The following is a 55,245-nucleotide window of genomic DNA, read 5'->3' on the forward strand; positions in this document are numbered from 1 at the left end:
GACGCCGAGGACCTGCCGGGCTACGCGGGCGCCGTCTTCGACCACCTCGTGGCACAGCCGGCCCTGATTCGGCTGATGCTGTGGAAGCAGCTGGAGCGGCCCGGCGCCACGGACACGGAGTCGGCGGCGTACCGCGGCAAGATCGCGGCGGTGGAGGCGGCACAGAAGGCGGGGCACGTCGACGCCGCGATGGACCCGGCGGACGTCCTCACCCTGGTGATCGGCCTGTCCCAGGCCTGGTTCGGCGCGGTGGGCGGCCCGGCGGCGGGCGAGTCGGGCACCGGCTGGGAGCCCGAGCGGCTCGCACACCACCGCACGGCGGTGACGGAGGCCGTCCGCCGCGCGACGGCTCCCCCGCGCGGCGGGGCCTGACGCCCCTCGGCGGCGGCGCCCCCACTCCGCCCCCGGCGGCCTACGCGGGCGGGGGCACGGGCCCGGGCGTCCTCGGCGGCGGCGGCGGGGTCAGGATCATGGTGACGAGGTGGTCGAGTGCCGCCTCGGCACCCGGCCCCCGCGGCAGCACCTCGGGGGCCGTGTCGGGGGCGGTCCTGCGCAGTTCCAGCCAGCCCAGGTAGGCGGCGTACCCGGCCAGGGCGCGGTGGCGGGCCTCCCCCGGCCCGAAGCCCAGTCCGCCGAAGATCTCCGCGAGGAAGTCCAGCCGGGTCCGGGTGACCCGGGCGACGACCTCGGCGACCGCCGGATGGGCGGTGTGCGCGACCAGCGCCGGCTCCAGGCCGGCGATCTCCTCGGAGCCCAGCGCGACGGCGAACAGCATCCGCGCCCGGGTCCACGGATCGTCCTCGTCCCGGACGGCGGTGATGACCTCGGCCGTGGCGTGCCGCTCCCACGCCTCCAGGGCGGCCACGAGCAGGGCTTCCCGGTTCTCGAAGTGCCAGTAGAAACTGCCGCGCGAGACAGCGAGTTCACGGGCGAGCACGTCCACCGCAACCGCCGCGAGTCCGCCCCGGGCCAGGGCGCGGAGCGCCGCCGCCGTCCACTCGTCCTTGGTCACTCTCCCCTTGGCCATGTTCCGTACAGTACTGTACGGAACAATCCATACAGCGGTGTATGGAACCGGGGAGAGGGTGACGGCATGAGCGCCATGACCAGTGGAGTCGGTGCGGAGCACGCGGGCGCCGGGGTGCGGGGTGCCGCGGTGGCGGCGGCCGGGGGGCTGCTCGCGGCGGGGGCCCTGCACGTGGTGTGGGTGTTCTCCCCGTGGCCGCTGCGTTCGCGGGCCGAATTCGCGGCCGTGGTGGTCGGGGTGGAGGAGGCGCGGCTGCCGTCCGGGCCGCTGACGCTCGCGGTGGCGGGCGCGCTCGGCGCCGCCGCCGGGCTGGTGGCGACCGCGGCCCGGCCGCCCGGCCGGTTCGGCGCCGGCCGGCCGGTACGCGCCGGTCTGTGGGCGGTGTCCGGAACCCTGGCGGCGCGGGGGCTCGGCGGGCTGGCTGCCTCCGGGCTCGCACTGGGGTCCAAGCCGGCCGAGTTCCGCCGCTGGGACCTGCGGCTCTACTCGCCGCTGTGCGTCGCGCTGGGCGGGCTCAGCGGATACGTGGCCCTGCGCACCCGGCGCCGCCGCGCCTGACCGGCGGCGACCCCGCGGCGGGCGCGGCCGTACGCGGCTCGGCCCGGCCGCCGAACCCGGCCGCGAGGCCGCCGGGCCACGAGGCCGCCGGGCCACCAGCGCGCTGCGAGCAGAGCCGCGTACGGCCCGCGGGCCCGGCGCCGGTCGGCGCGGTTGCGTCAGGCGGTCGTCGTCTCGGCTGCGGTCCGGGCCCGGTCCAGGATGGTTTCCGTGTCCACGCCCGTCGGGAGCGTCCCGTACGCGCCGCCGTGCTCGCCGCCCAGGCGCGAGGCGCAGAAGGCCTCCGCCACCGCGCCCGGGGCGTGGCGCAGCAGCAGCGACGCCTGGAAGGCCAGGGCCATCGTCTCGGTGAGCTGCCGGGCCCGGTACTCGGCCTCGGCCGGATCGGCCAGCTGCTTGTGGAGCCCGGCCACCGCCGCGTCCAGGTGCCGGTCGGCCCCCGCCGCCAGCCCGACCTCCTCGAAGAAGGCCTCGACGGTCTCCGGCTGCCGGGCCATGGCCCGCAGCGAGTCCAGGGCGGCGACGTTGCCGGAGCCCTCCCAGATCGACGACAGCGGGGCCTCCCGGTAGAGGCGCGGCATGCCGGAGTCCTCGATGTAGCCGTTGCCGCCCAGGCATTCGAGGGCTTCGGCGGCATGCCCGGGGGCGCGCTTGCAGACCCAGTACTTGGTGACGGCCAGCCCCAGCCGGCGCAGCAGCGCCTCGTCCTGGCTGCCCTGGGAGACCCGGTCCGTGGCGCCCGCCAGGCGCAGGGCGACGGCGGTCGCCGCCTCGGATTCGAGGGCGAGGTCGGCGAGGACGTTGCGCATCAGGGGCTGGTCGACGAGCGCCTTCCCGAACGCCCGCCGGTGCGTGGCGTGGTGGACGGCGCGGATGGTGCCGAGGCGCATGCCGGACGCCCCGCCGAGCACGCAGTCGAGCCGGGTCATGTTGACCATCTCGATGATGGTCGCGACGCCGCGCCCCTCCTCCCCCACCAGCCAGCCGAAGGCATCGTCGTACTCGATCTCGGCGGAGGCGTTGGACCGGTTGCCGAGCTTGTCCTTGAGGCGCTGGAGCAGCAGCCGGTTGCGGCTCCCGTCCGGCAGCACCCGCGGCAGCAGGAAGCAGGAGAGCCCGCCCGGGGCCTGGGCCAGCGTGAGGAAGACGTCCGACATGGGCGCGGAGGTGAACCACTTGTGCCCGGTCAGCCGGTAGGTGCCGTCCGCGGCCGGGACGGCGGTCGTGGTGTTGGCGCGTACGTCGGAACCGCCCTGCTTCTCGGTCATCGACATGCCCGCGATCAGGCCCTGCTTGGTGTCCGGCCGGCGCAGTCCGTAGTCGTACGTGCGGGAGGCGAGCAGCGGCTCCAGCCATGCGGCGAGCTCCGGGGTGGCGCGCAGCGCCGGTACGGCGGCGTACGTCATGGAGACCGGGCAGGAGTGGCCCGCCTCGACCTGGCCCCAGACGAGGAACTTCGCGGCCCGTGCGACGTGCGCCCCGGCCCGGTCGTCGGCCCAGGGCGCGGCGTGCATCCCGTGGGAGACGGCGGTGCGCATCAGCTCGTGCCAGTACGGGTGGAACTCCACCTCGTCGACGCGGTGGCCGTAGCGGTCGTGGGTGCGCAGCACGGGCGGGTTCTCGTTGACCACGCGGCCCCATTCCGCGGCCTGTTCGGAGCCGGCGAGGGCGCCGAGCCGGTGGAGCTCGGGTATCGCCCACGCGGCGCCCTCGCGGGCGACCGCCTCCAGCAGGGCCGGGTCGGCGGCCGCGTCGTAACCGTGGTGCGGGGGCACCTGGTTGGTGACCTCATGCGTCTGCGGCATCGTGTCCTCCAAGGGCACGCAGGGTGAAGGTGATCAGGCCGGGGATGACGTCCCCCGGGGCCGCGTCCCCGTCGGCCAGGGGACCGACGAGCGCTTCGGCGATCGCGCCGACGAGCGCGGCGGCCGTCAGCTCGGGCGACTGCGCGGGCAGTTCTCCGGCGGCCACGCCCGCCGCGATCTGCTGCGCGTACACGTCGCGGAACGCCCGCCGGAAGACGAGGCGTTCGGTGTCGACGGCGGGATCGGCCGGCTCCGCCAGCAGGGCGAAGGCCCGGCGCGGCGCTTGCAGCGCCCGGTACGCGAAGGTCTCGACGGCGGCGGCCACCCGCTGCGCGGCGCCGCCCGGCCGCTCCGCCGCGGCGGTCACCGCCTCCAGCTCCCGGGCCACGAGCGCGCGGAAGAGCGCGGCGGCCAGCTCGGACTTCCCGGAGAACGACTGGTACACGCTGCCGGTGGAGATCCCGGCCTCGGCGGCGATGGCCGCCACCGAGCAGCCGCCGTACCCCTCCCGGGACAGCAGGCGGACGGCGGCTTCGAGCACCCGCTCGCGCCGGGCGTCGAGGCGGGCCTGTACGGAGGGCGGGCGACGGTAGGGCATGGAAGGATTGAAGCACCGATTCACTGCTTCACACCAGCCCCGGGCCGGGTCCCGGCCGCGATCCGGCCCGATCGGCGAGACACCCCCTAGCCGAGGGTCGCCGGGGTGGGGCCGTCGGGGCGGACGGTGATGCTGTAGGCGGCCTTGGCCGGGACGGAGCGGAAGACCGGGACGTGCGCGGGCAGCAGGTGTTCGAGGAGGACGGTCGACTCGCGGAGCGCGAACCGGAGGCCCAGGCAGGCGCGGGGGCCGATGCCGAAGGGGAGGTAGGCGCCGGGGTGGGTGGGGCGGCCGTCCGGGGAGGTGAAGCGGCGGGGGTCGAACCGCTCGGGGTCCGGCCACAGTTCGGGGTCGCGGTGCGTGAGGTACGGGCAGACCACCACGTCGAAGCCCGCTTCGACGGCGTGGCCGGCCAGCTCGTCGGCCTCGACGGCGTGCCGGGGCAGGATCCACGCCGACGGGTAGAGCCGGAGGGTCTCGTGGACCAGGGCCTGGACGGCTCGGCGGCGGTCCGCCGAACCGGGAGCGCCTGCGGCGAGGGCCTCCTCGCGGGCCGCAGGGTGTTGGTCGAGCAGCAGGTAGAGCCAGGTCAGGGTGGTGGCGGTGGTCTCGTGGCCGGCGACGAGCAGCGTGATCAGCTCGTCGCGGATCAGCCGGTCGGTGTACTCGGGGTGTTCGGCCGCCGCGCCGGTCAGGAGGTGCAGGAGGCCCGGGCCGTCGGGCCCGGCCTCGCCGCCGCGGGCGGCCGCGATGGCGTGGTGCGCGACGGCGTCGATCCTGGCGAGGTCGGCGGCGACGGCGTCCCGGGCTCCGGCGGTGTCGGCCGGCAGGGTCGGCATCGCGGCCACCACGGCGGCGACGGCGCCCAGTTCGCGCTCGGTTCCGTCGTCGAGGGGATGTCCGGTGAGGGAGCGCCAGATGGTGTCCAGCGCGAAGCGGCGCATCTCCAGGCCGACGTCGAACGGCTGCCCGGTACGGGCGTACGCGGCCCAGCGCTCGGCGGTGACGCGGGCCGCCTCCGCGATCCGCCGCTCGTAGCGGCGCATGCCGGTGCCGGTGAACTGGGACTGCAGCAGCCGCCGCTGGCTCTTCCAGGCCTCGCCGGTGGCGGCGAGTACGCCGTCGCCGATCAACAGGCGGGCGCGGTGGGAGCGTTTGACGTACCGGTCGGGGTGGAGGGCCAGCACGTGCCGGACCGCCGGGGGGTCGGTGACCAGGACCGTGGGGCGCGGGCCCAGGCGGAACGCCGCGACCCCGCCGAGCCGTTGGCGTACCAGGGCCAGCAGATCCACCAGTTCGGCGCCGTCGGAGCGCCACCGCTCCACGAGGGCGGGGTCCAGCTCCGGGACCGGCCGCCCCGTGGGGGCGGCGGGCGGACGCGGGTCAAAGCCGGCTTCGGTCGCCACGGGTCTTCTCCTCTTCGGCCGCTGTTCCCGGCCCCTGACGGAGCCCGGGCATCACGGACTGTACGGGAGCGGGCGCGACCCGTGACACCACGCCTGACCCGTGGCACCACGCCCCTGGACCCGGCCGCGGGCCTGCGCCGCGGCCGGGTCCAAAAGACACCCCTAGCGCACCATCCTCGGCAGGCGCAGGCTCAGGAGCACCGTCAGGGCGATCATGGCGAGCTGGACGAGCAGCGTGACGGTGAGCGCGTCCCGCATGCCCGCCGACGGGACCAGGGCGAGGAACAGGCTGCCCAGGGTGGCGACGCCGAGGGCGAGGGCGGACTGCTGGGTGGTGATCATGACCCCGCCGCCCACGCCCGCCCGGTCGGCCGGTACGTCGGACAGCATCAGCCGCATCAGGACGGGCAGTTGGAGCCCCTGGCCGAGACCGGCGACCGCGACGCCCGGGGCGAGCGAGAGCAGGCCGAGGTCCGGCCAGCCGTGCAGGACCTCGAGGATGAGCAGGGTGACGCCGACGCCTTGGAGGACGCCGCCCGCGGTGACGACGCGGCTGCCGAACCGGCCGACCAGCCTCGGACCGGCGAGCGAGGCCCCGAAGAAGGCCACCGCCATCGGCACGAGTGCGAGCCCCGCCTCCACCGGCCCCATCCGCAGGCCCTGCTGCAGGACCACCGCGATGACGAACATGAAGCCGCTGAAGCCGATGGAGAACGGCACCAGCAGGGCCAGCCCGCGCCGCAGCGACTGCAGCCGCAGCAGGCTCGGCGGCACCAGCGGGGTGCGGCCGAGCCGGTCGGCGCGGCGCTCGGTCCGGTGGAAGGCCGTGGCGGCCACGGGGAAGACCGCGAGCGAGACCCACGTCCACAGCGGCCAGCCCGCGGCCCGCCCCTCGGTCAGCGGCAGCAGCAGGGACACGAGGGACAGGGCGAGCAGCAGCGTCCCCGGTACGTCGACCGAGGCCGGCCGGTCCGAGCGGGTCTCCGGCACGGCGCGGGTGGCGAGCACCAGCCCGAGGACCACCACCGGCACGTTGACCAGGAACACCGAGCGCCAGCCGAAGCCGGCGACGTCGGCGGCGACCAGGACACCGCCCAGGATCTGCCCGGCGACCATGGACAGCCCGGCGGTGGCCCCGTACAGGCTCATCGCGCGGGCCCGGCGCGGCCCCCGGGTGGTCGCCTGGATGGTGGCGAGCACCTGCGGCAGCATCAGCGCGGCCGCGGCGCCCTGCGCCACCCGCGCCCCGACCAGGGTCCAGGCGGTGGGCGCCAGCCCGCACAGCAGCGAGGTGACGCCGAAGGCGGCCATGCCGATCAGGAAGAGCCGGCGCCGTCCGGCCATGTCGCCGAGGCGGCCGCCGAGGACGAGGAGCACGGCGTACGCGACGCCGTAGCCGCCGACGATCAGCTCCAGCGTGGCCGGTCCGGCCGCGAGGTCGCTGTCGATGGCGGGCAGCGCCACGTTGACGATGAAGAAGTCGATCAGGGGCAGGGCCGCGCCCAGCAGCACGGTGAACAGCCCGAGCGGGCCGATCACGGCCGGGGCGGGACCGGGATGCGCGGCCGCGGCGGGGGCCGGCCCGGAGGCCGGGCGGCCCGCCGGGGCGGACGGGGAGGGACGGGTGGTGCGTACGGTTGCTTCGCTCACAACGGAAACGATCGCCCCGGGCTCAGCCTGGTACCAGAGTCTTCTTATCCTGGTACAAGGAATACCTGGCAACGGGATGAGCGGTGCGGCACCCTGGTTCCATGACCACTGTTGCGCCCGACAGCGACGTACGCCGGCACGAGCTGGCCGAATTCCTGCGCAGCCGCCGGGAGCGGATCACGCCCGAGCAGGTGGGGCTGGTGCGCGGCCGCCGCCGGCGCACCCCGGGGCTGCGGCGCGAGGAGGTCGCCCAGCTCTCCGCCGTCGGCGTCACCTGGTACACCTGGCTGGAGCAGGCCCGCGAGATCCAGGTCTCCCCGCAGGTCCTGGACGCCCTGGCACGCGCGCTGCTGCTGGACGCGAGCGAGCGCACGCACCTCTTCGCGCTGGCCGGCAGCCTCGATCCGGCCCCGCACGCGCCGTGTCCGAGCGTGACCCCGGCGCTGCGGGCGATGCTCGACCAGCTCGGGCCGATCCCGGCCTGCATCCAGAACAGCCGGTACGACATCCTCGCGTACAACGCCACCTACGGGCGGCTGCTGTGCGACCTGGACGCGGTGCCGCGCGAGGACCGCAACTGCCTGTGGCTGGCGTTCACCAACGCGGACTGGCGGGCGTCGATGGCCGACGTCGCCGAGGTGAACCGCACGATCGTCGCCAAGTTCCGGGCGGCGATGGCGGAGCACCTCGCCGAGCCGGCCTGGAAGGCCCTGCTGGCGCGGCTGGAGGCGCGCTCGCCCGAGTTCCGGGAGCTGTGGGCGCGGCACGAGGTGCTCGGCCTGGGTGCCAAGACGAAGTACGTCCGCAACGCGCACGTCGGCCTGCTGCACCTGGAGCACACCAACCTGTGGCTCGGGCCGGCGGCGGGCCCGCGCCTGGTGACGATGGTGCCGGTGGACGAGGCGAGCCGGGCGGGCCTGGAGCGGCTGGCGGGGCTGGAGCTCCCGGCCCGCCGAGGACGGCCGGAGCGGCCGGAGCCGCCGCAGCTCCTCGCGCCGACCGCGGTCTGAGGCCCCCCGCCTGCCCGCCGCCCCCCTTTACGGGTTCTCGGCTTTACGGGTGCTCGGCCAGCCCCTGCGGCAGCCGGCCCGTGTGCACCACCCCGAGGGTCTGCGTGGCCCGGGTCAGGGCGACGTACAGATCGCTCGGCTCGTGGTCCGCGGGCTCCACGACGATCACCGAGTCGAACTCCAGCCCCTTGGCCTGGCGCGGGTCCAGCAGCACGACCGGATGGGTGAGGTCCGGCTCCTCCCCCGCCCGTACGCCGGGCAGTGCGGCCGCCAGCGCCCCGTGCAGCGGGCGCGGCGCGATCACCGCCAGCCGGCCGCCCCGCCCCCCGGCCTCCGCCGGGGCGCCTTCGCGCACCGCCTGCGCGACCGCCGCGGCCAGGTCGTCCGTCTCCCGCACCCAGGGCCGCCGCCCCGTGGACCGCACCGAGCTCGGCGGCTCGAACCCGGGGTGGCGGGCCCGGAGCACGGCGGCCGCGAGGTCCATGATCTCGGCGGGCGTACGGTAGTTGACGCCGAGGCGCACCAGCTCGAAGCGGTCGCCGACGTACGGGTCCAGGATCCGCTTCCACGATCCGCAGCCCGCCTCGTCGCCGGTCTGGGCCGGATCGCCCACCAGCGTCATGGACCGGGTGGGACAGCGCCGCATGAGCAACCGCCAGGCCATCTCGGACAGTTCCTGCGCCTCGTCGACGATGACGTGCCCGAAGGCCCAGGTGCGGTCGGCGGCGGCCCGCTCGGCGGCGCTGCGGTGGTCGGCCTCCTCCTGCCGCTCCGCCATCCGCTCGGCGTCGATGATGTCGTGCGCGGCGAGGAACTCGTTCTCCATGTCCTCGAACTCGTAGCTCTCGGACCCCTGTGACAGGTCGAGGACTCCCTGCGCGTACGCGATGCGCTCCTGCCGTTCGCGCTCCTCGGCGGCGCGCTGCGCGCTGTCGTCGAAGCCGAGCAGCTCGGCGGCCTCGTCGAGCAGCGGGATGTCGGCGGGGGTCCAGTCGTCGGTGGTGCGCCGGATCAACTCGGCTTCGTGGGCCGGGAGGTGGGTGGGGTCGGCGAGGAAGTCGGCGATGAGCTGCCGGGGTGTGAGGGGTGGCCAGAGGCTGTCGATCGCGGCGTGCACCTCGGCGCTGGTCGCGATCTCCTTGCCGAGCTGCGCGATGTCGTCGGCGCCCAGCAGGTTGGGGCCGCCGTACGGGTCGGCGCCGAGCCGGTCGGCGAGCTGCTGCGTGAGGGAGTCGATGACGCGGAAGGCGAAGTAGGGACGGGCCAGGTTGTGCGGCAGCCCGGTGGCGCGGGCCCGGTCCCTGGCCTCGTACGCCATGGTCCGGTCCAGCCGCAGGGTGCCGTAGTCGTCGTGGTCGATCTCCAGGGCCGGCTCGGGCAGCACGGCGCTGTCCTCGCCGCTGTCCGCGGGGACGGTCTCCGGCAGCGCCTGCCGGTCGCCTACGACGAGGGCGAGCACGTCGGCCATCTCGGCGCGGCCCTTCACCGCGGCGGCGCCGGGCCGGTCGGTGCCGGTCGCGCGCACGCCGGGGAACAGCTCGCCGAGGGTGGAGAGCAGGACGCCGGTCTCGCCGAGGGAGGGGAGGACCTCGCCGATGTAGCCGAGGAACGCCGGGTTGGGGCCGACGATCAGCACGCCGCGCTTGGCGAGCAGCTCGCGGTGGGCGTAGAGGAGGTAGGCGGCCCGGTGCAGGGCGACGGCCGTCTTCCCGGTTCCCGGACCGCCCTCCACCACCAGTACGCCGCGGTGGGGCGAGCGGATGATGCGGTCCTGCTCGGCCTGGATGGTCTGGACGATGTCGTGCATGCGGCCGGTGCGGGCGGCGTCGAGCGCGGCGAGCAGCACGGCGTCGGCGTCGGCCCCCTCGTGGCCGGTGCGCTCGGTGTCGGCGAGGTCGAGGATCTCGTCGTGCAGGGCGGTGACCTCGCGGCCGCGGGTGGTGATGTGGCGGCGCCGGCGCAGGCCCATCGGGAAATGCCCCGTGGCGAGGTAGAACGGGCGTGCCACGTCGGCCCGCCAGTCGAGGACCAGGGGGGTGCGGTCCGCGTCGTCCTGCCTGATTCCGATACGGCCGATGTGGTGGTCCTGTCCGTCGGAGAACTCGAGGCGGCCGAAACACAGGCCGTTCTCTCCGGCGTTCAGCGCGGAAAGCAGACCGGACTGCTCGGCGACGACCACGTCCCGCTCCAGCCGCGCCTGAAACCCGGTGCCGCCCCCGGACAGCGCCTGCTGCACGGCCTGTTCGGCCTGGTCGCGCAGGTCGTCCAGGCGCGCATAGAGCGCGTCGATGAATTGCTGCTCATTACGGAATTCCACAGTTGACAATTCCACTCCCGACCCGATACGATGTCCTCGTAAAGCTTCTTCACGCCCTGCCGTCATCAAGGCGTGAAACATCAAATATACGCAGACGAATACCCCGGCCGTCAATTGATCCGGGGTATTTCTGTATCGCGGCGCACGACCCGCGCATATCGCACAGATGACCGACTCCGGCGGGCCGATGTCACCCGGACGGCTCACCCGTCAGGCTTTCGGCGCCATGCACTGCTTTGGTGGAGACACAGAGCTGTCCACCACATGGAGCACTCTCATGTATGAAATGCAGGTCGGTGAGGCGGCCACAGGGCCAGGCCTCGTATGGCACGTCGTCGCCCGTGACCGCCGGGCCACCCTGTGCGGCCGCCCCCTCCAGCCGGGAGGCAACGCCGAAACGGACCACCACTGCATGCCCTGCATGACGGCCTTCCAGGACGTCATGCGGGAGGGCTCCGCGGAGTCCTGACAGTGGGGGTGACCAACCGTCGAACCACGAGCCGCCGCCGGCACCGGGACCTCCCGGCGCCGGCGGCGAGTGGTTCACCGCCCGACAGTAGATCAAAGTAATCCTTATGACTTTTCCGGCTGTTATCGTATCCACTTATGAAAACGATCGGACTGCTCGGAGGAATGAGCTGGGAGTCGACCGCCGAGTACTACCGGCTGTTGAACCGACTCACGCGCGACCGGCTCGGGGGGCTGCATTCGGCCCGGTGCGTGCTGTACTCCGTGGACTTCGCGGAGATCGAGCGGCTCCAGGCCGCGGGCCGGTGGGCCGAGGCCGGTGAGGTGCTGGCGGACGCCGCCCGCCGCCTCGAAGCGGCCGGCGCGGATCTCGTCCTCATCTGCACCAACACCATGCACAAGGTCGCCGACCGGGTCCAGGCGGGGATCACGGTGCCGCTGCTGCACCTCGCCGATGCGACCGCGGACGCCGTACGGGCGGCGGGGCTGACACGCGTCGGCCTGCTGGGTACCGCGTTCACGATGGAGCAGGAGTTCTACCGCGGCCGACTCGCCGCGAGCGGGCTGGAGGTGTGCGTCCCCGACGCCGAGGGGCGGGCCCTCGTGCACCGGGTGATCTACGAGGAGCTGTGCCTGGGCATCGTCCGCGACGAGTCCCGCGCCGCCTACCAGCACGTCATCGAGGGGCTCGTGGCCGCCGGAGCCCAGGGGATCGTCCTCGGCTGCACCGAGATCGAGCTGCTGATCGGCGCCGGGGACAGCCCCGTACCCGTCTTCCCCACCGCCCGGATCCACGCCGAGGCCGCCGTCGAGGCGGCGCTGTCGACCGGTCCGCACATGGCTTGATTCCATCGCTGCTCGGAATCGAGCGGTCCGCTGCATGCCATCATTCGGCGCTATCAAGCCAACCGAGGGGGGTGGGCGTGGTCATCGAGAACTGGCAGCAGGCCGCCGTGGCCGCAGTCGTCGTGGTGGTGCTGGGCCTCGTCCTGTGGTCCATGCGACACCGGATCAAGAAGCTCCGGATCCGCCTGTGGGGCCTCGCCGTCGAGGCCGCCCCGGAGGGTGACCCGGCCGAGCAGGCCGTGCACACGAAGCGCTCCAAGATCCTCAAATCCCTGGTCAGCACGGTCAAGGGAGGCAAAGTCGGGATCGTGGACACCAAGGTCAAGGACAGCTGGATCGTCGTACGCAAGGACGACGACCCCGAGCCCGACCCCGGAACGGGTCCCGGGAACGGCCCCGGGACCGGACCTGGTACCGGCACCGGCACCGGGCAGCCCGCCAACTGATCCGGTCGGCAGCGCTCAGGGAACTTCCGGGGGGAAGACAGCGTGCACGTGGACCGCGTCGAGCAACTGGCGCACGCCGCCCGTCTGATCAGCGACGGCGCCTCGCACCGGGCCCTGTTCTTCGAGGGCGACGAGGGAATCGGCAAGACCGCACTGCTCGTCGAGGTCCACCGCCGGCACGGCGACAGCACGGTCTGCTACGTCGACCTCGCCACCACGTGGGCGGCCTTCGACGTCCTGAACCACATATACCGGCAGGCATCAGGGCAGGGCATCCGCATGGACTCCTTCCGCGCGCTGAAGCAGCGCTACGGCGAGGTGCCGACGGTGAACTTCCAGGGGATGTCGATGAACCGCTCGCACCTCGACATCGCCCTGAGCGTCAACGCCGACCGCGAGACGCAGAACTCGGCGATGAGCGACGAACTCGTCGCGCGTCTCGCGGAGTCGGCGACCGGGCCCGGCTCCGGCCCGATCGTGGTCCTGGACGGCTTCGACCGCTGCGAGCCCCCGCTGCAGAGCTGGATCAGCACCGGCTTCCTGCCGGACCTGCTCGCCACCCGCCGCATCACCGTCTTCCTCGCCGGGCGCACCGTCCCCGGCCTCTCGCACCCCTACGCCGGCGCCGTCCGGAACCTGATCCTGCCGCCGTTCGACGCCGCGACCGTCCAGGAGTGGATCGACCTGGCCGGCATCGAAGAGCTCAAGGGCTCCGCCGAGGAGCTGTGCAGCCGACTGGACGGGCTGCCCTCGGCGATCTCGGAGTTCCTGTCCCACTTCACCCGGGAGGGCTGACCCCTGGACACGGATCCCGTCCTGCGCCGCATCCGCGGTGCGTTCGCCGCGCTGCCGCCCGCCCGCCGCTCGCTGCTCGAACACCTCTGCGTGTACGACTGGTTCGATCCGGACATCGTCGCGTACACCGCCGATGCGCTCGGGGTCCCGGCCGACAGCGGGCCGCTGCTACGGCTCCCCGTGATCGAGCCCCGCCCGATGGCCGCGACCGAGGAGTTCCGGCTGCGGCCCCTGCTGCGCAAGGACCTCCTCGACCGGCTCGGCGAGGAGGAGACCGCGACGCTCGGACGCGCGCACCGGCTGGCCGCCGCGTACTACCACCAGCCGCTCGAGCCGTTCAACACCGACAGGATCGGCTGGTACGTCGAACAGGTCCACCACCTGGCCTGTTCCCGTCCGGACCGGGCCCTGAGCCGACTGGCGGCCTTCTCCCACACGGCCCTGCTCGCCGGCCATCCGGAGGCGGCGAGCCGGGCGGCGGCCGCCGCGCTGAAGTCCGGGGCGGACACCCGCGAGCTGACCCTCCTGGCGGAGGTCGTGCGGTCCGTCGCGCTGATCCTGGCCGCGCAGGCGGAGGTCGACGGCCGGGCGATCGTACGGCTGGACGGGCTGCTGGCCGGTTCCCGGCCCCCGCGCGACCTGGCCGCCGCGCGGATCGGCCGGCTCGCCCGCGACCTGGTCACCTACTACAGCGAACGCCAGGCCCCCGCCCCCACCCTGACGGCGGCGCTGGCCCTGGAGGCCGGGCGGCGCCCGGACCGGCGGGGCATGCCGCAGGTGTCCGCGAGCCTGTCCGTCGCGGAGGAGTTCGCGCACTTCCCGCACACCGTCATGCTCCGCGACCACGTGGTGGAGGTGGTGGGCCGGCGCAAGGCGTACCACTCCATCACCTCGACCCTGTACGCCTCCGGCACCCGGGACACCCACGCGGTCATCGACATCTTCCCGTGGGTCTACGGCGAGACGCTGGACAAGCTCGACATCCGGGACGCGAACGGCGGAGTCGTGCCCTCGCTGAAGCGGGTCGAGGTGCAGTCGTACATCGCGAACGCGGTCTCGTACTGGCTCGCCGACGAGGGAGGGGAGGAGGGCGACTCCGGCCCCGCCCGCACCGGCGGCGACGCCGGCCGGGGCCGCGGCCTAGAGGTGCGCGCCTCGCAGCGGGAGATCTCCGCCGCCCTCGGCTCCGCCGTGCAGGGCCGCCAGCACGATGCCGTCGCGACGCTGCTGGAGAGGGCGATCGAGGTCACGGGCGGCGACCTGGGCGCCCGGATCCGTGCGGCCACCCGCTACCTGCCGCTGGTCGCCGAGTTGGACACCGCGTACGGCACCTCGCCGCGGCTGCGCTACGGCTACGACGGCAAATGCGTCCTGCACCGCCACGGGCTGCTGGGCGTATCGGCGGAGCTGGACCTCTGCCTGCCGACCGAGGCCCGCAACCAGCTGACCGTCCCCACCCCCGAAGGGGCCGAGCTGGCCGGCATCGGGACCTCCGACCCGCGGTGGGCCGTCGAACCGGTCTTCGCCCCGTCCGACTGGGACGAGGGCGTCCCCCAAGGCCTGCCGGAGCAGTTCGACGTCAGCTTCCGGGAGTCCCCGGAGAGCGAGGGACCCGCCGGGGAGGGGCCCCACCGGGTGGGACTCACCAAGCTCCGGCTGTACTACGTGCCGCGCCGCAAGGACGTCCGCCGCGTCACCTGGGTCAACCTGCTCTGCCTGCTCGTCTGCCTGGCCGCGACGATCGTGGAGCTCTTCGTGGAGTACGCCGAGTGGTCCCGTGTGATCCCCGTCGCCGTGTTCATGGCCGGCATCCTGGAACAGCTCCAGAACCGGCGTCAGCATGCCTCCGGCAGCGCCGAGGTGCTGCACGTCTACGCGAACCGCCGGCTCAACCTGATCAACGGCATGGGCATGGTCGCCGCCCTGCTGGCGACCTCCGCCCTCTCGGTGGGCACTCCGGTGGTGTCCCTGTCGATCACGGTGTCCTCCTTGGCCGTGTGCCTGGCCACCGCCTGCGTACTGCTGGCCGCGGCCGCCGGACGGCGGCGGGCCCTGCAGGCCCGTGCCGCGTCACGCGTCCTCGCCTAGGCACACCGTGATGTCATACGGGCAAGCAGGCCGCGAGGGCGGCGGCACGGACCCGGGCGGACCCATGGGCACACCTCAGTCGGGAGCCGGCGCGGAGCCGGACGGCGGCGGCCACCAGCAGGAGGGGCGGCACGCCGACTGGTTGGAACTCTTCTTCGACCTCGTCTTCGTGGCGCTCGCCGCCCAGCTTTCGCACCGGCTGCACGGCGATCCGAGCCCGCGCGACTTCGCCGTGTTCCTGGGGCTCTACTTCCCGCCCTGGTGGCTGTGGATCAACCTCATGGTCTCGGCGAACCTCTTCGTCGACGACAGGCCCCGCCGCCGGCTGCTCATGCTGTCCGCCATGCTCTGCATCGCCGTCATGGCCTGCGCCGTGCCCGAGGCCGACACGGACCGCGGCTCCGTCTACGCCCTCGGGTACGCCGGCACCCGGCTGGTGCTGCTCGGGCTGTGGTGGCCTGCCACCAAGTACCCCGAACCGGTGCGCGTCCCGCGCTGGCGCCCGCTGAGCTACTGCCTGGCCTCGGGCCTGCTGTGGGCCGCCTCGGCCGCGGTGCCCGCGCCCTGGCAGTACGTCGTGTGGGCGGTGCTCATCGCCGCCGAGATGGCGCTGCTGCTCACCGCGCGCGGCCGCGGGCTGCCCGCCCGGCTCGACACCGGGCACATCGTCGAGCGGGTCGGCCTCTTCGTCATCATCGTGCTCGGCGAGTCCGTGATCGCGCTGGTGACCTCGGCCGACCACACCTGGACCCCGCGGGCCGCGGTCGTCGGCGTCCTCGGCTTCGTCCTCCTCGCCGCGCTCTGGTGGTCGTACTTCGACTTCGGCTCGACGTCGGCCGAGCTGATGCTCGCCGGGGCGGACGACCGCCAGGCCTACCTGCTCGCCCGCGACGTGGCCGGCTTCCTGCACTTCTTCGTGACCGCGGGCGTCCTGTGCATGGCGGCCGGGCTGGCCACCGCCGTCGAGGAGGCCGACCACGCGAACCTGCCGACCGGCGCGGTGTGGGTGCTGGCCGGCGGACTGGCCCTCTACCACGCGGCCCACGCGGCCATCGCGCTGCGGTACGGCCGCTCGCCCGCCGCCGTCGCCGTATGGGCCGTTCCCGGCATCGGAATCCCGTTGCTCGTCGTCTGGGCCGCCGGCCACCTCGCGCCCTGGCTGGTCGTCCTGCTGCTGGCCGCCGAGGCCATCGCGCACCTCTTCTACGCGCGCAAGCTGCAGCGCCGCCGCCTTGCGGCGGCGGCCACCGCCTGACCCCTCACGGCAGCACCGGGAGCAGCTGCGGGCGTTTGGCCGTGCGGGCGTCGCCCGAGGAGCGGCCGCGCAGGCGCCTGCCCAGCCAGGGGCCCAGGAAGGCTGCGGCCCAGCGCAGTTCGGCGGCGATCGTGGGCCGGGCCGGCCGGGCCTCGGGCAGCGGGTGCGTCCACGAGTCGTCGCTGCCCGGCAGCCCGAGGGCGTCCGCCAGCGAGGCGGCGATCCGCTCGTGGCCGAGCGGACCGGCGTGCAGCCGGTCCGCGCTCCACAGCCGGGGGTCGGTGACCACCGGATGGTGTCCCGTCTCCACGACGGTCACGCCGTGGCGGGCCGCGGCCGTGCGGATCCGGTCGTTGAGGGCGTTCACGCGCGGGGTGAGCGGCCGGGCGAGCGGGGTGATCCGCGCGAGGTCCGGGAAGGTCATGGTGAGGACCCGGGCGCCCTGGGCGGTGAGCGCGGCGAACATCGCCTCCAGGTGGCCGGCGACCTCGTCGGCGTCGAAACGCGGCCGCAGGATGTCGTTGACCCCGGCGACCACGGTGGCGAGGTCGGGGCGCAGCGCGAGGGCCGGTGCGAGCTGCTCGGCTCGGACCTGCCCGGCGAGCCGGCCGCGGACGGCCAGGTTGGCGTACCGCACACCGGGTTTGTGGAGCGCGAGGTGCTCGGCGAGCCGGTCGGCCAGCCCCCGCAGGCCGGTGCTGTCGTCGCCGTCCCCGAGGCCCTCGGTCTGGCTGTCGCCGAGGGCCACGTACCGCAGGTAGGGGTGCTCAGCGCGCGGCACGGGCCGCCTCCCGCTCCCGCAGGACCGCGATCGTGCGCTCGCACCAGTCGCGGTTGCCCTGCTCGAAGGCGAGACCGCGCAGGCAGGTCAGGTACGGGCCGATGCGCTCGCCGACGCGCAGGAACTCCTCTTCGCCGCGCTCGCCGCGCATGGTGCGCAGCAGGCCGCCGAACAGGTCGACCTTGGCCCGGGCGAAGGCGGCGCGCTCGGTGAGCTGCGCGATGAGCGTCGCGGTGTCGACGTGGTCGGCGGCCTGGACCTTGACGATGAGGTCGTCGCGGATGGAGGAGGGCTTGGTGGCGGCGGCGGTGAACCGGTCCAGCTCGGCCAGCCCGGCGCCGGTGACGGCGAACAGGCGCTTGTTGGGCCGGGTGTCCTGGACGATTTCCCGGCCGGCGATCAGCCCGTCCTGCTCCAGCCGGGCCAGCTCGGCGTAGAGCTGCTGCGGGAGGGCGTGCCAGAAGTTCGCGACGCCGAGGTCGAAGGCCTTCGCCAACTGGTACCCGCTCAGCTCCTCGTCCAGCAGCGCCGCCAGTACGGCGTGGCGCAAAGCCATCGGATCGCCTCCTTCTCGCCTCTGTGCACGGACACTGCCCGCATGATACTCAAGAAACTGACTAATCACATTGATGAGTAGATGACCTCTCAGGGAGAAGCCGTGACCGCAGCAGACCGCTTCCGCGCCGCCGTCGACAGCCGTGACCTCGCGGCGCTGGAGGCCCTGTTCACCGAGGACGTGCGCCTGTACAGCCCCGTGAAGTTCACGCCGTTCGAGGGGCGGCCGATGGTGCTGGGGCTCTTCGGGGTGCTCCTGCGCACCTTCGAGGACTTCCGCTACATCGGCCAGTACACCGGCAGCGCCGAGACCGGCGTCGACGGCTCCGTGGCCCCCTCGGAGGTCCTGCTGTTCCGGGCCACGGTGGGCGGCAAGGCGATCCACGGCATCGACCTGGTCCACTTCGCCGAGGACGGCCGGATCAAGGAGTTCACCGTGATGGTCCGGCCGCAGTCCGCGGTGCACGCCCTGGGCGAGGCGGTCCTCGCGGGCCTGGTCGCCGACGGCCTGGCCCCGGCCGCGGGGCCCGCCGGTCGTTAGGCTGCCGGGGCAGCAAGCGATCGTACGCACGCCCGGAGGAAACCGGTGGACATCCGCTCGGCCCAGCAGCCCGCCTGGGACAACAAGCTCGCGAAGGGCTTCAACACCACCGACGCGCCGCTGGAGTTCGGACTGCCGGCGGCCGAGGGGAGCCACTGATGGCCGGCACCGCACGGATCGCCCTGGCCACCTCGGAGCCGGGCCTGGCCTGGGACGCCGACCTGCCGCTGATGATCGAGGCGCTGCGCGCCCGCGGGGTCGACGCCGTGGCCGCGCCCTGGGACGCCCGGGACTTCGACTGGTCGGGGTGCGCCGCCGTGGTCATCAGGTCCACCTGGGACTACGCCGCGCGGCGGCCGGAGTACCTGGCCTGGGCCGACGCGGTGCAGGGTGCGACGCGGCTCGACAATCCGGCCGCTCTGGTGCGCTGGAACACCGACAAGCGCTACCTCCGGGAGCTCGCCGACAGCGGGGTCCCCGTGGTGCCGACCCGTTTCATCGCCCCCGGCGAGGCCCTCGTCCTGCCCGGGGAGGGCCAGTTCGTCGTCAAGCCGACCGTCTCGGCCGGCGCCCGCGACACCGCGCGCTACGCGCAGAAGCACCACGAGGCGGCGGCCGGGCACGTCGCGGCACTCCACGCGGCCGGAGCGACCGCGATGGTGCAGCCGTACCTGTCGCGGATCGACGAGGGCGAACGGGCACTCGTCTTCCTCGGCGGGGCCTTCAGCCACGCGATACGCAAGGGGCCGGTGCTGACCGACGTCGGGACCGTCGACAACGACCGCGTGCCGCATCCGGATCTGGTGCCGTACCGGCCGTCGGCGGCAGAACTGGCCCTGGCCGGGGCCGCGCTGGCGGCCGTACCGGGATCGCGGGCCCTGCTGTACGCGCGCGTGGACATCGCGACCGCGGACGACGGGGCGCCGGTCGTGATGGAGCTCGAGCTCGTGGAACCCAACCTCTTCATGGGCCACGGCGAGCACGGGCTGCGGCGCTTCACCGACCTGGTCCTCGATCGCGCCGGCTGATGCGGGCGGCGACGGGCAGGTGGTCGCTGCCCGTCGCCGGCAAAGACCTGATCCGCGTGACGCTCGCCGAGCGGGTCAGTACCTGGTCGATCCGGGCCAGCGGCAGCGAAGCGGGCCAGCTGAACGCGAAGTCCCGGCTCGGCGGGTCCATGCGCGAGGTCACCGGGTCCAGCCCGCGGTCGTCCACGGTGCCGTTGAGGTCCCCGAGCAGGATCAGCGGCTCCGTCGGCTCGGCCGCGATCGCGGCGCCGAGCAGTACGGCGCTCTCGTCCCGGCGTGCGGATCCGAACCCGTGCGCCGGGCTGAGGCGCAGGGAGGGCAGGTGCGCCACGTACACGGCGACTTCGCCCCGCGGGGTGCGGGCGGTGGCGCGCAGTCCGCGGTCCCAGCCCTCCCCCACGCCGGTCGGCCTGATGTCCACCGGCCGCACGTCCGCGAGCGGGTGCTTCGACCAGAGTCCCACCGTCCCCACCACCGCGTGGTAGGGGTACCGCGGCGCCAGCACCGCGGCGTACGTCGGCAGGGCGGCGGGCGTCAGCTCCTCCAGCGCGAGGAGATCGGCGCCGGCGGCGGCCAGGGCGCGCGCGGTGCCCGCCGGATCGGGGTTCTCGTCGCTGACGTTGTGCTGGACGGCGAGGAGATCTGATGCCCCGTCCCCGCAGGGGAGCAGGTGGCCGCCGAAGAGGCCGAGCCAGGCGGCGGCGGGCAGCAGCGCCGCGAGCGCGGCCACGGCCGAGCGGCGCAGCAGCGCCAGGGCCGCGAGGACCGGGGCGGCCGGGCCCAGCCACGGCAGGAACGTTTCGAGCAGGCTGCCGGGACGGCCCGGCAGCCCGTCGGGCACCGCACCGTGGAAGGCCTGCAGGCAGGCGGCGAGGACCGCGAGCCCCGCGAGGACGCGCCCCCGCCCGCGCCACGACCACTGCTCAGGACGCCGCCAACGCCGGCGCCACCGGCCGGCCCCCCGCCCCGCCCCCTGCTCGCCCACGCGCCCCTGCCCCCGATCGGCCCCGCATCCCGCGCGGCGCTCTGCTTGCCGAGCCGCACGCTACGACGACGCCCGGGGCGGTGATCCGGTTCCCGGGCCCGGCGGGCGGCCGGGGACCGCGCCGACCCTGGCGAGGACCAGGACCGTGTCGTCGGTCGCCGTGTCGGGCAGCAGGTTGGCGAGGATCCGGTCGACCCCCTCCTCCAACGAGCCGAGCGGCGCGCGCAGCTGGGCGCGCAGTGCCTCGATGCCGGCGTCGATGTCCTGGCCCCGGGCCTCGACGAGGCCGTCGGTGTAGAGGGCCACGGTCGCGCCCTCGGGGATCTCGACCTCGACCGACCGGTACGGGACGCCGCCCACCCCGAGCGGGACGCCGAGCACGTCGCCGACGGTGTGCACGCTCCCGTCCCGGTGCCGCACCAGGGGCGGCGGGTGGCCGGCGTTGGCGATGGTGGCGCGGCCGGTGTGCGGGTCGTACAGGAGGTAGAGGAAGGTCGCCCACTCGATCCCGGCCTCCTGGGCGCAGGCGTCGAGTTCCTGGAGCAGGGCGGCGGGTTCGGCGGTGTGCCGGGCCAGCGTCTTCGCTGTGATCCGCAGCCGGCCCATGGCCGCGGCGGCGGGCACGCCGTGGCCCATCACGTCACCGACGACGAGGGCCACCCGGTCGTCGGCCAAGGTGATCGCGTCGTACCAGTCGCCGCCGACCTCGGTGCCGCGGCTGCCGGGCAGGTAGCGGTGGCTGATGTCCACGTACGGGCCCGCCGCGGGGGCGCTGGGCAGCAGGGCCCGCTGCAGCGTGAGCGCGATGTCCCGGACCTTGCCGTACAGCCGGGCGTTGTCCAGGCACAGCGCGGCCCGGGAGGCCAGTTCGCCGGCGAGGCCGAGGTCCGCCTCGGCGAAGGCCGGGCGGGCGGCGGAGCGGCCGAACATGGCGATGCCCTGCACCGTGCCGCGGGCGATGAGCGGTGCCATGAGGATGCAGGTCAGCCCGCTGTCCAGGAGCAGCTGGGCGCGCTGCTGGTGGACGACGGTGCGGGTCGCGAAGTCCTGGTCGACCGTGAAGCAGAGCGGACGGCCGGTGCTCAGCATCTGGTGCGTGTTGGAGCCCGGCGGGTACGTGACCTCCGCCAGGCCGCTCACGAGTTCCACGGCGGGCTCGGGGAGGGTGGTGCCGGAGGCGATCCGGCGGGTGTGCACCGGCAGCGCGGGGTCGAACGCCTCCGTCTCGTCCATCCACTCCACGAGTTCGACGACCGAGGCGTCGCAGAACTCCGGGACGACCGCCTCGACCAGCTCGCGCGCCGTGGTGTTCAGGTCCAGGGTGGTGCCGATGCCGGCCGCCGCCCGGTCGAGGAGGGCCAGGCGCTGCCGGGCTGCCGTGGCCTCCAGGATGGCCCGCTCGCGGTCGGTGACGTCCAGCAGCAGTCCGCCCACCCCGCGCCGGGTGTCGCCCGCGCCGGTGAGCGGGAAGAAGCTGACCGAGCGCACCTGGTCGCGGTCGGGGCGGCCCGGTGTGCGCAGGCCCACGAGGGTGCCGATCACGGTCCGGCCCTCCTCGAAGACGGACCGCAGCATGCGCTGGTACTCCCCGCCGTCCGCGGTGATCATGATGTCGGCCATGCGGCGGCCCAGGTGCTCCTCGAGCGGGACCCCGTCCATGTCGGCCAGGGCCTGGTTGAGGTGGACGTAGCGCAGCTCCTCGTCCAGCATGACCAGGCCGATCGGGCAGGTCTCGAAGAGGGAGTCGAGGAAGGACAGGTTGGTCTTGACCCGGTCCAGTTCGTCGCCCCGGCTCGCCAGCCCGATGACCACGGAGGCACCGGTGGCCCCGGTCATCGGGAAGACCCGGAAGCCGCAGTCGAAGACCGTGCCGTCCCGATGGAGCGCGGGCAGCCGTACGCGCCAGTAGCCGAGGGTCCGGGCGCGCTCGGCGAGCCGGGAGGCGGCTCCGGCACGGGGAGCATGGTCGGGGGCCTCGTCGGGGGCGGCGTCGAGGCCCTCGCCGGGGGCCGGATCGGGGAAGAGGAGGGCCGCGGGCCGGGTCAGCACCGATGCGGCCTCGTGGCCGAAGAGGTTCTGCGCGCCGGGGCCCCAGTAGCAGACCCGGTCCTCGTCGTCGATGCCGAAGACCGCCACCACCACGTGTTCCAGCAAGGACCCCGGTTCGGACCGGATCGGGCCGGGGTCGTCCGCGCCCCCCAGCCGGTCCCATGCCATCGGCAGGCCCCCTTCTGCGCGCGTCTCGCTCGCGCGCGTGGCTGACCGGCGCCCGCACGGCGGACACGGGCTGCCCCCTCAATTCTGCCCGCCATCGGGGAAGAGGACATCACGGCGCCGGACGGGAGCCGGCCGGTGACCACCCGTGACGGTTGCCCTCGCTCCGATGTCCGGGCAGGTCGGGAAGGGTTTCCCGGTCGGGCCCGGCGATGGGCGACGGGAAACCCGTCGACCCCCGCGGCCCACCGGGCAAGGCTGAAGGCGTCAGCACGCCGGGACGTCGGGACGACACGACGCCCCGCCTCCCGGCGTCAACACCGAGGCAACCCAACAGGGGGACATGATGCGCAAGATGATCCGCGCCACCGCCGCGCTCGCCACCGCCGCGGCGGCCGTCGTGGCACTGAGCGGCGCGGCCGACGCCAGGCCCGCCGACGACTGGGCCGGCTGTCCGTACGGGTCGGTCTGCATCTACCCGCAGGACCAGAACCCGGCCGTCAAGCCGAGCCACATCTTCACGAGCTACGGAGCCCACAACCTGAGCAACCAGTACGGCCGCCACTGGGTCCTCAACAACCAGTACGGCGGAGCCACCGCGAGCCTGTGCACCGGCTACGACGGCAAGGGCTGCGGATCCCCCATCGCCCAGGGCACGGGCGTCTACGCCGACCTCGGGCCCGTCAACTCCATCACCCTCAATCGCCCGTAACCGGGCACCCGTTCGTGGTCTTCCGGGTCCGCCGCTCCCCCGGCGGCCCCGGAAGGCCGCTGTACCGCGCGTATTCCGCCACGCCGAACCGACGCGCGTTCCACCGCCCGACCCCCGCGGTAGCCTGGGACGTTCCATCTCACGACCTGGGCGTGCTGTGCCATGGGGGATGCCGTGGGGGACCCGGACCGCGGACGCGACACCGATCACCACACCGATCACGAGCCCGATTCATCCGGCGCCGCCGGAGCCGGCGCCGGCGCAAGGGGCGCGGCCGCCGCGGCCTTTCCCGCCCAGTTGCGGCGGCTGCGGGTGCAGCGCGGTCTGTCCCTGGCCGACCTGGCCCGTCGTACGCACTACAGCAAGGGCTACCTGAGCAAGATCGAGACCGGCGCCAAGCGCGTCACCCAGGATGTCGCCCTCCGTTGCGACCAGGTGCTCCAGGCCGGGGGCGCCCTGCTCCAACTGGTCCCGGAGGCCGAGGTGCCGAAGCCCCGTACCGCCGCCCCGGCCGGGCAGTCGCAGTCGCAGTCGCAGTCGGCGGGCGAGTGCCCCTACCGCGGCCTCGCCGCGTTCACCTCGCGCGACGCGGGCTGGTTCTTCGGTCGCGACCGGGTGACCGCCGCCCTGGTCGAGCGGGTCTTCGACCGGATCGGCGGCGGCCCGCTGGTGCTCGTCGGGCGGTCGGGGGCGGGCAAGTCCTCCCTGCTCAGCGCCGGTCTCGTACCGGCCCTGCGGCGCACCGGCGGGTTCCCGATGGCGGGCGCCGACGAGTGGCCCGTCATCCGGTTCACCCCGACCGCGCACCCGCTCCAGGAGCTGCTGGACCGCACCGCGAAGGTGCTGGGCGGTGATCTCGGCATCACCGTACGGGAGCTGCGCGAGCACCCTCGGCTGCTGCTCGAAGCCGTCCGGGGGCCGGCGGACGCCGCCCCGGACGGATCCGGGGAGGGACGGCCGTCCTGCGTACGGCCGGTATTGCTCGTCGACCAGTTCGAGGAACTTTTCACCCTCTGCTCCGACGTGGACGAGTGGCGCGCCTTCGTCCACGTCCTGTGCACCCTGGCCACGGCCGAGGCGTCGCCGGGGGCCGGGCCGAGCGGGTACGACCCGGCCGTCGTGGTGCTCGGCGTCCGGGCCGACTTCACCGGCAGCTGCCTGGACCTGCCCGAACTGGCCGCGGCCTGCACCGAGGGGCTGTTCGTCCTCCCTCCGATGTCCCTGGCCGAGCTGCGCGAGTCGATCACGCGTCCGGCGGAGCTCGCGGGGCTCACCCTCGAACCGGGCCTGGTCCAACTGCTGCTGCGCGACGCCGGCTTGCGGGAGGAGCCCGCGGCGGCCGCCGCGGCCCCGGCAGCCGGGCCGGGTGACACGCCGTCGGGTGCGCTGCCGCTGGTGTCCCACGCGCTGATGGCCACCTGGCAGCGGCGTACCGGAACCACCTTGACCGTGGCCGGGTACGAGGACACGGGAGGCATCCAGGGCGCGGTCGCGCACACCGCCGAGAGCGTGTTCGCCCGGCTGTACCCGCAGGAGCAGCGGACGATCCGCCGCGTCCTCGTGGCCCTGGTCCACGTCGCCGACGGCGCGGGCACGACGCGCCGGCGCATGGCCCGCACCGAGCTGATGGAGCAGCTCGCCGAGGCCGACGGCGCGGCGGCCGCCCTCGACGCGTTCGTCCGGGCCCGGCTGATCACGATGGACAGCGACACCGTCGAGATCACCCACGAGGCCCTGCTGCACGCCTGGCCGCGGCTGCGCGGCTGGATCCACGCCGACCGGGACGGGCTGCTGGTCCACCGGCAACTGGCCCACGCCGCCGAGGAGTGGGAGCGCGAGGGCCGCGATCCATCCGTCCTGTACCGCGGGAGCCGGCTGGAGGCCGCCCGCGCCCGGGCCGAGGAACTCGACGGCCGCAGCCGGCTCGGCCCCCGGGAGGCGGCCTTCCTGAGCGCGAGCCGGGAGGCGGAGGAGGCCCGGCAGGCGCAGGCCCGGCGCCAGGTCCGGCTCCGGCAGCGGATGCTGGCCCTGCTCGGCGTCCTGCTGGTCCTGGCCCTGACCGCCGGGGCGGTGGCGTACCAGCAGCGGGCGGGCGCGCTCGGCCAGGAGCGCACCGCCCGGGCGCAGGCCCTCGCCGCCCGGTCCACCGCCCTCGCCGCCGGCCGGCCCGAGGCCTCGATGCGGCTCGCGCAGGAGGCGTACCGCACGGAGGCGAACCCCGAGTCGCGGGGTGCGCTGCTGAGCACGCAGTCCCAGCCGTTCCTCGCGCGGCTCGGCGGGCACGGCGGCCCGGTCAACGCGGTGGCGTTCGCCCCGGGGAGCGGGAACGGGCTGCTGGCGAGCGCCGGTTTTGACGGCAGGGTCCTGCTGCGGCGGGTCGCAGACCGGCGGACGACGCGCACCCTGACGATGCCGGGCCGGGTGCGCGCGATCGCGTTCGGGCCCGACGGGCGGATGCTCGCGGCGACGTCCACGGAAGGTCCGGTCCGGGTGTGGGACACGGACGGGCACGGTGTCGCGGTACTCCCCGCGCGGACGACGGACGCCAGGGCCGTGGCCTTCGCGCCCGACGGGCGCACGCTGGCCGTCGCGGGTGCCGACGGGACGGTCCGGCTGTGCGATCCCACGGGCGCCGGGTCGGCCGCCACCGAGCTGACCGGCCACACCGGGAGGGTCGACGCGCTGGCGTACGCGCCGGACGGCAGGACGCTGGTGTCGGCGGGCGCCGACCAGACCGTGCGGCTGTGGGATCCGGTGGCGGGCCGTCAGCTCGCCGTCCTCGCGGGGCACACCGCCGAGGTGCTGGGGGTGGCGTTCGCGCCCGACGGGCGGACGGTGGCCTCCGGGGGCGTCGACCGGACGCTGCGGCTGTGGGACGTGGCCGAACGCCGTGCGACGGCGGCGCTGACCGGGCACAACGACGACATCAACGCCGTCGCCTACACGCCCGACGGCGCCACGGTCGTCAGCGGGGGCGGCGACGGCACCACCCGGCTGTGGGACGTGCGCAGCGGCCGGCCGGTCGCGACGCTGGCCGGGCACACCGACTACGTGCTCGGGGTCGCGGTGGACCCCGGGGGCGCGTTGCTGGCGACCGCGGCCTTCGACCAGTCGGTGGTGCTCTGGGACCTGCGCGGACCGGTGCTGACCCCGCGTCCGTTCACGGAGGTCTGGCACGCCGCGTACAGCCCGGACGGGAAGCTGCTGGCCACCGCGGACGCCGATCACTCGGTGCTGCTGTGGGAGGTGGCCGGGCGGCGGGCGGTCGGAACGCTCGCGGGCCACGCCGGGACGGTGTTCTCGGTCGCGTTCTCCCCGGACGGGCGGCTGCTGGCCTCCGCCGGCTCGGACGGGACGGTGCGGCTCTGGGACGTGGCCTCCCGTACCGCCCTGACCACGCTCACCGGGCACGGCGGGATCGTGTACGCGGTCGCGTTCTCCCCGGACGGGCGGCTGCTGGCCTCGGCCGGTTCCGACGGGACGGTCCGGCTCTGGGACGTGGCCTCCCGTACCGCCCTGGCCACGCTCACCGGGCACACGGACTTCGCGAACGACGTGGCGTTCAGCCCGGACGGCCGCACGCTCGCGAGCGCCGGCGACGATCTGACCGTACGTCTGTGGGACGTCCCCGGGCGGCGGTCGCTGGCCACGCTGACCGGTCACGCGGGCGCGGTACGGGCCGTCGCCTTCAGTCCGGACGGGCGGACGCTGGCGAGCAGCGGCAACGACGGCACCGTACGCCTGTGGGACGCCCGGCGGTTCGGGGCCGGGGCCGAAGCCGTGCTGCCGGGCCACACCGGTTCCGTCCGGGCCATCGCCTTCTCGCCCGACGGGCGGTGGCTGGCCAGCAGCGGCAACGACCGTACGGTGCGGCTGTGGGAAGTGGCCGGCAGACGCCTGTGGGCCGCGCTGACGGGCCACACGAGCGCGGTGTGGGGCGTGGCGTTCTCCCCCGACGGGCGGACGGTGGCCAGCAGCAGCAACGACGGCACGGTGCGGCTGTGGAACCCGGATCCGGGCGCGCGGCTGGCGGAGACCTGCCGGCTGCGCGCGGGCACCGAGTGGCTGAAAAGCGCCCCTGCCTGCACCTTCTGACGCGCCGGGTGCGCCGGCGGCGCCCGGTGGCCACGTACGATCACAGCCCGCGGACTTGACCGCCCCGCGGCGGCGAGTTCGCGACTGCGACAGCGAAACCCTTTCCGTCATCCCGTAGTTGAGGAACACCGTGCGCCTGCCTTCCGACCGACGCCTGACTCTCAGTGCCGCCCTGCTCGCCGTCGTGGCCGGCGTGGTGCCGGCGACCGCCGCCCACGCGGTCGCGAACCCGCTCTCCGCCCCGGCGGCGGCGCAGAGCACCGCCGCGCCCGCGCCGAAGCCCGACATGGAGGCCGTGACGCAGGCGTTGAAGAACACCACCGCGGTCGGGGCGCCCGGTGCCATGGTCCGCATCACCGGTTCCGGTGCGCCGCTGACCAGCGCGGTCGGCGTCCAGGACCGGACCACGGGCGCGGCCATGGACGTCAACGGCCGCTTCCGGATCGGCAGCGTCACCAAGACGTTCTCCAGCGTCGTCCTGCTCCAGCTGGTGGACGAGGGCAAGATCAGCCTGGACGCCCCGGTCAACCAGTACCTGCCCGGCCTGCTGCCCGACGACCGGATCACGGTCCGTCACCTGATGACCCACCGCAGCGGGCTGTCGGACTACACGAACGCGATGTTCGACAAGACCGTGCCCGGCTTCGAGGCCGTCCGCAACAAGGTCTTCACCTACCAGGAGCTGGTCGCCCTCTCGCTGCGCGAGCCGCGCACGACCGAGCCGGGCGTCTCGTACCAGTACTCCAACACCAACTTCGTGGTCGTCGGCATGCTCATCGAGAAGGCCACCGGGCACGGCGTGGCCAAGGAGTACGAGCGCCGCATCATCAAGCCGCTGAAGCTGAAGAACACCTCGTACGTCCACCCCTCGACGGAGATCAAGGGAGCGCACCTGCACGGCTACCTGCACCCGGACGAGGCGGGGGCGCCTCTGGTCGACTCCACCGAGCAGACGGTGTCCTGGGCGCAGTCGGCGGGTGCGATGATCTCGAACGCGGCCGACCTGAACACCTTCATGTCCGCGCTGCTCGGCGGCAAGCTGCTGAAGCCGGCCATGCTGGACGCCATGCTCACCATGACCCCGACGGACACCGCGAACTCCCGCTTCTACGGGCTCGGCCTGCGCCGCTACGACCTGTCGTGCGGTACCTCGGTGTACGGGCACACCGGCACGGTGCAGGGCTTCTACACGTACGCCTTCGCCACCCGTGACGGGAAGCGCAGCCTGGCCGCGGTGGCGAACACCTCGAACAAGGGCGCGGCGAACACGGCCCTGGGCGGCACGCTCGAAGGCGCGTTCTGCGGGAAGAAGGCCCCGGCGGGGGCCCCCGCGGCGGCCCCCGCCCAGCGCGGCTTCGCACTGCTCCCGGCGCTGACCGCGGCCCCGGCCGAGCAGGACCTGCCGGAGCACGGCTCGCGCTGATGCCCACGGCCGGTGCCGCCCGGTGGAGAACCACCGGGCGGCACCGGCCGTGACCCGGGCGCTGCCGCGGTTCAGGCCGTGACGCGGATCTTGGACTGGCCGTGGCCGAAGCGCTCCCAGTCCTCCATGAACCGGGCCTTCAGTCCGTGCCGGGCCGCGAGGTCGACGAGGGTCTGGGTGCGGTAGTAGAAGTCCTCCCGCAGGACCTGGTGCTCGGTTCCCTCGGTGCGGTCGAAGGTGAAGTCGAAGTGGCCGCCCGGCGCGAGGATGCGTCCGACGTGGGCGAAGCACTCCTCGATGATCTCGATCGGCGAGTGGGAGAACACGCTGTGGGCGTGCACGACGTCGAAGTACGCGTCGGGCAGGAAGTCCAGTGTGAGGTCCTGGGTGAGCGTGAGGTGGGGCAGCTTGCCCTGGAGCTCCTGGCGGGCCAGCGTCTGCTTGGCGGATATGAGGATGTCGGGCGAGATGTCGATCCCGTAGTAGTGGCCGGGGTCGAGGTGCTCGATGAACCGCCACCCGGCGCGCAGGTTGCCGCAGCCGATGTCCAGCATCGTGTGGTGCGGGGCGAGGCCGTGCTCCACGAGGTAGTCGAACTGCATCTTGCCGAGGGCCAGCCACCGGTCGTGGGTCTGGCTGCCGACGGCGGCCTCCGGGTTGCGGGCGGTGTCGGAGGCCATGACCGCCCGGTAGTAGCCCACGTGGTCGGGGTGCTTGAGCCGCAGCCAGCTGTCGCGGGCGGCCCGGCGGACGTACGGGCCGATGCGCGCGGGGTTGCGTGCCGCGTAGCGGACCTTGTGGGTGAGGGTGGTGCGGTTGGCGACGAGGTTCTTCTTGGTTGCCATGGGAGGTTCCTCCGGAAGGAGCGGTCGAAAGGGCCGGGCTGCCGCGCTCAGCCGAGGCGGCGGCCGCGCAGCCGGATGGCCGTCAGCGTGACGAGTGCCAGGGCGAGGAGCAGGTAGACCGTGGTGTCGATCCCCTGGAAGGTCCAGAAGTCGGAGCTGGGGTACACCTTGTGGACCCGGCCCACGAAGCCGTGCTCGTCCATGCACTGGCGCAGCCGCTCGCCGGAGAACAGACAGTTCTCCAGCGGGTGCTGGGCCCCGTCGGGGGTGAGGTAGCGGTATCCCGCCGACCAGGCGCTGCCGATGAGCTGCTTGGGCTGCATCCCGGGGGTGATCCGGTCGACCGGGGTGACGAAGTCCCGGCGGAAGAAGGTCAGTACGGCGGCGGCGCCGAGCACCACGGCGAGGGTCGCGCCCATCGCGGGGAGCGTACGGCGGACCAGCAGGCCGATCGCGGTGCCTGCCGCCAGGGCGAACAGGGCGCCCGCCACGGCCGAGGGGCCGGACGCGTTGAGGATGTACGGGTCGTGCCAGTACACCCCGTCGTACATGTTGGAGATCGGCGCCCACCACCAGGCGATGAGGCCGGCGACGGCGGTGGACAGGGCGACGGCGCAGAGCGCCGCGAGGCCGAAGCGGGCCGTGAACCAGCCGCGCACGCCTGCGTCCTGGGTGAGGACGACCTTGATCGTGCCGCTCTCCAGCTCGCGGCCGATGAGCGGGGCTCCCCAGAACATGCCGATGGCCGCGGGGAGGACGAGGCCGATGGCCCCCAGGGTGCGGATGCCCGCGTTGCTCTCGGACATGGCCTCGTAGGTCTCGGGCGGGCATTCGCCGTTCCAGCCCTTGCACTGCGAGAGGTCGTAGCCGCTGATGGCCTCGATCAGATCCGCCCGCCGCAGGGCGACCCAGAGCGCGAGGGCGGTGACGAGCAGGGCTCCGGTGATGATGAGCAGGCGCTGCTGGCGCCAGGCGAGCCACAGGGTGCCCGTCATGCCGCGGCCTCCGTCGTGGGTGCGGCGCTCCGGGGATCGGAGCGCAGGTGGGCGAGCAGGAGTTCTTCGAGGGAGGGAGCCCTGGTGATCCAGCGCTCGTCGACCCCCGACGGGAGGGCGGCGCCGGGGGCGTTGCGCACGAGCGCGGACAACTGGCGGCCGGTCGTGGTGGCGTGGACGACGGCTGCGCGGTCGGCGCCGCGCGGCAGGCCGTCCGGGGTGCCGGGTTCGGCGCGGCCGGTGAGCAGGGTGTATTCCTCCCGCAGGTCCTGGGTGTCGCCGGCGAGGCGGATCAGGCCGGCCTGCAGGAGCAGGACGTGGTCGCAGACGTTCTCCAGCTCGGGGAGGACGTGCGAGGAGATCACGACGGTGGTCCCGCGGTCGGCGACCTCGGCCATGAGCAGGCCCGTCATCTCGTGGCGCACCAGCGGGTCGAGGTCGGCGAGCGGCTCGTCCAGCAGGAGCAGGTCGGCCTGCTTGCCGAGGGCCAGGGCGAGGGCGACGCGGGTGCGCTTGCCTCCGGAGAGGGTGCCGATCCTGGTCTTCGGTGGGATGCCGCCCTCGCCGACGATGCGCTCGGCCTTCGCCTGGTTCCAGCGGCGCGGGCTGAGCCTGCGGCCCACGGCCAGCATCTCCGCGACGGTGAACTGCGGGTAGAGCGGCTTGTCCTGGCTGACGAAGGCCGTCCGGGTGCGGGCGTCCCGGGTGCCGGGGAGGGCGCCGAAGACCCGTATCTCACCGGTGGTGGGCCGCAACAGGCCGGTCGCGAGGTGGAACAGCGTGCTCTTTCCGGCCCCGTTGGGGCCGACGAGCGCGGAGATCCGGCCCGCCGGCAGTTCGAAATCGCAGTCGTGCAGGGCGCGGTTCCCCCGGAACCGCTGCCCCATCGCGGTTGCCCGGAGCGCCGGTTCGGCGGTCGGGTCGTTCACGTGGTGTCCTCTCGTGACGGTCGTTGCGTGCCGGCCCGTGTGGACCGCTCCGCTCCCCCTGGCCTCGCCGCTCCCCGCGGCCGCGCCGCCGCCTCGGCGAGCGCCGCCTCGACGAGCGCCAGGACGTCCTCGCGGCCCAGCCCGGCGGCATGTGCGCGGGTCACCCAGTCGACGAGGTCCGCGCGCAGCGGTGAATCGGCCGCCGCCTCGGGGCGGGAGAGCGAGCGGGTGACGAACGTGCCCTGTCCCGGGCGCGGTTCGACGAGTCCCTCGCGCTCCAGCTCGCGATAGGCCTTGAGCACGGTGTTGGGGTTGATCGCGGTGGCTTCCACCACGGCCCTGGCGGTCGGCAGCCGGTCCCCCGGTTCCAGTACGCCCAGTCGGAGCGCCTGCTTCACCTGGTTCACGAGCTGCAGGTACGTGGCGACACCGCTGTGCCGGTCCACCTGAAACTCGATCATGCGCCTGCCTCATTCCACTAATGCCTTAGTGGAATGATGTGACGCGGGATCACGGTCCGTCAAATCCTTCTCCCGCGCCGCGGCGTCGGCCGCGCCCGGTCAGGTGGTCCGCAGCCGGGCCGGGAGCGTGGGCGGAGTGCGGGGGCCCGGCTTCTGGGCGCGGGTGGGCGCGGCGGTGAGGTCGCGGATGCGGTCGGTGAAGTCCGGGTCGGGAAGCGGGAGTTCGAGGTCGTCGTCGACGTAGCTGACGGCGGCCGAGACGTACTCCATGACGGCCTTGACGGTGCCGGCGCCGCGCTTGGCCCCCGCGCCGCCGGGCCGCAGCGCCCGCAGCACGCGCAGGGTGGTGGGCAGGCTCGCGTCGGCGGCGAGGTCGCGCTCCGCGCCGTCGAAGACCACCGTGGCCGCGTCGGTCGCCTCCGGTGCGTGCACCGCCTGGGCGGTGGCGGCCGGCGCCGTCTGGCGGCGCCACCAGACGGCCTCGTGGTTCTCCCCGAGCGCGAGGTGGTGGAGGTACAGGCAGTACGAGGCGATCGAGTCCCCGGCGCCGGCGGCGTACTGCCACCAGAAGCGGGCGGAGTCCTCGGCGTCGGTGAGCAGCAGGATGCAGCCCAGGACGCGGGCCCCGGAGGGCTGGGGCAGCTTGTGGGTGAGGAAGTCGCCGAGCGCGGTGACGGCGGTGCCCGCGACGGCCGTCTCGCACAGGGCACGGAGGTCGCGGGCGGCTCCCCGCATGTCCTTCTGCGGTTGACCCGCCGCGCCGGGTGGCCGGGGGCCCGCCCGGTGGTGCGGTGCGCCGCCGCCGTCCGCGATGTCGGCGGGCGCCTCCGAGGTGGCGTGGAGGCGTGCTCGGGCCAGCAGTTGGTCAATAGTCGAGGTCACCGGAGACCTCCTCCTCGGTGGTGGTGTCCGGGTACAGGGCGGCGTGCAGGTTGCGTTTGGCGTGCCGCGCGGTGGACCGTACGGAGGCCGGGGAGACGCCCAGCTCGTCCGCCGCCCGGGCGTCCTCGAGCCCGCACAGGTACAGCAGGACGATGACGTCCCGCTGCATCGGCGCGAGCTCCCCGATGGCCCGGAACAGGGCCATCGACTCCGCGACCTGCCCGATCTGGTCGGGGGCGAGGTCGAGGGCGACCGTGTCGAAGGCGGCCTCGACGAGGGAGGGCCGGCCGTTCTCCTTCGGGGCGCGTTCGAGCACGGTCTGGCGCAGCATCGGCCACGCGAACCGCTCGGGGTTCTCGCTGGCGAGCGCGTCGTGCCACAGCATCAGCAGGAGCGTGAAGACGTCGTCGACCGCCTTCTCGACCAGGCCGGCCCGGCGCAGGAAGGCCGAGGCGTAGCTGGTGTAGTGCGGCCGGTGCATCTGCTGGAAGGCCCGGAAGTCCAGCGGGGCCGAGGCGCTCGCGGTGCGGTGGCGGGCGCCGCCCTCGTGGAGGCAGTCCTTGATCCAGGAGGTGCGCTTGCCGAGGTCCTGGGCGGCGATCACCCAGCGCAGCCGCATCGTGTCGTACGGCAGGCCGGGCCGCTCGAGCGCGAGGAGCACCGTACGGACGAAGACCCAGCGGGGGTAGCGTCCGACGGCCCGCAGCAGCTCGGAGATGTGCCCCTTGTCCCGGCCGGTGCGGGCCTGGAGCTCGTCCAGGGTCACTCCCCTGCCGTGGATGGCGTCGCGCAGCGGCTCCAGCCAGGCGCGGTGCGCCGGTCCGGTGCCTTCGGCGATGGGTCCCAGCGGCCGGCCGGGCTTGCCTCGCCGGCCCCGGGGGAGGTCCTGGGGTGCCGAGTGGAGGTTCATCCCCGCGGCTCCTCGTCCCGGTCGGGCAGCTGTGCGGCGGCCCGCTCGCGGCGGCTCTCGGCCACCCCGGTGCCCGCCTGCACGATCTGCTGCACGCCCAGTGCGATCGACGGGATCAGGGCGGTGACGGCCGCGACGGGCTGTCCCGCCACCACCATCACCACGCTGAAGGCGAAGATCGCTAAGAGCGCCACCACGGTGACGATCATCCGGTTGTTCTTCATCGCGCCGTCCTCTGGCTGCTTTTGCGCCCTGGTTGGTGTCTGTTCGCGTTGCGGCTCATGGCGTTGCCACGCCCCCCTTCAGGAGCCGAAGCAAGCATGGAGTGAACAGAGTTGGACAGGTGCGAAAAAAGCAGAACGGGGAACATTCAGAACCCGGTGTCCGCCCCTCTTCAGTCAAGTCCCAGGGGCAGCCTGGCCACCAGCCGGGCACCGGCCGGGGCGTCCTCGACCGTGAGGGATCCGCCCAGGCGGGTGGCGATGTCTCGGGCTATCGCCAGACCCAGGCCGGTGCCTCCCTCGTCCCGGCTGCGGGCGTCGTCGAGGCGGGTGAACCGCTCGAAGACCCGCTCCCGGTCGGCGGCCGCGATGCCCGGCCCGTCGTCGCGGACCTCCAGCACGGCGGTGCGCCGGGGTCCGTCGACCCGCAGGACGAGCCGGACCCGCCGGTCCGCGTGGCGTTGGGCGTTGTCCAGCAGGTTGGTGACGAGCCGGGAGAGCCACAGCGTGCTGCCGCGCACGACGGCCTCCGGTGCGATCTCCATGTCGACGGGGATCCGGTCCCGGCGGCGCGAACGGGCCGCCTCCCGGGCCACGTCCGCCAGGTCGACCGCGGCGTCCGGCGGCGCCTCCCCGGTGTCCAGGCGGGCCAGCAGGAGCAGGTCGGCGGCGAGGTCCTGCAGTCGTACGGTGTCCTCCAGGGCCCCGCTGACCAGCTCGCCCCAGAGCGCCGGGTCGGGGTGGGCCTGGGCCACCTCGAGCTGGGTGCGGAGCACGGTGATCGGGCTGCGCAGCTCGTGCGAGGCGTCGGCGATGAACCGGCGCTGGCGGATCCCGGCCGCTTCCAGCCGGTCCAGGGTGGCGTTCATGGTGACGGCGAGCCGGGCGATCTCGTCCCGGCTCCGGGGCACCGGGACCCGCCGGTGCAGATCGCGGTCGCCGATCGCGGCGACCTCGGCGCGGATCGCCTCCACGGGCCGCAGCGCCCAGCCGGTCACCCGCCAGGTCACCAGGGCCACGGTGAGCACGAGCAGCGGGACCACGACGGCGAGCACGCCGGTGATGACGTCGTCGGCGGTGTCGGCCTCCCGCAGGGAGGTCCCCGCGTACACGGTGACCAGCCCGTCCGCGGTGACGGTGGTGACCTGGACGACGCGGTGGCGGCGGTCGCCGCGCGCCGGACCCTCCTTCCAGGTGTCGCGGACCGTGCCGGGCCTGCCCGGGCGGGCCGGGGTGAGGGCGGGACGGCCGGCCAGGTTGGGGCTCGCCGCCAGCACCCGGCCCCGGGCGTCGACGACCTGGACGAAATCGGTTCCGCGCCCGGGGGTCACGACGGTGTCGAACCGGCCCGCGGCCACCAGCCCGGCCGTGGAGAGGGCTTGGCGTTCGGCGGCGGCCTGGGCGTCCCGCATCAGGTTGCCGTCCAGGATCCCGACCAGGGCGAAGGACGCGGCGCCGAGGGCCAGGGCCACCACCAGGGAGGCGCCGAGCGTGGCCCGGGCGCGGACGGAGCCGGGGCGCAGACGGCGCGCCTGCTCGCGTGCGGTCTTCGGGCGAGGGCTCCGCGCGAGGTCGCGGATCCGGCCGCGCACGCGTCGGGCGAGGCGGCCGGGGAGACGGCCGGGGAGGGGGGCCGCGGCGCTGCCGGTGCTCCGTTCAGCCACCGTCGGCCGCCAGCCGGTAGCCCGCCCCGCGGACGGTCTCCACGGCGGCCCGGCCGAAGGGTGCGTCGATCTTCCGGCGCAGGGCGCTGACATGGACCTCGACGACGTTGAGGTCGCCCTCGTAGGCCGCGTCCCAGACGTGCTCCAGTATCTCCCGCTTGGGGACGACCTCCCCGGCCCGCCTGGCCAGGTACACCAGGACCGCGAACTCTCGCGAGGTCAGACGGGCCTCGGTGCCGCCCCGCGTGCACCGGAGCCCGGCCGGGTCGATCACCAGGTCGCCGAACTCCATGATCTGCGGGCTGCGGCGGCCGGTGCGCCGGACGAGGGCCCGCAGCCGGGCGACGAGGACCACGTAGGAGAACGGCTTGGAGAGGAAGTCGTCCGCGCCGGTGTCGAGGGCCTCGGCCTCGTCGTACTCCCCGTCCTTGGCGGTGAGCATCAGGATGCCCGACTCGCAGCCGCTGGCGCGCAGCCGGGCGCAGACCCGGTAGCCGTTGAGTCCGGGCAGCATGATGTCGAGCACGATGGCGTCGTAGTCGTGCTCGCCGGCCAGCCACAGGCCTTGCGGGCCGTCGTGGGCGACGTCCACGGTGAAGCCCTCCGCCTGCAGACCCCGCTGGAGGGCAGCGGCGAGCCGCCGTTCGTCCTCGACCACCAGTACGCGCATGGGGACAGGTTCTCAGGTCGCGTCGGCCGCTTGCTGAAGAGGTCTTCAGCCGGCTTCAGCAGAGCTTCAGCATCCGGCGCGCACGATCTGCCCAGCCGGGCAGCGAGCCCGGAGAACGCGAGGAGCATGTCGATGACTCAGTCCAGTCCCCAGCCCGCCGAGCCGCCCGCCGAGCCGGGCGAGGCCAAGACCGCGGCCGACGCGGGCGGTGCGGCGGCGGGACGCCGCGGCCGGCTGGTCCGGCTGGCCCGTGAGGGGCGTACGAGATGGGTGGCCCTCGGGGCGGTCGTCGTGATCGGCGGCGGGCTGGCCGCGGTGGCGGTGGCCGAGCACGACCACCACGAGCACGTGCGGGGCGGTTTCGCCGCCAAGGTCCGCGCGCACGGCCCCGGCGAGGGGCCGATGGAGGGCCGGCCGGGCCCGATGGCGCGCAAGGGCGGCGAGCCCGAGGTCGTCGACGGCGACCGGGACTTCCCCGGCGGCAAGTCGGCGGTGGGCCGCGGTCCGGGCGGCGGCCGGGCGGGCGGCTCCGCCAAGGGTGCCCCGGCGCCGCTGCCCGCCCTGTCGGCGGCCCAGGCCGTGGAGAAGGCGACGGCCGCCGTGGAGGGCGGCAAGCTCGAATCGCTGCGGACCGTGGCCCAGCAGGGCGGCGGCAGCGCCTGGCTGGCCGTCGTCCTCGGCACGGACGGGGTCCGGCACGCCGTGACGCTGGCCGGCGCCGACGGCGCGATCACCGGCAACACCGTCGTCGGGAAGGGGCCGGCCGGTCCCCGCTGACCGCGCACCCCGGCCGTCAGGCGGTCCCGCCGACCGAGCCCAGGAGGGCGAGGTCCTCGGCGGACAGGCGCAGGGAGCCCGCGGCCACGTTGGCGGTGAGGTGGTCCGGGTTCCCGGTGCCGGGGATGGCCAGGACGTGCGGCTCCTGGTGCAGGGTCCAGGCCAGCCGGATCTCCGCGGCGCCCACCCCGTGGGCGCGGGCCACGGCGAGCACGTCCGGGTGCTCGGCGCCGCCCGTGCCCGCCTCGCGTCCCGTGCCCGCGATCGAGTAGAACGGCACGTACGCGATCCCCTGCTCCCCGCAGGTGTGGAGGAAGGCGGCCTCCCACTCGGCGCCGGCGCCGAGCCCGTACATGTTCTGTACGCAGACCACCGGCGCGATGGCCCGGGCTTCGGCGAGATGGTGGGGCCTGATGTTGGACAGGCCGAGGTGGCGGATCAGTCCGGCCTCGCGCAGCTCGGCCAGGGCTCCGAAGCGCTCGGCGATCGAATCGGTCCCGACGATGCGCAGGTTCACCACGTCGAGGTGGTCGCGGCCGAGCTGGCGCAGGTTCTCCTCGACCTGTCCGCGCAGCTGCCCGGGGGTGGCGTGCGGCAGGAACTCCCCCGAAAGGGACCGGCCGGGGCCGACCTTGGTGGTGATGACGAGGTCGTCCGGGTAGGGGGCCAGCGCCGTGTTGATCAGCTCGTTCGCCGAGCGCAGCGGGGAGAAGTAGAAGGCGGCGGTGTCGATGTGGTTCACGCCGAGTTCGACGGCGCGGCGCAGGACGCCGATCGCCCGGCCGCGCTCGCCGGGGGCCGCGCCCGGGGCGAAGGCCGGACCGTCCTGGGTCAGGCGCATCGCGCCGAAGCCGAGGCGGTTCACTTCGAGGTCGCCGAGCTGCCAGGTGCCGGATGCCGCGGCGGTGACGGCCCGCGAGGTCACGGGGGTCGTGGAGGTCACGGGGGCGGTGGAGGTCACAGGGGTGGTGGAGGTCATGCCGGAATGATCTGCGCGCGATAGGGTCGGGGCCATTGATTCGGATATGGCTGAATCCAAGGGGTGGTCCTGCTGGCGGAGTTGGCATTCTCGGCGGGTGATCTGGCACAGATGCGGTTCGCCGTCTCGCCGCTCTGGGAGGTGGTGACCAGCTTCCGGCGGCTGCTGAACGACGGCGCCGTTTCCCCCGTGTACCGGCCCTGGGCGGAGCAGGTGCGGCCGCGGCTGGCGGCCGCCGGACTGGACCGGGGCTGGCTCGCCGAGCTGATCCCGTCCTCGAAGTACGTGCCGCATTTCCTGAACCCCGCTCCCGCCGGACCGGCGCCCGTCCTCGCGGCGGAGCTGGCGGGGCTCGTGGCGGCGCCCGCGGAAACGGTGCGCCGCAATCTCGACCACCTGCGCCACCACCAGGACGCGCTCGGCCCGCGCGCCCGCGCCCTGTACGCGGACCCTCCGGCCCGCCTGCCGCGGCTGGCTCAGGAGGTCGAGGCGTACTGGAAGCTGGCGCTCGCCCCGTACTGGGCGCGGATCCGCGCCGTGCTGGAGGCCGACGTCTTCCACCGGGCCCGGCAGGCCGCCGAGCAGGGCGCGGGCCAGGTCATCAACGAGCTGCACAGCGCGGTGCGCTGGGACGAGAACGCGCTGAGCCTGGTGCGCCGCACCCGGCCGCTGACCCGGGAGATGGCGGGCCGGGGGCTGCTGCTGGTGCCCTCGGCCTTCCTCGGGCCGGGCCTGCTGACCCGGATGACCCCGCCGGATCCGCCGCAGATCGCGTACCCGGCACGCGGGGTGGGCGCGTTGTGGGCGTCGCGGCCGCCGACCGCGAAGGCGGAGGCCGTCGCCGCGGTGCTCGGCCGTTCGCGGACCCTGCTGCTGACGGAGCTGGAGGCCCCGGCCTCCACCACCGAACTGGCCCGGCGTACGGGGCTGTCGGCGGCCGGGGTGTCCCAGAACCTGACGGCGCTGCGCGACGCGGGCCTGGTCAGCGCGCACCGGGCGGGCCGCTCGGTGCTGTACGCCCGCACCGCGGTCGCCGAGACGCTGCTCGGCGCCCCCTAGGGGGTGTCCGCAAAGTCCGCCTGCCCCGCGGCGCACGGCGCTCCTTTGCGGACACCCCCTAGGACCCGCCACCGTGTGCCGCGCCCGCCCATACGGGGGGCTTGCGGGCCGCCCAGGGCGCGGCCTTCTCCAGTTGCGCGGCGAGCCGGAACAGCACGTCCTCGCGTCCGTAGCCCGCGGCGAACTGGACGCCGATCGGCATGGCGGTGGCCGGGTCGAACCCGAGCGGCACCGACATCGCGGGCGTGCCGGCGACGTTGAAGGCGGCGGTGAACGGCGAGCGGTGAAACAGGTGCTCCAGCCAGCCCAGCCCGTCGGTGTTCCGCGCGCCCCGGCCGTAGGTGCCCAGGGGCACCGGCACCTCGGGGAGGGTGGGTGTCAGCACCAGGTCCTGGGTCTCGAAGTGGGCTCCGATCGAGCGGGCGACCCGGTTGCGCACGCCGAGGGCGTGCACGAACTCCGCTCCGCTCACCTTGAGTCCCCACGCGTGGCTCGCCAGCATCTCGGGCTCGACGGTGGACTCGTCCACGGGGCGGCCGGACGCCGCGGCGAAGCCGTCGATCCACTGCACGAGGTTCGCGGACCACAGCCGGGCGTTGGCGAGGACGAACTCCTCCCAGCTCACGCCGAGGTCCACGGTGGTGACGTCGACCCGGTGGCCGAGTGATTCCAGCAGCCGGGCGGCGGCCAGGGCGGCCTCGGCGACGGCCGGTTCCACGGCGCGCCCGCTCCAGGGGGCGGTGACCAGCCCGATGTGCAGGCGGCCGGGTTCCTTCGTGATCTCTTCGCTGTACGGGCGGCGCGGGCGCTCCGCGAAGTAGGGGTCGCCGGTCTCCGGGCCGTGGATCAGGTCGAGCAGGGCTGCGCTGTCCCGCACGGTTCGGCTGAGCCCGCCGTGCACCGCGAGGCCGTTGAACACCTCGTCGGCCTCCGGGCCCAGGGAGACCCGGCCCCGGGTGGGCTTGAGCCCGAACAGCCCGGTGCTCGCGGCCGGCACCCGGATCGATCCCGCCGCATCCGTGGCGTGCGCGAGGGGAGTCATGCCGGCGGCGACGGCCGCGGCGGCCCCGCCGCTGGAGCCGCCCGGTGTCCGGGTGAGGTCCCAGGGGTTGCGGGTGGCGCCGTACAGGACCGGCTCCGTGGTGGTGCTGTACGCGAATTCGGGCGTGGCGGTGCGGCCCAGCGTCACCAGACCCGCCCGGCGGAACCTCCGCATCAGGAAGGAGTCCTCCCCTGCCACGTTGCCCGCGGCGAGGCGGCTGCCCGACTCGACGCGCTTGCCCTTCATGGACACGGCCAGGTCCTTGATGAGGAACGGCACACCCGCGAGCGGGGTGCTGCCCGGGACGGGGGCGTCTTCGGCGGGCCAGCTCTCCACGACGGCGTTGATCCGCGGGTTCACGGCCGCCATCGCCTCCCGCGCCGCCCGGGCGAGCTCCGCCCCGGTCACCTCTCCCCCGGCCACGAGCCCGGCCAGTCCCACCGCGTCGTACCGGGTGTATTCGTGCAGCTCCACGGAGCTCCCCTCCTGCGTTACCGATAGGTCCCAGCCGATACCGAGCGGTATCGCCTGGGGGTGATCGGTAACGTAACATGGCTCCGGACCCCGGCCAACGCGACCGAAGCGAGGCGCACCATGACGAGCAGCCCCCCGCGGCCGGGCCGGGACTCGAGGGTCGCCCTCCTCCCGCCGCGCGAGCGCATCCTCGACGCGGCCGAGGAACTCTTCCTGCGGGACGGCGTCCGGGCCGTCGGAGTCCAGGCGATCGCCGAGCGGGCGAAGACCACGAAGATGGCCCTCTACCGTCATTTCGCCACCAAGGACGCGCTGATCGAGGAGTGGCTGAGGATCGTCGCGGCGGGGTACTCGACCGCTTTCGACCGGGTGGAGGCGGAACATCCGGACGACGGCCGGGCCCAGGTGCTCGCCGTGGCGCGTTTCATCGCCGAAGGGCTGCCGGACATCGTCCGGAGGGGCTGCCCGTTCGTGAACTCCATCGCCGGCCTGGGCGACCCCGGCCATCCGGCCCGCCGACTGATCGAGAACCACAAGGCCGACCAGCGGCGCCGCCTCACCGCCATGTGCGAGCGGGCGGGCGCGCACGCACCCGACGACCTCTCCGCGGAGATCACCTTCCTCCTGGAAGGCGCCCAGGTCAGCGCGCAGAACGGCAGCGTCGACCGCGCGGGCGACCGGCTCGTGGCGGCGGTCACCGCGGCTCTGGACCGAGCGACGTCGACGATCAACGACGGGGCGGCCCGCTGAGGCCGGCCCATCACCCGTGAACGGCCGACTCAGAAGGGCTTGGTCGGCAGGTACTTGCCGTCGAGGGTGATGACGGCGCGCTCTCCGCCGTCGGGGTCGGCGACCTTCTTGACGTCCAGCTTGAAGTTGATCGCGCTGATGATGCCGTCCCCCAACTGCTCGTGGACCAGAGCCTTGAGGGTGGTTCCGTACACCTGGAGCATCTCGTGGAAGCGGTAGATGGTGGGGTCGGTCGGGATGCCGCCGGGGATCGAGCCGCGGGTCGGGATGGTCTGGAGGAGCCGCGCGGCGTCGGCGTCGAGGCCGAGGAGTCCGGCGACGGCCTCGGCGGAGGCGGCCGGCAGGGGGTGCTGGCCGAGCACCGCGGCGGTGACGAAGGCGACGGACAGGCCGGCCGCGTCGGCGATCTGCTGCCAGGAGAGGTCCTTGCGGGCCTTGGCGTCGACGGCGGCGATGGCCAGGGCCTGGCGGGCGGAGGGGTCGAACTGGGCGTGGATCACGGGAGGTTCCTTTTCGGGGTCGGGTGGTTGGGGCGGTGGTTGCCGACTTCAGGCCGCGAGGGCGGCGGACCGGCCGTCGGCCGGGGCGACCCGCTCGACCGTGCCGGTGGGGATGTCGTAGACCCAGCCGTGCAGGGTGACGGTCCCGGCCGCCCGGGCGCGGGCCACCGCGGGATGCGTGGCGAGGTTCGCGAGCTGCGCGGCGACGTTGCCGCGGATCAGGGCCGCCGGCTCGCCCCGCGGCGCCTCGGCGGGGGCCGCGTGGCGCAGCCAGCGGGCGACGGCGGGCAGCTCCCCGAGGTCCTGGCCGGAGGCGAGTGCCGTCATGGCGCCGCAGGCGGAGTGCCCGCAGACCACGATGTCGCTCACGCCGAGGACGGCGACCGCGTACTCGATGCTGGCGGCGACGCCGTCTCCGCCGCCCCCGCCCTCCGTGTGCGCCGGTACGAGGTTGCCGGCGGTCCGGATCACGAACAGCTCGCCCGGCTCCCGCTGGGTGATCAGCTCCGGGACGACGCGGGCATCGGAGCAGCCGATGAAGAGCGTCGGCGGCCGGTGGGTCGTCGCCAGGCGGGCGAAGAGCTCCGCCTTCGCCGGGAAGACGTCCTGCTGAAAGTGCGCGAGGCCCTCGGTGAGGTCTTGCACGGTCACTCCCTTCGGTGGGGCCGGCCCTGGTCGGGCTGACGAGATCCACCATGCATGACCTGTATCTATAGTGTCCAAGACGCACTAGGCATGATCGCTATTGCTGCCATCTATACTTGCTGCCATGTCCCTGGAACTGCGCCATCTGCGCTATCTGCTGGCCGTGGCCGAGCAAGGCAGCTTCACTCGCGCCGCCGAGGAGCTGCACATCTCGCAGCCCACGCTCTCGCAGCAGATCAAACAGCTGGAGCGGACCGTGGGCGTCCGGCTGCTGGACCGTTCGGGGCGCGCCGTACGCCTGACCGACGCGGGCACGGCCTTCGTCCCGTACGCGCGCCGCGCACTCCAGGACCTGGCCGCCGCCGAGCGGGCCGTGCTGGACGTGGCGGACCTGTCCCGCGGCGGCCTGCGCCTCGCGATGACCCCGACCTTCACCGCGTACCTGCTGGGCCCGCTCGCCGCCCGGCTCCACGCCCTCCATCCCGGAATCACCCTGAACGTCAAGGAGATGACCCAGGGCGGGCTGGAGGCGGCGCTGCTGGCCGACGCCGTCGACCTGGGCATCGCCTTCCAGGGCGCGCACCTGCCCGGCATCGGCTCCGCCGACCTGTTCACCGAGACCCTCGGCCTGGTCGTGGGCCCCGGCCATCCGCACGCCGGCCGCACCGAGCCCCTGCCCGTGGCCGAACTCCCCGACTGCCCGCTCGCGTTGCTCAGCGGCGACTTCGCCACGCGGGCCCACATCGACGCCTACTTCCGCCGGCACCGCGTCGAACCGCGGATCGCCGTGGAAGCCAACTCCATCAGCGCCCTCACCGAGATCGTCCGGCGCACCGGGCTGGCCACCGTGCTCCCCGACGCCCTCACTCGCGAGGACACCCCGCTGCACCCCGTCCCGCTGGATCCCGCCCTGCCCGCGCGGACCGTGGTCCTGCTGCGCCGCGAGAGCGCGTACGAGAGCGCCGCCGTCCGCGCCTTCGCCGCGCTCGCCCGGGAGTGGGCGGGCTCCTGAATTCGGCCGGTCAGCCCGCGAACACCGCCGACGCCTCGGCCGCGTACGCCCGCAGCTGCGGTTCCAGCACGGCCGGGGCGCCCGCACCGGCGGGCAGCAGGCGGCGGGCCTCGTCCTCGGTGGCGTGGCTGAGCAGCCAGGCGCGCGACCAGGCCGGGTCCGCGGACCGGTCGGCCGTACGGATGCGGGCCTGCGCCGCGGCGTAGGCGGATCCGGGCACCTGGCGGGCGATGACCGGGAGGACGTGCCTCGCCTCGGCTTCGAGGTGCGCGGCCAGCAGGTCCCGCTGGGCGGCGAGGAGCCCGGCCAGCCGGCCCGCGTGGCGCCCGGGTTCGGCGGCGAAGCGGGCCGCCACGGCGTCGCACTCGGCCCGGAGCGCGTCGAGTGCCTCGTGGTCGGCGACGAAGCGGACGATGCCGGCCACCGCCTCGGCGGCGTCGGGCACGGCGTCCAGGACGACCGGCCACAGGATCTCGTCCTCGCGGTGGTGGCCGCGCACGACGTCGTTGTAGCGGCGCACGTACCCGGCGATGGCCTCGGCCCGCGCGGGCCCGGCCGGTTCGGCGGCCTCGGCGAGAGCGGCGAGCAGCCCCGCGAGGCGCTCGATGTCGGCCAGGATCGCGCGGTGGGCGACCCGGACGCCGGTGAGGTCGGCAGCCGCCGGGCCGTACGGCCGCGCGGCGGCGACGTGTTCGCTGTCCATGAGGAGACTGTGCGCGCCCCGTGTCAGCGTCGGGTCAACGTCCGATGAACGCCGCCCGTCCGCCGCGTCATAGGCTCGGGGTACGCCCGCCCCGCTTCCCTGGAGATCCTCGCCATGCCGCCCACCGGTCCGCAGTCCGTCGACCGCGCGCTCGCGGTCCTCGACGCCGTCGCCGACGCGCCGGGACCGGTCGGCGCCAAGGCCCTGGCCCGCCGGCTGGAGTGCTCGCTGTCCACCGCCTACCACCTCCTGGCCCCGCTCACCGCACGCGGGTACCTCGTCCGCACGGCGCAGGGGTACGTGCTGGGACCGCGGATCCCCCAGCTGCACCGGAGCCTGCTCCGCCACCTCGAGCCCGCGCCGCGCATGGCCGATCTGCTGACCCGGCTGCGCCGCAGCACCGGCGCCGAGGCGTACTACACCGCCTACCGGGGCGGTCTGATCACGGTCGTCGACACCACGGCGCCGGTCACGGACGCGGGACACCCGTTCACCCCCGGCCGGGAGACCCGGGCGCACGCCACCGCGCACGGCAAGGCGCTGCTCGCCGAGCTGCCCCGGCCGCTGCGCCGGCGGTACCTGGCCGAGCACGGGATGGCCCGCCTGACCGGCGCCACCATCACCAGCGCCGAGCTGCTGGAGGCGGAGCTCTCCCGGGTCCGCGGGCAGGGCTTCGCCGTGTCGATCGGCGAGGCCGACCCCGCGTACACCTGCCTGGCCGTCGCCCTGCCGCGCGGCCGGGACCGGGACGGGGACGGGGACGGGGACGCGGTGCACGCCCTGTCGGTGTCGCTGCCGACCGAGGAGTTCCGGCGGCGCCCGCGGGAGATCCGTACCGCGCTGGCCCGGGCCGCGGCGGACTGCGCCTGAGGCCGGCTGCCCGGAGGACCGTGTTTCCGGCCCTGCCGGAAACACGGCGTGATGGGGATGCGCGGGCCGCCGCGGGGTGCCAGGCTGGTCGCCATGATCTTCATCGCCGTCAGGTTCGACGTCCGTCCGGAGCACAGCGACAACTGGCTCACGCTCGTCGACGACTTCACCCGCGCCACCCGCAACGAGCCGGGCAACCTCTTCTACGACTGGTCGCGCAGCGTCGACGACCCCACCAAGTACACCCTCCTGGAAGCCTTCACCGACGCCGAGGCGGGCGCCGCGCACGTCGCGTCCGACCACTTCAAGGCCGGTATGGAGACTCTCGCGGGCGCCATCGCGAGCACCCCGGAGATCATCCACGTCGAGGTGCCCGGCCAGGGCTGGAGCGCCATGGCCGAGCTGTCCCCCCGTAGCTGACCGCCCGGCCCGGCGCTGCCGCTGCCGCTACGAGGAGAGCCCCAGCAGCCGGGCCGCCGCCTCGCGCATCTCGACCTTGCGGACCTTGCCGGTCACGGTCATCGGGAACTCCTCCACGACGTGCACGTACCGCGGGATCTTGAAGTGGGCCAGCCGTCCGTCGCAGTACGCGCGGACGGCCTCCGCGGTCAGCGGCCGCGCCCCCTCGCGCATCCGGACCCATGCCATCAGCTCCTCCCCGTACTTGCTGTCGGGAACGCCGATGACCTGCACGTCCAGGACGTCCGGGTGGCCGTGGAGGAACTCCTCGATCTCGCGCGGGTACACGTTCTCCCCGCCCCGGATCACCATGTCCTTGATGCGGCCCGTGATGCTCAGGTAGCCGTCCTCGTCCATCACCGCCAGGTCGCCGGTGTGCATCCAACGCGCGGCGTCCACGGCCTCGGCGGTGCGCTCCGGCTCGCCCCAGTAGCCCAGCATCACCGAGTAGCCGCGCGTGCAGAGCTCCCCCGGTTCCCCGCGCCGTACGGTCCGCCCCGACTGCGGATCGACCACCTTGACCTCCAGGTGCGGTCCGACGCGGCCCACCGTGGACACCCGGCGCTCGACCGAGTCGTCGGAGCGGGTCTGCGTGGACACCGGCGAGGTCTCCGTCATCCCGTAGCAGATCGACACCTCGCGCATCCCCATCCGGTCGATGACCTCCTTCATCACCTCGACCGGGCAGGGCGAGCCCGCCATGATCCCCGTACGCAGGCTGGACAGGTCGTACGAGTCGAAGCCGGGCGCGGCCAGTTCGGCGATGAACATCGTGGGGACCCCGTACAGCGAGGTGCACGACTCCGCCTCCACCGCGGCGAGGGTGGCCGCCGGGTCGAAGGCCGGCGCGGGGATGACCATGGCCGCACCGTGGCTGGTGCAGGCGAGGTTGCCCATCACCATGCCGAAGCAGTGGTAGAAGGGCACCGGGATGCAGACCCGGTCCTGCTCGGTGTAGTGGCACAACTCCCCGACGAAGAAGCCGTTGTTGAGGATGTTGTGGTGGGAGAGGGTCGCCCCCTTGGGGAAGCCCGTGGTCCCCGAGGTGTACTGGATGTTGACCGGGTCGTCCGGGCTCAGCTCCGCCGCCGCCCGTACCAGGTCGGCCGGATCGCCGCCGCGGCCCCGCTCCAGGAGGGCGGCCCACCGGGGGGCCTCCAGCAGGACGGTGAACTCCAGGTCCGGGCAGCGCGGCGCGACCTCCTCGATCATCCCGGCGTAGTCGGAGGACTTGAAGCGCTCCGCCGCGAAGAGCAGCCGGATCCCGGCCTGGCGCAGGACGTACTCCACCTCGTGCGAGCGGTACGCCGGGTTGACGGTGACGAGGATCGCCCCGATCTTGGCCGTGGCGTACTGCACCAGCGTCCACTCGGCGCGGTTGGGCGCCCAGATCCCGACCCGGTCCCCCTTGGCGATGCCCAGGTCCAGCAGGCCCAGCGCGAGGGCGTCGACATCGGCGGCGAGCTCCGCGTACGTCCACCGGCGCCCGGCGGCGAGGTCGACGAGGGCGTCGCGGTCGGGGAACCGGCGGACGGTTCGGTCCAGGTTCTCGCCGATCGTGTCGCCCAGCAGCGGTACTTCGAAGACCCCGGATGCATAGCTCGACGCGGCAGACACACGTACCTCCTGGACTCGGTGGCGGGGCGGGGCCCGGCGGGCCGGCGCCTCCCTCATGATCCTCTTCGTCCCGGGCCCCGGCCACCCCGTCAGCGGATGCAGCCGACGATTCTGACCGAGATCTCCGCGCTGCCGGTGAGTCCGGCCGCCGGATCGGTCGCGCTGAACACCAGCTTGTACGTCCCGTCCGGGAGCAGCGGGACCAGGAAGCGGCCCGACGCGCCCGCGCCCAGCGTCACCGGCCCGTTCGGGCCCGTGATCCGCCAGCTCGTGTACTGCGGGTCGGTGAGGGGCCGGTCGTCAGGGCGGGTCCGGGCCGTTCCGGCGAAGGACTCCTCGCAGCCGCGCCGCAACTGGCCGCCGCCGGACGGCTGCTGGATGCCCACCGCCGGGGGCTGCGGCTGCTGCCGGGTCGGCGAGCCGCTCTGCGACGGGGTGCCCGGCCGGCTCGGGCCGCTCTTGGTCGGGGTCCCCGGGCTGTTGGGGCCGCCGGGCGTGGGCGTCGTACCGGGCTGGGCGGACGGGCTGGCCGACGGCGAAGCGCCGGGGGCCGGGGCGGAGGGTGAGGGCGACGCGGGGACCGTACCGTCCGTCGTACCCGGCCCCGGATCGAGCGCGTGCGGCAGTTCCGGTCGGGAGACGGAGGGCGGGGCGGGGGCCTTGGCCGGCTCGGTGGGCTTGGCGTCGATCTTCGCGCAGACCGCGCTGGCGACCAGCGACTGACCGTCCGGCACCGGTGCGACCCGCAGTTCCTGGTCGTCCGGACCGCGGCGGTGCGTGTCGAAGTAGCCGTTGCCGGTGAGCGTCTCGCGGTCGCTGTGCTCGATCCAGACCGAGTCGTGGTAGTCGAGACCGGCCTTCTGCTGGTTCCTTCCGGTGACGTGCCAGGCCTTCACCTTGGCGCCCGAGGGCTCACCGCCCGCCGCCGGTGCGTCCGTCGGCGCGTACAGCCACCCGTCGCCGAAGAAGCGCGCCGGGGCCTCCGCGGCTCCCGTCTCGTTCTCGGCGGGGAACTGGAAGCCGCCTCCGACCACCAGCTTCCCCTTCGGGCAGGACACGGCCGCGTCGGCGCTGCCGCCCGCCGCCACCGTCACCTTCGCGGTGGCCACGGACACGTCCTTCAGCCGGACACAGATCGGACGCAGCGCCACCGCGTAGTTCGCCTCCGGCGGCTGCGGGTCCTCGATCCGGGTCTGGCGCACGATGTTCTCGGACGAGTGGAGCGGAAACACCCCGGGGCTGAGCCGGGTGCCCGGGTTGAGGGCGGCGTACGGCACGGCCTTGGCCTCGCCGGCGAACACCGACTTCGTGGTCAGGGTGTCGAGCGGGACCGGTGCGACGCCCCGGCCCGTCACCGTACGGCCCGCACGGAACTCGGTGCCCAGCGAGGTGAAGTCCCCGGGGCAGGAGGGCGAGGCGGAGGCGTGGCGGGCCGCCTCCGCGAACGGCCCCTCGGTCGTGAGGTCGTGGATGAACCCGCCGCCGGTGGCCGTCACCTTGTTGCCCCGGTCGTGGAACGCGTGCGCCTGCTCGGACCAGGTGACACCGCCCAGGAACTCCGGTTTCGCGTTGACGCACAGCGCGTACGAGGTGAGGGTGGCGGGCGCGGCGTCCGGGTTGTACGCGGCCGCCAGCCAGGCATCGCCGACGAAGAGGCTGTTCGTGGCGAAGCCGCCGCCGGTGATCGCGTACCCGCCGCCGAGCGCCTTCTCGTGCGCCTGGCAGGCGGCGACGGCGGATTGCTCACCGCCCGCCGCGACCTGGACGGAGACGCTGCGCTGGACGACCGCCAGCCGCGGGCCGTCCCCCAGCGCCCATACGCCGGCCCCCACCGCGCCGGACACCACCAGGGCGCCCGCGGCGGCCACGGCGGCCGTTTTGGCCGTGATCGCGCTCCCCAGCTTCGCGAAGACTCCAGAGCCCATCGTCGATGCCCCTCCCCCGGCCGTACGGCCCGCACCTCCCCGCAGCCGCGGGGCGTGGGCAATGTAGCGCTGCGTGCGATACACGTCACCGAGGCTTGAAGTATCGGTTCTGCTACGGACTCCCCGCCCCCGGGCAAAGCCGCCGCACCGCCGCACGGTGGCACTGGCACCACCCCGGACACGGATGGCAGGGATATCGAGCGCGCGGCGGCCCGCGCGGGACGATCAAGGGGACCAGCCGTATCCCAGGGGGAGTTCAGAGATGCACGTGTTCAAGAAGCCCGGGCGTTGGCTCGCAGCCGCCGCCTGCACCCTGCTCGCCGCGGCCGCCCTGCCCGTCGTCCCTGCGGGCGCCGCGAGCGCCGCGGCGGCCGGGGCCGCGACCCCGCCGGTGCCGGGCCGGTACCGGCAGCAGCAGCTCGACTGGCGGCCCTGCGCGGAGGGTCCGCTGGAATGCGCCTCGATGTCCGTGCCGCGGGACTGGTACCACCCGGACTCCGGCCCCGACCTGACGATCGCGGTCTCCCGCCACCGCGCACCGGATCCGGCGAAGCGCCGGGGCGTGCTCATGATGGCGGCCGGCGGTCCCGGGGCCTCGGGGCTCCCCCGGCCGGCCCGGCTCGCCTCGTACAGCCCGAAGCTGGCGGCCGCGTACGACATCGTCGGCTTCGACCAGCGCGGGGTGGGCGCCAGCACGAAGGTCGTCTGCTCGGACCAGGACGAGGTCGACGCCATGTTCGGCGGCGGCGACCTGCGCGACCGCTCGGCGGCCGCCGTCCGGCGGACCCTCGACCGGGCGCGGGAGTTCGTACGGGACTGCGAGCGCCGTTCGGGCGCCCTGCTGCCGTACATCACCACCGATCAGGCCGTCCACGACATGGACCTGTACCGGGAGCTGCTCGGCGCGGAGAGGATCTCCTACTACGGGCCCTCGTACGCCACCTTCCTCGGGGCGTACTACGCGACCGGGTTCCCCCGCCGCGTGGAGCGGGTCGTCCTCGACAGCAACATCGACTTCACCGGGGACTGGCAGTCCTTCCTGACCGGGCAGCCGATGAGTTTCCAGCGCCGCTTCGAGCAGGACTTCCTGCCGTGGCTGGCGGCCAACGACGCCACGTACCACCAGGGGCGCACCGCCGAGGAGGCGCGGGCCTCGTACGAGCGGGTGCGCGCCGCCCTGCACGACCGGCCGCTGGACGTCGAGGGGACGGTCATCACGCCGAACCACCTGGACGCGGCGGCCACCAACGCCCTGTACAACGCGGACCAGTTCGCGGACCTCGCCGCGCTCCTCGGCTTCCTGGCCCATCCCGAGCAGGCTCCGGCGCAGACGCGCAAGGCGGTCGCCGACAGGCTGAGGCACCTCATGGGCGCGGAGTTCGTCGCCGACTTCTTCTCGGTCACCTGCGGCGACACCCCGTGGAACCGCGACCTCCGGTACTGGGTGAAGGAGAGCGCCGAGGCCACGCGCACCCATCCGCTGGCCGGGGCGCGGGAGTTGACGTTCGCCTCGGTCTGCGCGAACTGGCCGCGTTCCAAGGCGCCGCGCGTCAAGGTGACCGGCGAGGGGCTGCCGCCGGTGCTGATGCTCAACTCGAAGAACGACCCGGCGACCTACTACGAGGCGGCCGTGCGCGCCCACCGCGGGCTGGCCGGGTCGCGGCTGGTCACCGTCGAGGGCGGCGACCACGGCCAGTTCCAGAACGGCAACGCGTGCGTGGACGCGTACGTCGAGGGCTACCTGCTGGACGGCGCCCTGCCGGCCGGGGACACGGCGTGCCCGGCGGCGTGATCCGGATGGCGGGCGCCGTCACTCCTCGACGGCGCCACCCATCCGGCGCAGGTGCCGGCGGAAGGTGTAGGAGGGGTCGGCGTCGCGCAGGACCAGGTAGTCGGCGAAGGCCGTCTGGCTGCGCAGGGTCTCGCCCGAGCGGATCCGGCGGGCCTGTTCGCGCTCGGTCTCGCGGATCGTGAGCGCGATGTCCAGCACCTCCTCGACCCGGTCGGCGGGCACGAACAGCACCCCGTCGGCGTCGCCGAAGACGAAGTCCCAGCCGCCGACGAGATGCGGCCCGAACCGGGCGGTGACCAGCGCCTCCGGCTCGCGCTCGTCCAGCCGCAGCGGCCCGGAGGGGTGGCTTCCGTAGCTGAAGACGGGCAGGCCGATCTCGGCCAGCTCGGCCGTGTCGCGGTGCAGCCCCCAGACGACGAGACCGCTCACGCCGGCGGCTTCCGCCTCGAGCGCGGAGAGGTCGCCGACGCAGGCCTCGTCCGTCCGGCCGCCGTTGTCGATGACCAGGACGTCCTCCGGCTCGGCGGATCCGTACGCCTCCAGGAACACGTCGACGCTGCCGTAGTGGCGCACCGGCAGCGCACGGCCCGCGACCCGGTGGCCGGGCAGGACGGTGCGGATCCCGGGCGGCGCCACGCGCAGCGGCACCCCGCTCCGGACGCAGGCATCGGCCACGAGCGGCGTGGACAGGTCGGCGAAGGCCTTCAGCATGCCGTCTCCCCTTCTTCTCCCGAACGGACGGCTTGGGTCAGCCACCGCCCCCCATGGTGCCTTCCCGGCCGCCCGGGCGCGGGGGTTCGGGACGGAGAGTCACGGGATGTCGGTGTCGGAGGGCTGCGCCGCGTAGGTGTGGGGTTCGTCGCCCTGCCATTCGACGAGCTCCGAGTCGCCGAGGACCACGTCGTCGGGGTCGGGTACGCCGGCCCGGCGCAGGAACTCGATCACGTCGGCGTCGTTGAAGGCCAGACCGAGGACGGTGTCCCGGCCCTCGGCCCGCAGGGAGACGCGGCGGCCGCCGGCCGGGGCGATCGGGTGGACGAGGATCGGCGCGTGGTGCATGGCCCCAGCCTCCGCCCGGACGGCCGGGGCCGCATCCGGGCGCAGGCCCGCGCGGGTCGGCGGGGCGGGGCGGCGGGCTGCTCCGGGCGGGTGAGCGCGGCTCACCCACCCGGCCGGGGCCGGCTCACTCCGCGGAGATGCGGCCGCCGAGCCATTCCAGGGCGGGCGGGATCTCCCGGCGCCACGTGTTGAAGCCGTGGCCGCCGCTGTCGAGCGTGATCGACGAGACGCGCGCCGGCGCCTTCACCTTCGCCACGAACTTCTGCGTGTCCTTGTAGTTCGGCTCGCCCTGCTTGGAGGTCGCCACCAGGAAGGAGGACTTGCCCTGCGGCAGGTTGTCCAGGCTCCACAGCAGGTCGGATCGTTTCTCCTCGGCGGTGTTCCCGTGGAAGAGATCACCGGAGTCCTGGTCCAGCTCCGGCTTGTAGTCCGTCGACAGGCCCACTCCGGCCGCGTAGTGCTCCGGGTGCTCCAGCGCGACCTTCAGCGCGCAGTAACCCCCGGTGGAGTCCCCCATGATGGCCCAGTTCGAGGGTGAGGTGCCGACGCGGTAGGCGCCGGAGACGGCCTTGGGCAGGTCCGTGCCGAAGAAGGTCTCGCTGAGCGGGCCGCCCGGCACGTCGACGCACTGGGTGTTGCGGGTCGGTATGACCGAGGGCTGCATCATCACCAGGACCATCGGCGGCATCTTCTTCTGCTTGGCGAGCCTCCACGCCGTCTTCGGGTAGTCCAGTCCCTTGAGCAGGTTCTCGGCCATCCCCGGGAAGCCGGTGAGCACCACCGTGGCGGGGAACCTCACGTTCTCGTTCCCCTTCTGGAAGTACTCGGGCGGCAGGTACACGTACGCCTGGACCACGGCCTTGGAGCCTTCGCCCCGCAGGCTGATCTTCTCGATCCTCCCGCCGATGTGGGGCGTTCCGCCGCCGGGGACGTCGGTCGGCTGGTGGCCGAGGACGCGCACCGCGGCGCCCGCGGAGGCGTCCTGGCCCAGGGAGGGCATCGGCCGCTCCGCGCCGGCGAGGTCCGCCCAGGAACCGTAGAGCAGGAAGGTCCGGTTGGCGGTGAGGCCGACTGAGGCGAGGAGCAGCACCTGGAGCGTCAGGACGACACCGACCCGGCCGAGCACCGGCCGCCCGCCGCGGCGGCCGAGGCGTGGCCACAGCCGTACGGCGGCGGCGAAGGCCAGCACCGTGGTGAGGACGACGAGGATCAGGAGCGTACTGCTGGTGAGACTCACGGATCAGGGGAACTCTCTGCGCTGGCCTGGTCGGCACGGACCCTCGGTCCGGCGGCGCCGCACGTGCGGTCGCACAGGGCTAGACCGCAACGGGGCCCGATCCGTTCCACACCGTGCACAGGGAAGAGGAAGTCGCCCGCCTGCGCGCGCACCGCGTGCTCCGCCCGGCCTGGGGCGAACTCCAGCCAATAGCTTGACATGGTCCTGACATTTCAAGGTCCCTGTGGGACGTTCCCTGGCGTGTCTCGAAAGCTCTCTCCCCGCGCCGGTACGGAAACCGCCTCCGTCAGGCCGGGCGCACGCCGGCGGGGCCCCTCAGGGCCCCGCTTCACACCCCACGAGGACGTGGCGAAGAGGAGCGACAGCATGAGGATCTCGACATGGCCGGGCGCGGCCGTACTGGCAGCAGCGGTGATCGTCGGCGCGGCGACGTCGGCGACGGCCCTGGGCCCCACCGCGGATCAGCGGCTCGACGGCGTCATCGTCGTCGCCGGCAACACCTGTACCTGGACCAACGCACGCACCAGCGCCAATCCCCCGAGCGCGCTGACCGTCGACCGCACCACCATCAACGCACCCGGCGGCAACCTCGGATGCAACGGCGGCATCACCGCCTCCCTCAACAACAACCCCGCGTTCGCCTTCGACGACGCCGCGGGCCTCGCCAAGACGGACGCCATCGACATCACGGGCAAGCAGAGCTTCATCTCCTGCCGCTACAAGGCCACGAACATCACGTGGAACCGTGACGGAGCCACCCGCAAGTACGTCAACCAGGCCTTCACCGCGACCAAGACCTCGGGCAGCTTCCTGTGCCCCGGCTCGGTCACGACGCCGGCCGGTGACGCCTCGATGCTGTTCCACTGACCCCGCATCCGCGCATCCGCACCCGCCGTGTGCCGCGACCCCGCCCGGGGCCGCGGCACACCGGCAGGACGGGGAAGGGTCAGGGCCGGATCTCCAGGGTGCAGCACTTGACGCTGCCGCCGCCCTTGAGCAGTTCGGACAGGTCCATGCCGATGGGGTGGAAGCCGCGCTCGCGCAGCTGCCCGGCCAGCCCTTCGGCGGCCTCGGGGAGCACCACGTTCAGCCCGTCGCTCACGGCGTTCAGCCCGAACACGGCGGCGTCCTGCGCGGATACGAGCAGCGCGTCGGGGAAGAGCGTCTCCAGCAGGGCGCGGGCGGCGGGGGCGAAGGCCTCCGGGTGGTACATGATCTCGTCGCCGTCGAGTACGGCGAGCGCCGTGTCGAGGTGGTAGTAGCGCGGGTCGACCAGCTCCAGGCCGATGACGGGGCGGCCGAAGAAGGCCTCCGCCTCCCGGTGGCCGCGCTCGTCGCTGCGGAACCCGTACCCGGCCAGGACGTGGCCGTCGGTGACGAGGAAGTCGCCCTCGCCCTCGTTGACGTACTGCGGGTCGTGCAGCTCGGTGAAGCCGTTCTCCCGGAACCAGTCCAGGTACGCGGGCCCCTCGGCGACGCGCTCGGCGTTGCGGAAGCGGGCGCCGAGGACGCGGCCGCCGACGACGGTGGCCCCGTTGGCCGCGTACACCATGTCGGGCAGGCCGGGTACCGGCTCGATCAGCTCGACGGTGTGCCCGAGGTCGCGGTACAGCTCGCGCAGCCGCTCCCACTGGAGGACGGCGAGGCCGGCGTCGACCGGCTTCTCCGGATCCATCCAGGGGTTGATCGCGTACACCACGTCGAAGTGGGTGGGGCGGCACATCAGGTACCGGCGCGGGCGCTGTTCGCGCGGCCGGGCGGAGGGCGTCGGGGCAGAGGTCATGGTCGCTCCCGGGCGGCGGCCACGGTGGTGGCCGGGGTGAGGGGGGTCTTTCCCGGCCGAGCTTGTGCGCCCCCGGCGAACGGCGGATGAAGCCGACGCGGCCGCCGGGGGCGCACTGCACGAGCAGCTCGGTGGCGGCGCGACCGCGGCCCGGTTGCCCCGGCCCGATTGCCGCGGCCGCCCCCGGTGGTGGCTGCCGGGGGCGGCCGCGCGTGGCCGGCGGAGGGGTCAGGACTGGCAGAGGGCGCGTTCGTGGTCGATCGTGGCCGTCGCGCGGGAGTACTGCCACTGCGGGGCCAGGAGCTGCGTGTTCAGCTGGGCGGCGGCCGCCGGGCTCTCCACCACGTAGCCGAAGTCCTGGAGCCAGGCCGGGTAGAGGTTC

General features: G+C 73.9%; 53 protein-coding genes (2 of these 53 running past the window's edge). 22 read left to right on the forward strand and 31 right to left on the reverse strand.

What is annotated here, in order from left to right; all coding sequences use genetic code 11:
- Positions 1–372, forward strand: the 3' portion of a protein-coding gene (locus ACFYZS_RS08800; RefSeq protein WP_389008378.1) for a TetR family transcriptional regulator. The gene continues 216 nt to the left of window position 1, outside the view; the window shows 372 of its 588 coding nt (coding positions 217–588); its start codon lies beyond the left edge, outside the window; its stop codon occupies positions 370–372.
- A 40-nt stretch (positions 373–412) separates the two neighbouring features.
- On the opposite strand, the gene ACFYZS_RS08805 is transcribed toward ACFYZS_RS08800, so the two are convergent.
- Complete coding sequence (locus ACFYZS_RS08805; RefSeq protein WP_389008381.1) at positions 413–1,027, reverse strand: TetR/AcrR family transcriptional regulator; 615 nt, start codon at positions 1,025–1,027, stop codon at positions 413–415.
- A 66-nt stretch (positions 1,028–1,093) separates the two neighbouring features.
- Between ACFYZS_RS08805 and ACFYZS_RS08810 the strand changes: the two genes are divergently transcribed.
- On the forward strand, positions 1,094–1,585 hold the full coding sequence (locus tag ACFYZS_RS08810; RefSeq protein WP_389008384.1) for a DUF3995 domain-containing protein: 492 nt from the start codon (positions 1,094–1,096) through the stop codon (positions 1,583–1,585).
- Positions 1,586–1,743: 158 nt separating this feature from the next.
- On the opposite strand, the gene ACFYZS_RS08815 is transcribed toward ACFYZS_RS08810, so the two are convergent.
- The 4 genes from ACFYZS_RS08815 to ACFYZS_RS08830 all read right to left on the reverse strand — a co-directional run bounded on the left by ACFYZS_RS08815 (position 1,744) and on the right by ACFYZS_RS08830 (position 7,044).
- The gene (locus ACFYZS_RS08815; protein ID WP_389008387.1) at positions 1,744–3,390 is read right to left on the reverse strand and encodes an isovaleryl-CoA dehydrogenase; all 1,647 of its coding nucleotides are present in this window, start codon (positions 3,388–3,390) and stop codon (positions 1,744–1,746) included.
- Positions 3,374–3,988, reverse strand: coding sequence for a TetR family transcriptional regulator (locus ACFYZS_RS08820; protein WP_389008390.1), 615 nt, complete (start codon positions 3,986–3,988; stop codon positions 3,374–3,376). Before ACFYZS_RS08820 ends, ACFYZS_RS08815 begins: the two co-directional genes overlap by 17 nt.
- Positions 3,989–4,074: 86 nt before the next feature.
- Entirely contained in the window at positions 4,075–5,394 is a 1,320-nt protein-coding gene (locus tag ACFYZS_RS08825) for a cytochrome P450 (RefSeq protein ID WP_389008393.1), read from the reverse strand.
- A gap of 162 nt (positions 5,395–5,556) precedes the next feature.
- Positions 5,557–7,044 carry an MFS transporter gene (locus ACFYZS_RS08830; protein WP_389008396.1) on the reverse strand — a complete coding sequence of 496 codons (1,488 nt, stop codon included), beginning with the start codon at positions 7,042–7,044 and terminating at the stop codon, positions 5,557–5,559.
- A 101-nt stretch (positions 7,045–7,145) separates the two neighbouring features.
- Between ACFYZS_RS08830 and ACFYZS_RS08835 the strand changes: the two genes are divergently transcribed.
- Positions 7,146–8,054, forward strand: coding sequence for a helix-turn-helix domain-containing protein (locus tag ACFYZS_RS08835; protein WP_389008399.1), 909 nt, complete (start codon positions 7,146–7,148; stop codon positions 8,052–8,054).
- Between the two features lie 43 nt (positions 8,055–8,097).
- On the opposite strand, the gene ACFYZS_RS08840 is transcribed toward ACFYZS_RS08835, so the two are convergent.
- Positions 8,098–10,437 (reverse strand): HelD family protein, encoded by a 2,340-nt coding sequence (locus ACFYZS_RS08840; RefSeq protein ID WP_389008838.1) that lies wholly within the window; start codon positions 10,435–10,437, stop codon positions 8,098–8,100.
- Between the two features lie 211 nt (positions 10,438–10,648).
- Between ACFYZS_RS08840 and ACFYZS_RS08845 the strand changes: the two genes are divergently transcribed.
- From ACFYZS_RS08845 to ACFYZS_RS08870, 6 genes are all read left to right on the forward strand, one after another.
- The gene (locus ACFYZS_RS08845; RefSeq protein ID WP_037845637.1) at positions 10,649–10,840 is read left to right on the forward strand and encodes a hypothetical protein; all 192 of its coding nucleotides are present in this window, start codon (positions 10,649–10,651) and stop codon (positions 10,838–10,840) included.
- Between the two features lie 137 nt (positions 10,841–10,977).
- Positions 10,978–11,685 carry an aspartate/glutamate racemase family protein gene (locus ACFYZS_RS08850; RefSeq protein ID WP_389008402.1) on the forward strand — a complete coding sequence of 236 codons (708 nt, stop codon included), beginning with the start codon at positions 10,978–10,980 and terminating at the stop codon, positions 11,683–11,685.
- A gap of 77 nt (positions 11,686–11,762) precedes the next feature.
- Entirely contained in the window at positions 11,763–12,131 is a 369-nt protein-coding gene (locus tag ACFYZS_RS08855) for a hypothetical protein (protein ID WP_389008405.1), read from the forward strand.
- Positions 12,132–12,173: 42 nt separating this feature from the next.
- Positions 12,174–12,926: a hypothetical protein gene (locus ACFYZS_RS08860; protein ID WP_389008408.1), complete on the forward strand. Its 753-nt coding sequence runs from the start codon at positions 12,174–12,176 to the stop codon at positions 12,924–12,926.
- 90 nt (positions 12,927–13,016) lie between these two features.
- Entirely contained in the window at positions 13,017–15,014 is a 1,998-nt protein-coding gene (locus ACFYZS_RS08865) for a hypothetical protein (RefSeq protein ID WP_389008410.1), read from the forward strand.
- Positions 15,015–15,078: 64 nt separating this feature from the next.
- On the forward strand, positions 15,079–16,269 hold the full coding sequence (locus ACFYZS_RS08870; protein WP_389008413.1) for a low temperature requirement protein A: 1,191 nt from the start codon (positions 15,079–15,081) through the stop codon (positions 16,267–16,269).
- Positions 16,270–16,273: 4 nt separating this feature from the next.
- Here the strand turns inward: ACFYZS_RS08870 and ACFYZS_RS08875 are convergent, their stop codons facing one another.
- Together ACFYZS_RS08875 and ACFYZS_RS08880 are read right to left on the reverse strand one after the other, a co-directional pair.
- Positions 16,274–17,050, reverse strand: a complete 777-nt coding sequence (locus tag ACFYZS_RS08875; protein ID WP_389008416.1) for an SGNH/GDSL hydrolase family protein — start codon at positions 17,048–17,050, stop codon at positions 16,274–16,276.
- On the reverse strand, positions 17,037–17,606 hold the full coding sequence (locus ACFYZS_RS08880; protein ID WP_389008419.1) for a PadR family transcriptional regulator: 570 nt from the start codon (positions 17,604–17,606) through the stop codon (positions 17,037–17,039). The genes ACFYZS_RS08875 and ACFYZS_RS08880 overlap by 14 nt, the downstream gene beginning before the upstream one ends.
- 81 nt (positions 17,607–17,687) lie before the next feature.
- Between ACFYZS_RS08880 and ACFYZS_RS08885 the strand changes: the two genes are divergently transcribed.
- Both ACFYZS_RS08885 and ACFYZS_RS08890 read left to right on the forward strand, forming a co-directional pair.
- Entirely contained in the window at positions 17,688–18,146 is a 459-nt protein-coding gene (locus tag ACFYZS_RS08885) for a nuclear transport factor 2 family protein (RefSeq protein ID WP_389008422.1), read from the forward strand.
- Positions 18,147–18,304: 158 nt separating this feature from the next.
- The gene (locus tag ACFYZS_RS08890; RefSeq protein ID WP_389008425.1) at positions 18,305–19,174 is read left to right on the forward strand and encodes a RimK family alpha-L-glutamate ligase; all 870 of its coding nucleotides are present in this window, start codon (positions 18,305–18,307) and stop codon (positions 19,172–19,174) included.
- On the opposite strand, the gene ACFYZS_RS08895 is transcribed toward ACFYZS_RS08890, so the two are convergent.
- Both ACFYZS_RS08895 and ACFYZS_RS08900 read right to left on the reverse strand, forming a co-directional pair.
- Positions 19,143–20,159, reverse strand: a complete 1,017-nt coding sequence (locus ACFYZS_RS08895; protein WP_389008428.1) for an endonuclease/exonuclease/phosphatase family protein — start codon at positions 20,157–20,159, stop codon at positions 19,143–19,145. The genes ACFYZS_RS08890 and ACFYZS_RS08895 overlap by 32 nt on opposite strands.
- A 60-nt stretch (positions 20,160–20,219) precedes the next feature.
- Complete coding sequence (locus ACFYZS_RS08900; RefSeq protein WP_389008431.1) at positions 20,220–22,376, reverse strand: SpoIIE family protein phosphatase; 2,157 nt, start codon at positions 22,374–22,376, stop codon at positions 20,220–20,222.
- 352 nt (positions 22,377–22,728) lie between these two features.
- Here ACFYZS_RS08900 and ACFYZS_RS08905 point away from each other — a divergent pair, with 352 nt between their 5' ends.
- From ACFYZS_RS08905 to ACFYZS_RS08915, 3 genes are all read left to right on the forward strand, one after another.
- Positions 22,729–23,085: a hypothetical protein gene (locus ACFYZS_RS08905; RefSeq protein WP_389008434.1), complete on the forward strand. Its 357-nt coding sequence runs from the start codon at positions 22,729–22,731 to the stop codon at positions 23,083–23,085.
- Between the two features lie 174 nt (positions 23,086–23,259).
- Positions 23,260–27,180, forward strand: a complete 3,921-nt coding sequence (locus ACFYZS_RS08910; protein WP_389008436.1) for a helix-turn-helix domain-containing protein — start codon at positions 23,260–23,262, stop codon at positions 27,178–27,180.
- Between the two features lie 130 nt (positions 27,181–27,310).
- Positions 27,311–28,603: a serine hydrolase domain-containing protein gene (locus ACFYZS_RS08915; protein WP_389008439.1), complete on the forward strand. Its 1,293-nt coding sequence runs from the start codon at positions 27,311–27,313 to the stop codon at positions 28,601–28,603.
- Between the two features lie 71 nt (positions 28,604–28,674).
- Here ACFYZS_RS08915 and ACFYZS_RS08920 read toward each other — a convergent pair whose 3' ends face one another.
- From ACFYZS_RS08920 to ACFYZS_RS08960, 9 genes are all read right to left on the reverse strand, one after another.
- Complete coding sequence (locus ACFYZS_RS08920; RefSeq protein WP_389008442.1) at positions 28,675–29,448, reverse strand: class I SAM-dependent methyltransferase; 774 nt, start codon at positions 29,446–29,448, stop codon at positions 28,675–28,677.
- Between the two features lie 47 nt (positions 29,449–29,495).
- Positions 29,496–30,443, reverse strand: coding sequence for a transporter (locus tag ACFYZS_RS08925; RefSeq protein WP_389008444.1), 948 nt, complete (start codon positions 30,441–30,443; stop codon positions 29,496–29,498).
- Positions 30,440–31,372, reverse strand: a complete 933-nt coding sequence (locus ACFYZS_RS08930) for an ABC transporter ATP-binding protein (protein ID WP_389008447.1) — start codon at positions 31,370–31,372, stop codon at positions 30,440–30,442. Before ACFYZS_RS08930 ends, ACFYZS_RS08925 begins: the two co-directional genes overlap by 4 nt.
- Positions 31,369–31,833, reverse strand: coding sequence for a GntR family transcriptional regulator (locus tag ACFYZS_RS08935; RefSeq protein ID WP_389008450.1), 465 nt, complete (start codon positions 31,831–31,833; stop codon positions 31,369–31,371). The genes ACFYZS_RS08930 and ACFYZS_RS08935 overlap by 4 nt, the downstream gene beginning before the upstream one ends.
- A gap of 99 nt (positions 31,834–31,932) precedes the next feature.
- A complete protein-coding gene (locus ACFYZS_RS08940; RefSeq protein ID WP_389008453.1) occupies positions 31,933–32,715 on the reverse strand; it encodes a hypothetical protein in 783 nt (260 codons plus the stop codon).
- Complete coding sequence (locus ACFYZS_RS08945) at positions 32,699–33,625, reverse strand: sigma-70 family RNA polymerase sigma factor (RefSeq protein ID WP_389008456.1); 927 nt, start codon at positions 33,623–33,625, stop codon at positions 32,699–32,701. The genes ACFYZS_RS08940 and ACFYZS_RS08945 overlap by 17 nt, the downstream gene beginning before the upstream one ends.
- Complete coding sequence (locus tag ACFYZS_RS08950) at positions 33,622–33,849, reverse strand: hypothetical protein (protein ID WP_389008459.1); 228 nt, start codon at positions 33,847–33,849, stop codon at positions 33,622–33,624. Before ACFYZS_RS08950 ends, ACFYZS_RS08945 begins: the two co-directional genes overlap by 4 nt.
- A 170-nt stretch (positions 33,850–34,019) precedes the next feature.
- A complete protein-coding gene (locus tag ACFYZS_RS08955; RefSeq protein ID WP_389008841.1) occupies positions 34,020–35,369 on the reverse strand; it encodes an ATP-binding protein in 1,350 nt (449 codons plus the stop codon).
- A 133-nt stretch (positions 35,370–35,502) separates the two neighbouring features.
- A complete protein-coding gene (locus tag ACFYZS_RS08960; RefSeq protein ID WP_389008461.1) occupies positions 35,503–36,180 on the reverse strand; it encodes a response regulator transcription factor in 678 nt (225 codons plus the stop codon).
- Positions 36,181–36,312: 132 nt separating this feature from the next.
- On the opposite strand from ACFYZS_RS08960, the gene ACFYZS_RS08965 reads away from it, so the two are divergent.
- Positions 36,313–36,957, forward strand: coding sequence for a hypothetical protein (locus ACFYZS_RS08965; RefSeq protein WP_389008464.1), 645 nt, complete (start codon positions 36,313–36,315; stop codon positions 36,955–36,957).
- Between the two features lie 16 nt (positions 36,958–36,973).
- Here the strand turns inward: ACFYZS_RS08965 and ACFYZS_RS08970 are convergent, their stop codons facing one another.
- Entirely contained in the window at positions 36,974–37,936 is a 963-nt protein-coding gene (locus tag ACFYZS_RS08970) for an aldo/keto reductase (protein ID WP_389008467.1), read from the reverse strand.
- Positions 37,937–38,047: 111 nt separating this feature from the next.
- Between ACFYZS_RS08970 and ACFYZS_RS08975 the strand changes: the two genes are divergently transcribed.
- Positions 38,048–38,995, forward strand: a complete 948-nt coding sequence (locus ACFYZS_RS08975; RefSeq protein WP_389008844.1) for a DUF5937 family protein — start codon at positions 38,048–38,050, stop codon at positions 38,993–38,995.
- 58 nt (positions 38,996–39,053) lie between these two features.
- On the opposite strand, the gene ACFYZS_RS08980 is transcribed toward ACFYZS_RS08975, so the two are convergent.
- Positions 39,054–40,511 carry an amidase gene (locus tag ACFYZS_RS08980; protein WP_389008470.1) on the reverse strand — a complete coding sequence of 486 codons (1,458 nt, stop codon included), beginning with the start codon at positions 40,509–40,511 and terminating at the stop codon, positions 39,054–39,056.
- Between the two features lie 120 nt (positions 40,512–40,631).
- Here ACFYZS_RS08980 and ACFYZS_RS08985 point away from each other — a divergent pair, with 120 nt between their 5' ends.
- Positions 40,632–41,261 (forward strand): TetR/AcrR family transcriptional regulator, encoded by a 630-nt coding sequence (locus ACFYZS_RS08985; RefSeq protein ID WP_389008473.1) that lies wholly within the window; start codon positions 40,632–40,634, stop codon positions 41,259–41,261.
- A gap of 29 nt (positions 41,262–41,290) precedes the next feature.
- Here ACFYZS_RS08985 and cynS read toward each other — a convergent pair whose 3' ends face one another.
- On the reverse strand, positions 41,291–41,761 hold the full coding sequence (gene cynS / locus ACFYZS_RS08990) for a cyanase (protein ID WP_389008476.1): 471 nt from the start codon (positions 41,759–41,761) through the stop codon (positions 41,291–41,293).
- 48 nt (positions 41,762–41,809) lie between these two features.
- Complete coding sequence (locus ACFYZS_RS08995; protein WP_389008478.1) at positions 41,810–42,406, reverse strand: carbonic anhydrase; 597 nt, start codon at positions 42,404–42,406, stop codon at positions 41,810–41,812.
- Positions 42,407–42,530: 124 nt separating this feature from the next.
- Between ACFYZS_RS08995 and cynR the strand changes: the two genes are divergently transcribed.
- Positions 42,531–43,418: a transcriptional regulator CynR gene (cynR, locus tag ACFYZS_RS09000; RefSeq protein WP_389008481.1), complete on the forward strand. Its 888-nt coding sequence runs from the start codon at positions 42,531–42,533 to the stop codon at positions 43,416–43,418.
- A gap of 10 nt (positions 43,419–43,428) precedes the next feature.
- On the opposite strand, the gene ACFYZS_RS09005 is transcribed toward cynR, so the two are convergent.
- Positions 43,429–44,121: a hemerythrin domain-containing protein gene (locus ACFYZS_RS09005; RefSeq protein WP_389008484.1), complete on the reverse strand. Its 693-nt coding sequence runs from the start codon at positions 44,119–44,121 to the stop codon at positions 43,429–43,431.
- A 114-nt stretch (positions 44,122–44,235) separates the two neighbouring features.
- On the opposite strand from ACFYZS_RS09005, the gene ACFYZS_RS09010 reads away from it, so the two are divergent.
- Positions 44,236–44,991, forward strand: a complete 756-nt coding sequence (locus ACFYZS_RS09010) for an IclR family transcriptional regulator (RefSeq protein WP_389008487.1) — start codon at positions 44,236–44,238, stop codon at positions 44,989–44,991.
- Between the two features lie 93 nt (positions 44,992–45,084).
- Positions 45,085–45,411 carry a putative quinol monooxygenase gene (locus ACFYZS_RS09015; RefSeq protein WP_030160993.1) on the forward strand — a complete coding sequence of 109 codons (327 nt, stop codon included), beginning with the start codon at positions 45,085–45,087 and terminating at the stop codon, positions 45,409–45,411.
- Between the two features lie 27 nt (positions 45,412–45,438).
- Here the strand turns inward: ACFYZS_RS09015 and ACFYZS_RS09020 are convergent, their stop codons facing one another.
- Complete coding sequence (locus ACFYZS_RS09020; RefSeq protein WP_389008490.1) at positions 45,439–47,124, reverse strand: AMP-binding protein; 1,686 nt, start codon at positions 47,122–47,124, stop codon at positions 45,439–45,441.
- 32 nt (positions 47,125–47,156) lie between these two features.
- Positions 47,157–48,992 (reverse strand): hypothetical protein, encoded by a 1,836-nt coding sequence (locus ACFYZS_RS09025; RefSeq protein ID WP_389008493.1) that lies wholly within the window; start codon positions 48,990–48,992, stop codon positions 47,157–47,159.
- Positions 48,993–49,254: 262 nt separating this feature from the next.
- Here ACFYZS_RS09025 and ACFYZS_RS09030 point away from each other — a divergent pair, with 262 nt between their 5' ends.
- Positions 49,255–50,784 (forward strand): alpha/beta hydrolase, encoded by a 1,530-nt coding sequence (locus ACFYZS_RS09030; protein ID WP_389008496.1) that lies wholly within the window; start codon positions 49,255–49,257, stop codon positions 50,782–50,784.
- A gap of 18 nt (positions 50,785–50,802) precedes the next feature.
- On the opposite strand, the gene ACFYZS_RS09035 is transcribed toward ACFYZS_RS09030, so the two are convergent.
- The 3 genes from ACFYZS_RS09035 to ACFYZS_RS09045 form a co-directional block, all read right to left on the reverse strand.
- Positions 50,803–51,495 carry an RraA family protein gene (locus ACFYZS_RS09035; RefSeq protein WP_389008499.1) on the reverse strand — a complete coding sequence of 231 codons (693 nt, stop codon included), beginning with the start codon at positions 51,493–51,495 and terminating at the stop codon, positions 50,803–50,805.
- A 99-nt stretch (positions 51,496–51,594) separates the two neighbouring features.
- Complete coding sequence (locus ACFYZS_RS09040) at positions 51,595–51,843, reverse strand: hypothetical protein (RefSeq protein WP_389008501.1); 249 nt, start codon at positions 51,841–51,843, stop codon at positions 51,595–51,597.
- 124 nt (positions 51,844–51,967) lie between these two features.
- Positions 51,968–53,080, reverse strand: a complete 1,113-nt coding sequence (locus ACFYZS_RS09045; protein ID WP_389008504.1) for an alpha/beta hydrolase — start codon at positions 53,078–53,080, stop codon at positions 51,968–51,970.
- Positions 53,081–53,446: 366 nt separating this feature from the next.
- Between ACFYZS_RS09045 and ACFYZS_RS09050 the strand changes: the two genes are divergently transcribed.
- On the forward strand, positions 53,447–53,947 hold the full coding sequence (locus ACFYZS_RS09050) for a hypothetical protein (RefSeq protein WP_389008507.1): 501 nt from the start codon (positions 53,447–53,449) through the stop codon (positions 53,945–53,947).
- Between the two features lie 79 nt (positions 53,948–54,026).
- Here ACFYZS_RS09050 and ddaH read toward each other — a convergent pair whose 3' ends face one another.
- Together ddaH and ACFYZS_RS09060 are read right to left on the reverse strand one after the other, a co-directional pair.
- Positions 54,027–54,863, reverse strand: a complete 837-nt coding sequence (gene ddaH, locus ACFYZS_RS09055) for a dimethylargininase (RefSeq protein ID WP_389008510.1) — start codon at positions 54,861–54,863, stop codon at positions 54,027–54,029.
- A gap of 228 nt (positions 54,864–55,091) precedes the next feature.
- On the reverse strand, positions 55,092–55,245 hold the final stretch of the coding sequence (locus ACFYZS_RS09060; RefSeq protein ID WP_389008513.1) for a phospholipase D-like domain-containing protein. It continues 1,511 nt past the right edge of the window; 154 of the gene's 1,665 nt are visible here — the last part of the coding sequence; its start codon lies off the right edge, out of view; the stop codon is at positions 55,092–55,094.

The sequence above is a fragment of the Streptomyces sp. NPDC001903 genome, assembly GCF_042891345.1.
GTDB lineage: Bacteria > Actinomycetota > Actinomycetes > Streptomycetales > Streptomycetaceae > Streptomyces.

Excerpts from the sequence above, each read along its gene's own strand:
- ACFYZS_RS08805 (WP_389008381.1), bottom strand. The coding sequence starts at position 1,027 with ATGGCCAAGGGGAGAGTGACCAAGGACGAGTGGACGGCGGCGGCGCTC.
- ACFYZS_RS08810 (WP_389008384.1), top strand. The coding sequence starts at position 1,094 with ATGAGCGCCATGACCAGTGGAGTCGGTGCGGAGCACGCGGGCGCCGGG.
- ACFYZS_RS08815 (WP_389008387.1), bottom strand. The coding sequence starts at position 3,390 with ATGCCGCAGACGCATGAGGTCACCAACCAGGTGCCCCCGCACCACGGT.
- ACFYZS_RS08820 (WP_389008390.1), bottom strand. The coding sequence starts at position 3,988 with ATGCCCTACCGTCGCCCGCCCTCCGTACAGGCCCGCCTCGACGCCCGG.
- ACFYZS_RS08835 (WP_389008399.1), top strand. The coding sequence starts at position 7,146 with ATGACCACTGTTGCGCCCGACAGCGACGTACGCCGGCACGAGCTGGCC.
- ACFYZS_RS08840 (WP_389008838.1), bottom strand. The coding sequence starts at position 10,437 with ATGACGGCAGGGCGTGAAGAAGCTTTACGAGGACATCGTATCGGGTCG.
- ACFYZS_RS08845 (WP_037845637.1), top strand. The coding sequence starts at position 10,649 with ATGTATGAAATGCAGGTCGGTGAGGCGGCCACAGGGCCAGGCCTCGTA.
- ACFYZS_RS08850 (WP_389008402.1), top strand. The coding sequence starts at position 10,978 with ATGAAAACGATCGGACTGCTCGGAGGAATGAGCTGGGAGTCGACCGCC.
- ACFYZS_RS08870 (WP_389008413.1), top strand. The coding sequence starts at position 15,079 with ATGGGCACACCTCAGTCGGGAGCCGGCGCGGAGCCGGACGGCGGCGGC.
- ACFYZS_RS08880 (WP_389008419.1), bottom strand. The coding sequence starts at position 17,606 with ATGGCTTTGCGCCACGCCGTACTGGCGGCGCTGCTGGACGAGGAGCTG.
- ACFYZS_RS08885 (WP_389008422.1), top strand. The coding sequence starts at position 17,688 with ATGACCTCTCAGGGAGAAGCCGTGACCGCAGCAGACCGCTTCCGCGCC.
- ACFYZS_RS08890 (WP_389008425.1), top strand. The coding sequence starts at position 18,305 with ATGGCCGGCACCGCACGGATCGCCCTGGCCACCTCGGAGCCGGGCCTG.
- ACFYZS_RS08900 (WP_389008431.1), bottom strand. The coding sequence starts at position 22,376 with ATGGCATGGGACCGGCTGGGGGGCGCGGACGACCCCGGCCCGATCCGG.
- ACFYZS_RS08905 (WP_389008434.1), top strand. The coding sequence starts at position 22,729 with ATGATCCGCGCCACCGCCGCGCTCGCCACCGCCGCGGCGGCCGTCGTG.
- ACFYZS_RS08920 (WP_389008442.1), bottom strand. The coding sequence starts at position 29,448 with ATGGCAACCAAGAAGAACCTCGTCGCCAACCGCACCACCCTCACCCAC.
- ACFYZS_RS08925 (WP_389008444.1), bottom strand. The coding sequence starts at position 30,443 with ATGACGGGCACCCTGTGGCTCGCCTGGCGCCAGCAGCGCCTGCTCATC.
- ACFYZS_RS08935 (WP_389008450.1), bottom strand. The coding sequence starts at position 31,833 with ATGATCGAGTTTCAGGTGGACCGGCACAGCGGTGTCGCCACGTACCTG.
- ACFYZS_RS08945 (WP_389008456.1), bottom strand. The coding sequence starts at position 33,625 with ATGAACCTCCACTCGGCACCCCAGGACCTCCCCCGGGGCCGGCGAGGC.
- ACFYZS_RS08950 (WP_389008459.1), bottom strand. The coding sequence starts at position 33,849 with ATGAAGAACAACCGGATGATCGTCACCGTGGTGGCGCTCTTAGCGATC.
- ACFYZS_RS08960 (WP_389008461.1), bottom strand. The coding sequence starts at position 36,180 with ATGCGCGTACTGGTGGTCGAGGACGAACGGCGGCTCGCCGCTGCCCTC.
- ACFYZS_RS08965 (WP_389008464.1), top strand. The coding sequence starts at position 36,313 with ATGACTCAGTCCAGTCCCCAGCCCGCCGAGCCGCCCGCCGAGCCGGGC.
- ACFYZS_RS08970 (WP_389008467.1), bottom strand. The coding sequence starts at position 37,936 with ATGACCTCCACCACCCCTGTGACCTCCACCGCCCCCGTGACCTCCACG.
- ACFYZS_RS08975 (WP_389008844.1), top strand. The coding sequence starts at position 38,048 with ATGCGGTTCGCCGTCTCGCCGCTCTGGGAGGTGGTGACCAGCTTCCGG.
- ACFYZS_RS08985 (WP_389008473.1), top strand. The coding sequence starts at position 40,632 with ATGACGAGCAGCCCCCCGCGGCCGGGCCGGGACTCGAGGGTCGCCCTC.
- cynR (WP_389008481.1), top strand. The coding sequence starts at position 42,531 with ATGTCCCTGGAACTGCGCCATCTGCGCTATCTGCTGGCCGTGGCCGAG.
- ACFYZS_RS09005 (WP_389008484.1), bottom strand. The coding sequence starts at position 44,121 with ATGGACAGCGAACACGTCGCCGCCGCGCGGCCGTACGGCCCGGCGGCT.
- ACFYZS_RS09010 (WP_389008487.1), top strand. The coding sequence starts at position 44,236 with ATGCCGCCCACCGGTCCGCAGTCCGTCGACCGCGCGCTCGCGGTCCTC.
- ACFYZS_RS09015 (WP_030160993.1), top strand. The coding sequence starts at position 45,085 with ATGATCTTCATCGCCGTCAGGTTCGACGTCCGTCCGGAGCACAGCGAC.
- ACFYZS_RS09020 (WP_389008490.1), bottom strand. The coding sequence starts at position 47,124 with ATGAGGGAGGCGCCGGCCCGCCGGGCCCCGCCCCGCCACCGAGTCCAG.
- ACFYZS_RS09025 (WP_389008493.1), bottom strand. The coding sequence starts at position 48,992 with ATGGGCTCTGGAGTCTTCGCGAAGCTGGGGAGCGCGATCACGGCCAAA.
- ACFYZS_RS09030 (WP_389008496.1), top strand. The coding sequence starts at position 49,255 with ATGCACGTGTTCAAGAAGCCCGGGCGTTGGCTCGCAGCCGCCGCCTGC.
- ACFYZS_RS09035 (WP_389008499.1), bottom strand. The coding sequence starts at position 51,495 with ATGCTGAAGGCCTTCGCCGACCTGTCCACGCCGCTCGTGGCCGATGCC.
- ACFYZS_RS09040 (WP_389008501.1), bottom strand. The coding sequence starts at position 51,843 with ATGCACCACGCGCCGATCCTCGTCCACCCGATCGCCCCGGCCGGCGGC.
- ACFYZS_RS09050 (WP_389008507.1), top strand. The coding sequence starts at position 53,447 with ATGAGGATCTCGACATGGCCGGGCGCGGCCGTACTGGCAGCAGCGGTG.
- ddaH (WP_389008510.1), bottom strand. The coding sequence starts at position 54,863 with ATGACCTCTGCCCCGACGCCCTCCGCCCGGCCGCGCGAACAGCGCCCG.